This window comes from Sphingomonas liriopis, assembly GCF_024211255.1.
Lineage (GTDB): Bacteria > Pseudomonadota > Alphaproteobacteria > Sphingomonadales > Sphingomonadaceae > Sphingomonas > Sphingomonas liriopis.
The window spans coordinates 1-55058 of the sequence record NZ_JAMLDY010000022.1 but is presented as its reverse complement, the minus strand read 5'-3'; the positions used below and the strand labels follow the sequence as shown (position 1 = coordinate 55058).

Below are 55058 nucleotides of genomic sequence, written 5' to 3'. Positions count from 1 at the left end.
AGCGCGAGGCGTAGCGGCACGAGGGAAAGGCCGGGGGGCGTTTCGCAGTCGACCCACCAGGGCTGGCCGTCGGGGCGGAAGCCGCGGCCGACGAGTTCGCCGCCGATCTCGACGAGTGCGTGGACGATGCCGAGCGTGCCGAGCAGCTCGGCGATCGCATCGACGGCGAAGCCCTTGGCGATCCCCGACAGGTCGAGCGACAGGCCGCCGGGCTGGCGCAGGCGGCGGTCACCCGGCGTGTAGGCGAGGCGACGCCAGCCCGAGACGGCGCGTGCCGCGGCGATCGCCGTATCGTCCGGCGGGCCGGCGACCGGGACGGGGCCGAAGCCCCACAGGTCGACCAGCCGGCCGATCGCGGGATCGAAGGCGCCGTCGGTGATCGCCGCGATCCGCAGCCCCTCGGCGACGACGTGCGCGAAATCGGGGGGCAGGATGGTCCACCGGCCCGCGGGAGCGCGGTTGAACGCCGACAGCTGCGAGGTCGGCGACCAATGGCTCATCTGGGCGACGATGCCGTCGAGCCGGGCGACGATCGCGTGGCGCACCGCATCCGCAGGCACCCCGGCGGGCAGAATGGCGCGGACGCTCCAGCGCGTCCCCATCGTCTCGCCGCCGAGGTCGGTCACCCGCGCGGCGGGATCGCGCGCGGCGAACAGCCGCGCGTCGATCGCCGCGGGCAGCGCGATCCTCATGGCGTACGGATCACGGCGTCTGAACTTCCAGTGTCGTCGTGTAGCTGAGCCGGCGTTCGGTCGCACGCGGGGTGGTCGTCTTCGCGTCGGTCGTCGTGGCGTTGAGCCAGTACATGCCCGCGGTGGGCCAGGTGACGGTGAGCACGCCGTCGGCGCCGGTGGTCAGCTCGCGTGCGCCCTCGTCGTTGCGGTAGCGCTTGCCGCCGGGGATGACGGTGACCTTCAGGCCCGTGGCGGGCTTGCCGTCGATCAGGAAGCGGAATTTGGCCGCCTCGCCCGCGACGAGTTCGTCGGGGTGGGTGACGGGGGCGAATTCCAGGCCCTTGCCGGTCGGCTGGAACACGGTCGTGGTCGGCGCCCCGGCGGTCAGGAACACCTCGTTGCGCGACGAGACCTCGGTCAGCTTCACGTCGGTGGCGTTGGCGGGGATGTCGGCGACGGTCAGCGGCGCGGGCTGACCAGGCCGGGGCGGGCCGCCGCGGCCGCCGACGCGCTTTTCGACGCCATCGACCTTGAAGCTGCCCATGACGCCCGACATCTGCGTGCCGACCTTCCACGTTCCAGCCTTGTCGAGCTCGATATCGAAGACCGAGCGGTAGCGGCCGGTCGATCCGTTCTGCAGCTTGCCCTCGCTGCCGTCGGGCTGCCAGACCTTGACGCCGTCGAGGCGCAGCGGCTGGTGATCGGCGAAGAACAGATCGTTCGAGGCGGCGGCGTCGATCGTCACCCAGCTGTCGGTGCCCGAGACGATCGTGGTCGAGGGAAGCATCCACAGGCGGTGCGCGGAGACCGCGGCGGGGATCGAAAGCAAGGCGGCGGCGGCGAGCAGGCGGCGGGCAATACGCGTCATGGCGGCGGTCCTTCTAGCGGGCGGAGATGGTGACGGCGCCGAGCTCGGTCTTGCCCGAGGCGCGTGCGGCGGCGGTGGGGACGGTGAGCGGCAGCGTGACGAGCTCACGGCCGCCGGTCTCGCGCGCTGCCTCGACCGAAAGGACGTAGCGGCCGGGCCTGAGGTCGGCGGGCAGCGCGACGCTGTACTGGCCGGGCGCGCGGGTCGCGCCGGTGACGCCATCGACAGGGACGGTCATCGCCTTGCCGCCCTTGCGCCACCAGGCGCGCAGGTCGGCGAGATATTTGGTGCCCGCTTCCTTGCCGGTCTTCTTCGTCTCGTACCACAAAGCGACGGTGCGTGCCGCGCCGCCACCGGCGGGCTCGAGCCAGATCGCGACATAGGGGCGGTGGTATTCGGCGACGTTCTGGCGCGGGATCGTCACCGTGACGGTGGCGGCGGTCGCCGGTGCGGCGATGACGCCGCCGAGCAATGCAAAGGTCGATGGACGCATGGTTTCCCCCTTTAGTGGACGAAGAACAGGAGCAGCAGGAACGGAATGACGACGCCCGCCGCGACGATCGGCCAGGTGGTCGGGCGGTGGCGGGCGTGAAGCTGGAGCAGCAGCAGCCCGGTGAGCGTGAACAGGATGCAGGCGCCGGCGAAGATGTCGAGGAACCAGCTCCATGCCGTCCCGGTGTTGCGGCCCTTGTGCAGGTCGTTGAGCCAGGCGATCCAGCCGCGGCTGGTGACCTCCGACGTGATCGCGCCGCTGGTGCGGTCGATGCTGACCCAGGCGTCGCCGCCGGGGCGGGGCAATGCCACATAGACGTCGGCGTCGGACCATTCGCCGGGCTTTCCCGCGGGATCGAGGCCGACCGCGGCGGCGACCGCGGCCGCGACGCGGGGCGGCAGGGGGGCGTCGGTGGTGGCGGGCGTCTTGAGTTCGCGCAGCAACGGCGGGGGCAGCGTGCCGGCCCTGTCGGCGGTCACCGGCGTGCCGGGGATCGACGCGGCGTGGTTGAGCGTGATGCCGGTGATCGCGAACAGCAGCATGCCGACGAGCGCGATGGCGGCGCTCATCCAGTGCCAGGTGTGCAGCTGTTTCAGCCACCAGCCACGCCATTTGCGCTTTGGCGTGCGGGTGGCGGCCGGGACGGGATCGGTGCGAGTCACCCGATTCGCCTAGCGGCGAAACGGGCGGACTTCAATATTGCTGCGAATGATTATCATCAGCACGAGTCTGCCCGGCGAGATAGCGGGCGAGGGGGTCGATCATCGCTTCCGGGATGCGGCGGGCGATGACCGGCATCGTCGCGTGACTCTTGCGGGCGTCGACCACGGTTTCCTCGCCGCGCCAGTGGCGCAGGCGGCCGGCGATATAGGTGGGGCGCTGGCCGGCGAGGACGGGATAGGGCTTGCCGGCCGCGTGGCAGCTGGCGCAGGCGGGGATCTGGAGCCGGCGCAGGCCCTGCGTCACGATTCGCGCGGCGGCGGCGTCGCCGGCAGGGGCTGCGCCGAGGCCGGGCATCGCGGCGTAGCGGCGGGCGGCGCGCTCCATGTCGGCGGGGGCCATCCGTTGGGCGACCTGTTGCATCACCGCGCTCGAGCGGGTGCCGCTGGCATAACCCCGAAGCGCGGCGAGCAGATAGGCGGGGTCCTGCCCGCCGAGAATCGGGATATCGGGCGCGCCGCGGCCCCGGCCGTCGGCGCCGTGGCAGCCGGCGCAGGTGGCGAGGTTGGCGCCGGGATTGGCCTCGCCGACCAGCGTGCGGTATTGCGCGGGTGTCATGCCGGGCAGGCGGCGGACGAAGGCGACCATGCGGCGCACCTCGTCGGGGCGGTCCTGGACGGCCCAGGCGGGCATGCCGGTATATTTGACGCCGTGCTGGACGATCCAGAACAGCTGCTTGTCGCTCCACTCCTTGGCGTTGACGGCGAGGTCGGGGGCGGGCGGGGTGGCCGCCTGCATCACGGGCGCGGGCTTGACGCCGGGGGCGCCGTGGCAGACCGAACAGGCGTTGGCGAAATGGCCGGCGGCGCTGACGAGGCCGGTGGCGTCGGCGGGATCGTCGGGCGCGGTGAAGGCGGCGTGCGTGCGCACCGAATTGCGCATCGTCCAGTGCAGGAACCAGTCGGTGATCGGCCAATGCCCGCTCGACGCGGCGAGGTTGAACACCCCCGACCAGGCGAACAGCAGGCCGGCAAGCGCGAGGCCGACGAGCGTCGCGATGGCGCGAAACCAGGTGATGCGGATCGTCATGCCATGGCCTCGTCACGGGTCTGGAGCAGCCGGCCGAGCATCGCCAGCCCACCCGCGAGATAGGCGATGCCGCCGACGAGGAGCATGACGACGCCGGCGATTTGCTGGTCGGCGAGCGCATCCGCGCCGTGGTGCATGTAGAGCGGGCGGGGCGCGAGGCCGATCAGCGCGCCGAGCAAGGTCATGTGCATCGACGTGACGAGCAGCGCGCCGACGCCCGCGGCGCGGTGGCGGGGCGCGAGCACGGCGGACCAGAGCAGCAGCCCGGCGACGAGGAAGCTTGCCTGTTCGAGGATGAGCCAGCCGGGGTGATGATCGGCGAGGCGGCGGAGCGCGGGCAGGTGCCAGCCCCAGACGACCACCGCCTCGATCAGCGCGGCCGGGAGCGGCGCCGCGAGGCGCGGCCAGCGGGTGGCGGGGTCGAGGCGGGTGTGCTGGAGGCCGATCGCGACCAAAGGCGCGGCGATCGCGACCGCGATCATGTGCGCGGCCATGTGGCCGGTCATGCCCTGGCCGCTCATCGCCCAACCGAGCGGCAGGAGCGCGAGGCCGGCGATGAGATAGGCGCGCTTCACCGGCAGTCGCTCAGCACGATCACCGGCATTGCGGTGAAGACGACCGCGACGAAGCTCAGCGCCGACAGCAGCAGCGTCGCATAGGCAACGAAGCGCAGCCGGTCGATCTCGGTGCCCGAATCGTGCGGCGCGGGGGTGCCGGGGGTGCGTGCCTGCTGCCAGGCGATGACGCCGGCGGCGACGATCACCAGCAACGCGAGCACCGTGCCGATCACGAAGGCGGTCGGGAAGCGCGCCCACATCCCGAGCCTGGCGCAGGACACCGCCGCCCACAGATAGGAGAACAGGAAATGCGCCGCCCAGGTCGTCGGGGGCACGATCAGCGTCCACAGCGTGACGCGCAGCGACTGCGCGCGCTTGAGCCAGCGCCTCACAGCCCCGCCTCCGGGAACAGGCCGACGGTGAGGTAGGCGACGAGCGCGGTGAGCGCGAAGAAATGCTGGTAGACGGTGATGTTGCGCAGGTCGGCATCGTGGCTCGGCGTCATCCGGCGTGCGAGGCTGCGCGCGAGCGTGTAGAGCTGCATGATCGCCGCCACCGCGGCGTGGACGATCGTCCAGATCACCAGCACCCAGACGATCGCCGGATAGACGTTCGCCTTCGGATCGAGCCCGTCGAGGCAGCGCAGCCCGACGAACAGGCTGGCGATCGCCGCCGCCGCACCGGCGATGAGCAGCAGGCGGGCGGGCTGGACGCCGCCGCGGCTATGCCACTCGCGCGCGCCGACGGTGACCGCCCAGCTAATGAGCGACAGTGCGAGCGCGACCATCGGCCAGTATGTCCCCGGGCCGTCGAAGCCGGCACCGAAATCGGGGTGGATCGTCCAGTAGAAATAATAGCCGAAGACGAGGCCGGAAAAGGCGGTGGCGTCGGCCATCATCGTGATGAACATCGCCCACCAGCCCGGCGCGGCGGGGCCGGATAGATACAGCGGCAATTCGATGCCGTGGCCGATCGGCTTTTCCGGCTTTTCGGGGATTTCGGCGGTGTCCCACAGCCACCACAATACGCAGGCGAGCGTGACGACGCCGCTCGCCGCGGCGAGCAGATAGAGGTGGTAGGTGGTGAGGATGAACACCGCGCCCAATGCGACCGCGGTCATCATCGGCTTGACGCTGGGGGTGCCGAGGCGGATCACCGACACCGGCTTCGCGTCGAGGACGGAGGTGATGATCGTCTCGCGCCGGCCTTCCTCGGCGTCGGGTAGGAAGAAGCGGCCCTCGTCGACCTTGGCGACGAAACCGGGCTGGTCCCAGATCGGATAGCGGCTCTCGATCAGCGGGACCGAGCGGATGCCCCAATCCTCGTCGTCCGGGTGGGCCAGCCATTCGAGCGTGCCCGCGTTCCACGGGTTGCGGGCTGCCTTCTTGCGGGTGGGCGAGAGGGCGAGATCGACGACCAGCACCGCGACGCCGGTCGCGAACATGTACGAGCCCAGCGTCGAGGCGAGGTTGAACCAGCCGATGTTGAGATCGGCGGGATAGGTGAAGACGCGGCGCGGCATGCCTTCGAGGCCCGACAGATGCATCGGGAAGAAGGTGAGGTTGACGCCGACGAACATGATCCAGAAGGCGATGCGCCCCAGCCGGTCGGAGAGCTTCTTTCCCGTGATGAGCGGCCAATAATAATACAAGCCCCCGAACAGCGGCAGCAACGTCCCGCCGATCAGCACGTAATGCAGGTGCGCGACGATGAAATAGGTGTCGTGCGCCTGCCAGTCGAACGGCGCGATCGCGACCATCACGCCGGTCAGGCCGCCGATGACGAAGATCGCGAGGCTGCCGCTCGCGTAGAGCAGCGGCACCGACCATTTGACCTTGCCCGCCCACAGGGTCGCGATGAACGCGAAGATCTGCACGCCGGTGGGGATCGCGACAGCTTCGGACGCGGCGGAGAAGAAGGCGAGGCTGATCTTGGGCAGGCCGGTCGCGAACATGTGATGGACCCACAGGCCGAACGACAGGAAGGCGGTGCCGACCGCGGCGAGCACGATCCACGGATAGCCCAATAGGTGGCGCTGCGCGAAGGTGGGGATCAGCATCGCGAACAGCGCGATGCTGGGCAGGAAGACGATATAGACCTCCGGGTGGCCGAAGATCCAGAACAGGTGCTGCCACAGCAGCGGATCGCCGCCCTTGGCCGCGTCGAAGAACGGCCAGCCGAGCAGCCGCTCCATCTCGAACAGCAGGTCGCCGGCGATGAGCGGCGGGAAGGCGAACAGGATCATCACCGCGACGACGAGGATGTACCAGGCGTAGAGCGGCATCAGGTTGAGGCGCATGCCGGGCGGGCGGCATTTGAGCACGCCGACGATCAGCTCGACCGCGGCGGCGACCGACGACACCTCGATGAAGCTGAGGCCGAGCATCCAGATGTCGGCGCCGAGTCCCGACAGGTCGGTGCGCGTGGTCAGCGGCGGATACATGAACCACCCGCCATCGGGCGCGGCGTTGAAGAAGATCGAGCCCGACACGAAGACGCCGCCGATCAGGAAGCTCCAATAGCCGAACGCCGAAAGCCGCGGGAACGGCAGGTCGCGCGCGCCCAAGAGCTGCGGCAGCAGGATGATCGACACCGCCTCGAACATCGGCACCGCGAACAGGAACATCATCATCGAGCCGTGCAGCGTGAACAGCTGGTTGAAGGTGTTCGCCGAGACGAGGTCGTTGTCCGGCACCGCGAGCTGGGTGCGCATGATGAGCGCGAGGACGCCGGCGAACAGCATGAAGCCGAACGCGGTCAGCGTGTACCACACGCCGATGCGGTTGTTGTTGACGTCGGTCCAGCGGAAGAACCAGCCCGAGGGCGGCTTCCACACCGCGCGCAGCCGCTCTTCCTGTTCGAGGCGCAGCTGCGGGTCGTCCTGTGCGTGGAGGCTCATTGCAGGCCCTGGAGATAGCGGGCGATGGCGGTGGCCTCACCGTGCGTCAGTTGCGGGAAGGCGGGCATGCGCACGCCGGGCTTCGTCTTTTCCGGATGGCGGATGAAGCCCGCGACATTGGCGGTGGTCATCGGCAGGATACCCGCGGCGAGCGTCTGGCGGCTGCCGAAATGGGTGAGGTCGGGGCCGATCGCGCCCGCCTGACCTGCGCGGCGGATCGTGTGGCAGGCGTTGCAGCCGTTGGCGGCGAACAGCGCCGCACCTTGTCCGGTCGCCGTCGCCGGGCGCCGTTCGGCGGCGAGCCACGCGTCGAACGCGGCGGGTTCCATCGCGACGACGTCGAGCGCCATCAGCGCATGGCTGAGCCCGCAGAATTCGGCGCACTGGCCGCGGTAGCGGCCGGCCTTGTCGGCGCGGACCACCAACGTGTTGGTGCGGCCGGGGATCATGTCCATCTTGCCGGCGAGGCCGGGGATCCAGAAGCTGTGGACGACGTCGGCGGCGGTGAGGCGGAAGGCGACGGTGCGACCGACCGGGATGCGCACCTCGTTGGCGCTTTCCACCGCTGCGGCGCCGGGCGGGCGATAGGTGACGCGCCACCAGAATTGTTCGCCCTCGATCGCGATCTGCAGATCGGCGGGGCCGAGCGGGCGCGGCTTCATATAGGGGAGCGACCAGACGAGCAGGCCGAGCAGCACGACGGTGGGGATGACGCCGCCGAGCCACAGCACCAGCCGCATGCCCTGATGATGCGTCAGCCGGTCCTCGGGCGCGCGCACCGCGTGGCGCATCAGCAGCGCGACGCCGGCGGCGATCACCACCGCGCCGGCCAGCATGACGAGGAACAGATGACGGATGTCCGCCGCATCGGCGCCGAACGGCGCAAGCGTCGATTGATGCGCGTTGCAGGCGGACAGGGCGCCGGCCGCACCGGCGATGATCGTGACCCTGGTCCCCCGCATCATCGCCAAACGCTTCGGGTCCGAAACGGTTCGATCCCGATGCGCGCTTTTGTGTGAGGAAAGATTGCCGGGGCTTGACCCGATCGGCGTTCCTGCCGACTCGGTGCCGCCATGTCCCGCACCGCCTCCACGCTCGGCCTCGATTTCGGTACGACCAATTCGGTTGCGGCGGTGGGACGCGGCGAGGCCGCCGATCTGGTCCTGCTCGACGCGCCCGAGGGGCGCGACGCGGTGTTCCGCTCGGCGCTATGCTTCTGGGAGGACGACGGCGGTCGCGGCGCCATCGCGTCGGAGGCGGGCCCCTGGGCGATCCGCGAATATCTCGATTTTCCGCAGGGCAGCCGGTTCATCCAGTCGTTCAAGTCGGTCGCCGCGGCGGCCAGTTTCGATACCGCGACGGTGTTCGACCGGCGGATGCGGTTCGAGGATCTGGGTCGCCTGTTCCTGACCCGGATGGCGGCGCGTGCGGGCGGTGCGCTGGCGCCGGCGGAGCGCGTCGTCGTCGGGCGCCCGGTCACCTTCGCCGGCAGCCGCCCCGACGAGGCGCTGGCGCGGACGCGCTACGACGCGGTGTTCGGGGCGCTGGGGGCACAGGTCCATTACGTCTACGAACCAGTCGGCGCGGCGTTCAGCTATGCCGCGCGGCTGACCGATCCGGCGACGATCCTGGTTGCCGATTTCGGCGGCGGCACCAGCGACTTTTCGGTCGTCCGCGTCGCGGCGCCGGGCGCGGCGCGGCGGTGCGTGCCGCTGGGCCATGCCGGCGTCGGCATCGCCGGCGACCGGTTCGACCAGCGCATCGTCGACCGGCTGGTGATGCCGCTGCTGGGCAAGGGCGGATCGTACCGCTCGTTCGACAAGGTGCTGGAGATACCCGGCGGCTATTTCGCCGATTTTTCCGACTGGTCGCGCCTCGCGCTGATGCGCAACCGGCGGACGCTTGCCGAGCTCGAGAAACTGCGCCGGTCGGCACTCGACCCGGAGGCGATCGCGCGGATGATCGCGGTGATCGAGGAGGAGCTGGGCTATCGGCTGTACGATGCGGTCGGGCAGCTCAAGCGGACGCTGTCGCGCGACGAGGTGGCCGAGTTCCGGTTCGAAGGCGCGGGCCTCGCCATCGCGGCGGCGGTGACGCGCGCCGAGTTCGAGGCGTGGATCGCGCCCGATATCGCGCGGATCGATGCGGCGGTGGACCGGGCGCTCGCGGTGGCGGGGGTCGCGGCGGGAGACATCGACCGCGTGTTCCTGACCGGCGGCACGTCGCTGATCCCGCGCATCCGGCGGCTGTTCGACGACCGCTTCGGCGCGGAGCGGATCGCGACGGGCGGCGAGCTGACCTCGATCGCGCATGGGCTGGCGTTGATCGGACTGGAGGAGGACGTGGCGTCCTGGGCCGCCTGAATCCTCCCCGTACCGGCAAGGGCTATTGCATATGGCGGCGTGACCAACCGGCAGCCTGGAGTACTGCGTCACCCCGGACTTGTTCCGGGGTCCACCGTGCCGAAAGCGTCGTAGAAAGAGCCTCGAAACGACAAGTTCACCGAACCGTGGACCCCGGAACAAGTCCGGGGTGACGAAGGAGTTGGTGGTCCGCCGAGCAATCACTCATATGCAATAGCCCTCCCGTGTCGGGGAGGATCGACACTGCTTGCCGCCGGCGGCATCCCGGTCCTAGCATAGGTCATCCTCTCTGCCGGAGATCACCGATGCGCCGTTCCGTCCTGCTGCTCTCGTCTCTCGCCCTGCTGTCGGTGGGGGTGCAGGCGCAGCAACAGCAGCCGGCCCCGGGCGGCGATATCCCCGCGAAGTTCAAGCTGGTCGACACCGCCAACGACTATATCAAGCGCGAAGTGATGATCCCGATGCGCGACGGGACCAAGCTGTACACCGTCATCGTCATCCCCAAGACCGCGACCAACGCGCCGATCGTGCTGACCCGGACGCCCTACAACGCCAAGGGGCGGGCGAACCGCAGCGACAGCAGCTCGATGCTGAACACGCTGCCGCTCGCCGACGAGATGTTCGTGCGTGGCGGCTATATCCGCGTCTATCAGGACGTGCGCGGCAAATACGGGTCGGAGGGGGAGTATGTCGTGACGCGCCCCGTCATCGGCCCGCTGAACCCCAGCAAGGTCGATCACGTCACTGATGCGTACGACACGATCGACTGGCTGGTGAACAAGGCGAACCTGCCGCAGTCGAACGGGCGGGTCGGCATGATCGGGTCGAGCTACGAAGGATTCACCGTCGTCATGGCGCTGCTCGCGCCGCATCCGGCGCTGAAGGTCGCCGCGCCCGAAAGCCCGATGATCGACGGCTGGATGGGCGACGACTGGTTCCATTACGGCGCGTTCCGCCTCGCCAACATCGCCTGGCTGGGCGGGCAGACGGGCTACAAGGGCGGCGGCACGGTCCCGCCGACCGGCGGCTGGGACGATTACGACAATTTCCGTAACGTGGGGTCCGCCGGCGACTGGGCGAAGAAGTCGGGCTACGATCAATTGCCCTATTGGACGCGGATGTCGCAGCATCCTGCCTATGACGGCTTCTGGTCGGGGCAGGCGCTCGACAAGTTGCTCGCCGCCAATCCGTCGAACGTGCCGACGATCTGGGAACAGGGCCTGTGGGACCAGGAGGACATGTACGGCGCGATCACCGCTTGGGAGGCGCTGAAGGCGAAGGGCAAGACGGGCAACAACTTCCTCGTCATGGGGCCGTGGCGGCATAGCCAGATCAATCGCGAGGGGCGCAGCCTCGGCCCGTTCCAGTGGAACGGCGACACCGCCGCGCAATTCCGCGAACAGATGGTGCTGCCGCTGTTCGACCAGTATCTGAAGGACGGGCCGGCGGCGAATTTGCCGCAGGCGGCGATCTACAACACCGGCGAGAATCATTGGGACCGGCTGGCGAACTGGCCGCTCGCCTGCGAGAGCGGCTGCGCGGCGCCGTTGAAGCCGATCTATCTGCAGGCGGACGGGGGCCTCGGCTTCGACAAGGGCGCGCCCGGGGGTGACGCCTATGTCTCCGATCCCGCCAAGCCGGTGCCGCATTTGCCGCGGCCGGTGAACTTCAACGACGGGCGCTGGGGCGACTGGCTGGTCAGCGACCAGCGGCATGCCGACGGCCGGCCCGACGTGATGACCTATACGACGCCGGTGCTGACCGCACCGATGCGCGTGTCGGGAGCGCCGATCGCGGACCTGTATGCGGCGACGACCGGCACCGACGGCGATTTCGTGGTGAAAGTGATCGACGTCTTTCCGGCGGAGAATGCGACCGATCCCAAGATGGGCGGATACCAGCTGCCGATCAGCCTCGACATTTTCCGTGGGCGGTATCGCGACAGTTTCGAGAAGCCGAGCGCCATCCCGGCGGGCAAGGTGCAGCATTACAGATTCCGGCTGCCGACGGTGAACCACGTCTTCCAGCCGGGCCATCGTGTGATGGTGCAGGTGCAGTCGAGCCTGTTCCCGCTCTACGACCGTAATCCGCAGACGTACGTGCCCAACATCTTCTTCGCCAAGCCCGGGGACTACCGGAAGGCGACGGTGACGCTGCGCCGCGGGGGCGACAGCCCAAGCGCGGTGCTGCTGCCGGTGGTGCCGGTCGAGCAGGCGCAGGCGAAGTAGGGGCGGACGCTCGACCCACCACCTTCGTCACCCCGGACTCGTTCCGGGGGCCACTGGTCCGCACGTCCTCAGACCGTTGGTGGCGCGGCACGGTGGATGCCGGAACAAGTCCGGCATGACGGGGGGATAGAGCTGAGCGTATCAGCCCGTCGCGAGGGGCAGGGTGACGACGAAGGTGGTGGGTGGTCCTTCCACCCACTCGATCGTCCCGCCGCCGGCCTCCACCAGCGACCGCGCGATGGCGAGGCCCAGGCCGGTGCCGCCCTCGGCGCGGCGGGTGGTGAAGAAGGGTTCGAACAGGCGCGCGGCGTCGGCGGGGGCGATGCCGGGGCCGTCGTCGGTGATGTGGAGCGTGACGGTGTCCGCGGTGGTCGTGCCGGCGACGCTTACGCGGGTCGCGCCGGCCTGGCGCGCATTCTCGAACAGCGTCGCCAGTGCGTTCTCGATCGTGCCTTCGGGCAGCGAGACCGGCGGGGGCGGGGCGGTCCATGTCACATCGATTCCGAAGCCGTCGCCGCGATAGGCATCCGCCGTGCGCGCGATCACCGGCGCGGGATCGGTCGCGGCTATGGCAGGCGCGGCCATGTCGGCGCGGGCGAGTTCGAGCAGGCGCGTCACCAGCAGCGCCAGCCTCCCGGCATCGGCATCGGCGTTGGCGAGGAAGCGGCGGCGATCCTCGGGCGCCATGTCGGGATGGTCGTTGAGCAGTTCGAGCGCGCCGCGGATGCCGGCGAGCGGCGTCTTGAATTCGTGGCTGACCGCATAGGCGAAGTCGCGCAGGTAACGCGAGCGGCGCTCGATCGCGGCGGTCATCACCGCGAAATCGGCGTAGAGACCCTGGATCTCGATCGCGGCGGTCGGCGGCACCTCGGGCACGCTGCCATGACCGCTGGCGACCGCGCGCGTCGCCTGACCCAATCGCTCGATCGGGCGGGTGACGCCGCGCGAGATGATGCCCGACAGCAGCACCAGCATCGCGAAGATCGCCGCGATGCCGATCGCGATCTTGCCGCGATCCTCGTACAGGCCGCGGAACAGCGCGCGCGCCGAGCGCGACAGCAGGAGGACGCCGACGACCTTGCCGTTCACCACGATCGGCCGGGCGTGGTGAACGCGGATCGCGGCGGCGCGCGACAGCCATTCGAAGCGATAGACCGCGCGATAGGCGCCGTTGCGGCGGAGCACGGTGGTGGGGTGGCCGCGCAGCGCGGCGGCGACCTCTGGCAGCGCGGCGTAGCTGCCGGAGACGGGCGATCCGGCGACGATCCGCCCCGCGTCGTCGAGCAGCATGATGCCGGCGAGCGTCGTCATCTGCGTGGCGCGCAGGATCGGGATGAGGCGTGCCGCGGCGCCTCGCGCAGACGGATTGTGCGCGCAGAAATGCAGAGAGCTTTGGTGCCGATCCCTCTCGAACACGCCCGCCCCCGGCGAAGGCCGGGGTCCAGTCGCGACGATGCTTGTGAGCGCGCGCGACGATCGATCATCGCCGGCTTGCAACTGGACCCCGGCCTTCGCCGGTGAGGTTGCCCGAGCTGCGTCGTCGATCTCCGCGCGAACCTGCTCGCGCGCATCGCACCGACCCGGTGCGGGGCGTTCCGGCAGGATCGGCGTCTGGCTGAGGTCGACGCCATCGCCCGGCGGCACGATCCGTTGCGGGTAGAGCGCGCCGCCCTTTGCCCCCGGCCAGTCCGCCGCCGCCGTCGCGGCGAGCGCGGCGCCCTGCGCGACCAGCTCCGCCTCGGTCTGGCGGACGAGCGTGTTCTCGTAGACGCGCAGGAACACCGCGCCGAAGCCGGGCAGCGCCGCGACGACGAACAGCGTCGCGAACAGGATCGTGCGCAGCCGCAGCCGGGGCCAGTGGCGTTTCGCCCACGCCTTCGCCCCGCCGATCACGCGCCCGTACACGCCCCCAGCCGATAGCCGACACCGGCGCGCGTCTCGATCAGGTCGGCGGCGCCCACGCCTGCAAATTTGTGACGCAGGTTGCGGATATGGCTGTCGATCGTGCGGTCGGTGATCGCGAAGCCGGGGCCGTGCAGCCGGTCGATGATCGCGTCGCGGCTGAACACCTTTGCGGGCATCGAGGCGAGCAGGCGCAGCATCGAAAATTCGGTGACGGTCAGCGTCACCTCCCGCCCGTCCCACAGCGCCCGCCAGCCGTCGAGGTCGAGCCGCAGCCGGCCGTGTTCGAGCCCCCGCCCGTCCTCCACCGCCGGCGGCCGCGCGGTGGTGCGGCGCAGGATCGCCATCACCCGCGCGACGACCTCACGCGGGGAGAAGGGTTTGACGACGTAATCGTCGGCGCCGAGCTCGATGCCGAGCACGCGGTCGATCTCGTCGTCGCGGCTCGACAGGAACAGGATCGGCGTGTCGCCGCCGCCCGATCCCTTGGCGCCGCGCAGGCGGCGGCACACCTCCAGCCCATCCATCCGCGGCATGTTGATGTCGAGCACCACCAGACTGGGACCGTGCGCCTCCGCCATCGCCAGCCCCGCCTCGCCATCGGCGGCCTCGAGCGTGGCGAGCCCCGCCTTGTCGAGCGCGAAGACGAGCAGCTGGCGGATATGGGGATCGTCGTCGACGATCAAAACGGTGCGGGGCATCGGGCACAGGATCATCGTTGCGGCCCTCCCGTCAACCGGCCATTGCAGTCGCGCCGCTGACCGGGGCCGCGTAAGCGCGGGGCGCGCGGGCCGACCATCGCCTCGACCGTGGCGAGGCGGCGGGCGTTGCGGAAGGTCCAGCCGGTCCAGCTCGCCTGATCGGCGGCGACGCGCGATTGCGCCTGCCAGCGCAGATAGCCCAGCCGGTCGCGCAGCCCGGCACCGTGCGCGTGCCGCTCCAGCGTGGCGAGCGGAACGAGCGCCGACGATCCCATCCGTTCGAGATAGCAGAGATCGAGCGGTGGCCCCGCGCGGCCGCGCGCGAGGGCGACCCGGACGTTCCACGCGGCCGCGGTCGCGCCGAGATCGACGATCGCGCAGGCGGTGAGCACCACCGCGGCAGCGAACGCATTGGCGTTGATGAGCCACGCCGCCGACCGGCCGCGCAGCAGTCGCCACAGGATCAGCGCCAGCCCGGTCGCGACCAGCGCCATCCAGACGAGTGCGGCGAGGCGCAGCACGGTCATCCCATAGGCATCGACGTAATCGAGCGTGCGCAGGCCGCTCGACGCGACGAGCAGCAGGTTCTGGACGATCCACGCCGTCACCAGCCGGCGCACGACCGGGCTGGCCGCGCCCGCGCTTCCCGGCCGCAGCGTGGCGAGCACGAACACGCCGGCGAGCAGCGCGGTGACGATCAGCGCATAGGCGCCGCGATGCGCGTATTCCGCCATCGTCACGCCATCGGGCAGCGCCGCGCCGCTCCATAGGAAGGCGATGTCGAGCGCGTTCTGGCCAGCGAAGATCACGTTGAACGTGGCGAGCGAGAGGATCAGCGTGCCGACGCCGGTCTGCGGCAGCGCGACGCCGGCGATCCGGCCGTCCCAGGCGGTGACGCGCGGGTTGGGCCGCAGCGTCGCCCACACCGGCAGCAGCACCGCCACCGCGAGCACCACGCGCCATACGACGGTGGTCGCATCGGGCAGGGCGATGCCGGCGAACGCGCGTTCGATCAGCGGATTGGCGCTCGCGAACAGCGCGAGGAACAGCGCGGCGCCGGCGACCGGCATGACGAGCGCCGCGACGACCGCGGCGACCCGCACGCCCGGCACGTTCCGCCGCAGTCGCGCCTGTCCCACCCGGGTGAGGTCGCGCAGTGGCAGGATCGGTGCGGTCGCACCCAGCCACGCCAGCCGCAGGCCCCAGGCGACGGCATCGTCGAACCGCCGCCGCGGCAACAGGGCGGCGAGCGTGATCGCGATCAGGAACAGCAGCGCGGCGAGCGGGCTGGGATCGTCGACCAGCGTCGCGACGTACAGTGTCGCCATCGCCAGCGCGATGGCCCCGCCGCGGCTGCGCCGTACCGCGGGGCGGGTCAGCGCCAGCGCCACGATCCAGCCGAGCGCGGCGAGCGACAACAGGATCGAGGCCTGTTCGATCACCGCCTCGGCCGGACGATCAGCGCGGCGGTCGCGACGATCTTGGCGGCGAGGGGAATGGGCCTTGGCGTCATCGCATGTCCTTCCTGCGTCGGTCGCCGGATGAGATGGCGTGGGGCGGTGGAGCGGCGATGGCGGCGGGGATGCGCAGGCGGTGCGCCTTGCGTGCAGATCCGGTGCAGACACCTTTCCATCACGACGCGGGTGACGACGTCGGGACGAAGAAGAAGGATGTTCGCGCGGACGCGCGGAGGACGCAGAGGTGTCGCGCTCGCCGCGCCTCCGCGCGAAAATCTCTTCTTTCCTTTACGATCCGAGCCGTTCGAACGGCTCGACCACGGGGGTCAGCTTTGGTCGGTCGCGCGCTTCGCCGAGCCATCGCGCAGCGCCCAGCGCAGCACGGTGCCGACGCCCGCCATGCCGGCGCGCACCGCGGCGCCGTGGCCCGGCGGCCGGTCGAGGCCGTGCATCCGCGCCGCCCAGCGCGGCAACAGGTCGATGCCGCCCTCCATCAACAGCTTCTGTGCCGGCGCCATCGCCGCGTTCGCGGGCCGCTGGTGGAGCAGCGCGCGCGCGACCTCGCGGGTGCGGTGGTCGGCGCGCAGCCGGGGGCGGACCCGCGCGAAATAGGCCTCGACCCCGGCGACCGTCCTCGGCACGCCGCGCGCGCCCAGCCGTTCGGCGACGGTCGCATATTCGCCGAGGTAGCGGTCCTGTTCGGCGAGCGGATAGCCGGGATCGCGATAGCGGCGATAGGCGGCAAGGAAACTCGCGACCTCGGCGACATGGACCCAGGTCAGCAGGTCGGGGTCGTTGGCGCTGTACGGCGTGCCGTCGGGCAGCGTGCCGGCGACACGGTCGTGGATGCGGTGCACGCGGTCGATCAGCGCTTCGGCCGTGGCGGTCGCGCCATAGGTGGTACCGGAGATGAACTGCGCCGTCCGCCGCAGCCGGCCGAGCATGTCGTCGCGGAAGTTGGAATGGTCCCACACGCCGGCGAGCGCGCCGGGATGCAGCATCTGGAGCAGCAGCGCGGCGACGCCGCCCGCCATCATCGCGGTAAAATCGCCATGCACCTTCCACGCCGCGGAGGCGGGGCCGAACAGGCCGTCGTCGCCGGGCGGGCGGGCGAGGTCGACCTCGCCGTCGCCAAATCCGACCAGCCGATGCACCTGTGTCTGGATCGTGTCACGAAGATCGGTCATGCTGGGTCCATCTGATGCGGCATGTCTGCCAAACCAGCGACGGGAGATGAAGGATGCGCCTGGCACTATCGATGATGGCGGCTGCCGCGATGACGACCGGGGTGGTGGCGCAGGACAAGATCGCCCCCGCCGGCGCGGCGATCACCCGCGCGCTCGCCGATCCCGCGCGCGCCGACCAGGCCGGGGACGATGCACGGCGTCAGGCGGCGGCGGTGCTCGCCTTTTCGGGCGTGAAGCCGGGCGATACGGTCATCGATTTTCTGCCCGGCGCCGGCTATTGGACGCGGATCTTCACCGGCGTCGTCGGGCCGAAGGGCAAGGTCTACGCGGTCTGGCCCGCGGCGGGCGCCAAATATGCCGAAAAGACGTTGCCCGCCTTGCAGGCGCGCGGCCTCGCCAACGTGACCGCCGCGGTGCAGGCGACCAACCTGCCCACCGCATCGCAGCCGGTCGACCTGTTCTGGACGGTGCAGAACTATCACGACATCGCCAACAAGGGCGCGGGCGAACCGGCGTTGCGCGCGTTCGACGCGGCGGTGTTCAAGCTGCTGAAGAAGGGCGGCACCTATGTCGTCATCGACCATGCCGATGCGCCCGGCACCGAACTGACCGGCACCGAGACCAAGCATCGCATCGACCCCGCCGCCGTTCGCCGCCAGATCGAATCGACCGGCTTCCGCTACGTCGGCACGAGCAAGGCCCTCGCCAATCCGGCGGACGACCACGGCAAGAACGTCTTCGATCCCGCGATCCGCGGCAAGACCGACCAGTTCGTGCTCAAGTTCCGCAAGCCGTAAGCGGCGAACCCTTGTGGGGGCACGGGCGTTACCTTCGCCGATCCCGACGGAGAATGCCTGTGCCCTCGCTTGCCAAGACCCTTGTCGCCGGCCTTGCCGGCGGGCTCGTCGCCAGCCTGGCGATGGACCTGTTCCAGCGCGCCGCCGCGTCCGCCTTTGCGCAGGACGGTGGCGACGACGATCCCGCGACGGTGAAGGCCGCCGACAGCGCCAAGGAGTTGGTCACCGGCGAACCGGTCACCCAGAAGCATCGCGAGAGCGCGGGTACGCTGGTCCATTACGCGACCGGCGCGGCGCTGGGCGTCGGCTACGCGCTGGCGGCGCGGGCGTGGCCGGAGACGACCGCCGGATTCGGCACCGCCTTCGGGATCGGCGTATCGACCGTGCTCGACGATGTTGCGGTGCCGGCGTTCGGCTGGGGCGCGGCGCCGACCGATACGCCGCCGTCGACGCATGCCTATGGGCTGGCGAGCCATGCGGTGTTCGGCGCGGCGCTGGAGGGTACGCGGCGGGTCGTGGTTGAGGCATTGGGGTGAGCCGGGGTTGCGCCGAAGGGTGGGAGTCTCACCTGTGCTTCGACAGGCTCAGCACGAACGGGTGGGGGTGGTGTGGGGCGCTCAGGATGCCGGAGTAGGCCGACGCGAGCCTTCGCCCTAATCCGCAATGCCAATCCGTCACCCCAGCGAACGCTGGGGTCTTTCCGTTGGGGAGGGCGGCGGGAACTCCACCACGAGACCCCACCCAACGCTGGGGTGACGGTGAATATGCTGGGTTCCAGTTCGTGTACGCCGGGGATCGGGTGGGCGCCTACACCACCCCCGCGCGCAACGTCGCGCGGACGCCGTGCACGCAAGGCTCGTACGCCACGCTCGTCTGCAGGCTGTGCGCCATCGCGCGGATCAGTTTGGTGCCGAGGCCGGTGCCGCGGGGGGCGGGGTCGGCGGGCATGCCGCAGCCGTCGTCCTCGACCGCGAGCAGGAAGCGGCCGGTACCGTCCGCCGCCAGCAATACCCGAATCTCGCCGCCGGTGCCGGCGGGATAGGCGTATTTGCACGCATTGGTGACCAGTTCGGTGACGATCACGCCGAGCGACACCGCCTTGTCGGTGGCGAGGCGGATCGGGTCGGCGACGACGCGCAGGACGTGCGGCGCGGCGTCGTTCGACAGCGTCTCGGCCAGTTCGGCGACGAGCGAGCCCAGATAATCGCGCATGTCGACGCTCTCGACGTCGTTCGCCGAATAGAGCCGGCGATGGACCTGCGCGATCGCGCCGATCCGCCGCTGGGTGTCGTCGAGCGCGGCGCGCGCGACTGGGTCGGCGAGCGCGCTTGCCTGCAGCCGGACCATCGCCGACACCAGCTGCAGCGAATTGGCGACGCGGTGGTTGACCTCGCCGAGCAATGCCTCCAGCCGCGCGTTGCTCGCGCGCAGGTCCGCCTCCGCCGCGACCTTGTCGCGCGCCAGCCGGCTGCGGCCCAGCACCTGTTCGAAACTGGCGGCGAGCAGGTCGAAGAAATCCTCGCCCACCGTCTTCACGACGTAATCCGCTGCGCCCGCCTTCAGCGCCGCGACCGCGATCCGGCCCTCGTCCGATCCGGTGACGTAGACCACCGGCGGCGGTGAGGGGAGCGCGGCGAGCCGCTCGAGCGTCTCGAGGCCGTCCATCCCCGGCATGTAATGATCGACCGCGACGAGGTCGAACCGCTCCGCCGCGGCGAGCGCGATGCCCTCCGCCCCGCCCTCGGCCGGGGTCACGCGATAGCCGCGCCGCGCCAGCCCGCGCGCCGCCAGCCGCCGGATGCCGTCGTCGTCGTCGATGTACAGGACGCTGGGGGTGGAATCGGGCAGGATCAGTGTTCCTCGACCTCGGGGACCTGGATCACCGACAGGAACAGGCCCAGCTGGCGGATCGCCTGCGCGAAGCTTTCGTAATTGACCGGCTTGGTGATGTAGACGTTGCAGCCGAGGTCGTAGCAGCGCTCGATCTCGACCTTGTCGTCGGTGGTGGTCAGCACGACGACGGGGGTGCGCTTCAGCGGGCTGTCCTCCGCCTTGATCTGCGCGAGGATGTCGGTGCCGCTCATGTCGGGCAGGTTGAGGTCGAGCAGCACCAGCGCCGGGCCGCCCTTGGCGGGGCCGTCCTCCGCCTCGAACAGATGGTGCAGCGCCTGGCCGCCGTCGGTGAAGTGGCGGATTTCGTTCATGATGCCGGCGCGGCGGATGTTCTTTTCGATCAGTCGGGCGTGGCCCTCGTCATCCTCGATCATGACGATGCCGACGGAGCGATGCGCGTTCATGGCTGGCTGTCCTGCTGTGCGTAGGTCTTGGGAAGGTTGAGGCGGAAGGTCGATCCGCGCCCCAGTTCGCTGTCGACGTCGATCGTGCCGCCGAGACGATAGGCGAGCGCCCGGACGTGTGCCAGCCCGATGCCTTCGCCCGGCTGGTCCTGCGTCCCCGATCGGCGGAACAGGTCGAAGATGCGCTGGTGATCCGCCGCCGCGATGCCGCGGCCGTTGTCGGCGACCGCGACGATCACGCGGTCGCGGCGTTCCTCACCCGATACGGTGATCTCGCCGGGGCGGCCGGGCTGGAGGTATTTGGTCGCATTCTCGATCAGGTTCGACAGGATCTGTTCGATCGCCACCCGGTCGGTGACGAGGCCGGGGACGGGCCGCGCGACGTCCAGCGCCACGCCGCGCTCGTCGAGCAGGTGGCGCATCGACCCCGCGATCGTATCGACCACCGCGGCGACGTCGATCGGTTCGGGGGTGATGACGCGCCGCCCCTCGCGCGACAGTTTGAGGATGGCGTTGATGAGCCGGTCCATCTTCTGCGTCGAGGTGCGGATGAAGCCGATCGCCTCAGGCAGATCCTCGCGCACCGCGAGCCGCGCCTCCTCGCCGACGATCTGCGGGCATTGCGCCTCCGCCCGGTCGAGCAGTTCGCCGAGCGGCGCCGTCGCGGCGGCGAGTTCGGCGGTGAAGCCCATCACGTTGACCAACGGCGAGCGCAGATCGTGGCTGACGATATAGGCGAAGCGCTGGATCTCCTCGTTGGCGCGGCTGAGGTCGGCGGTACGCTCGTGCACCGTTTCCTCGAGCCGGTCGTTGAAGTCGCGCAGGTCGTCGCGCGAGGCGGCGAGGTCGCGGGTGTAGCGCATGACGGTCAACAGCGAGGCGATCGCGACGAGGATCAGCAGCACCGCGGCGAGCGCGAGGATCGCGTAGAAGGCGCGGACGCTCGCGCGTTGCGCCTCGTCACGCCGGGCGAGCAGGCGACGTTCCTCCGTCGCCATCCGGTCGAATGCGCTGCGAATGCCCATCATGCGCCGGACGCTGGTTTCGCCGCGGAAGGACGCGACGGCGGCATCGTCCTGCCCGGCATCGACCATGGCGATCGTCCGCGTCCGCTGCGCGAGCAAGGCGGCGATGTCGCGGTGAAGCTGGATCAGCGTATCGACCTGCCGCGGATTGTCGCGGGTCAGCAGTTGCATCCTGTGCAGCGCATCGGGCAGCGCCACCGTCCAGCGGTCATAGGCATCGCGATATTCGCGGTTGCCGGTCAGCAGATAGCCGCGCCGCGACGCCTCGCCCTGTTCGATCAGCCGGCGTGCGGTGCCGATCGCCAGCTCGACCTCGTAGGTGTGGTTGACCGAGCGGGTATGCGCCTCGTTGCGCCCCGTCGCCCAGCCCGCGGCGATCCCGGCGGCGACGAGCGCGAGGAAGCCCAGCGCCATGAACGACACCAGCACCCGGCCGAAGCGGCCTTCGGAAACGACGAAATGGTTGCGGATGGTCGCGATCACGACGTCCGCCTTACGGCAGCGCGGATCGTTACGCCAGCGACGCCGATATGCTGTCTACAGCAGCAGATCCTGCGCGCTGGCGCGGCCGACCGCGCCGCCGCCGCTGCGCCGATCCGCCTCGGCATTGGCGGTGAAGCGGATGTCGGGATCGCGATCGGTCAGGAACGCCATCAGGCTGTCGTGGTCGAGCTCGCTCCACGCCTTGCCGCGGTGCGGGCCATAGCGGACGCGCGGGATGAGGCCCGGCGTGCGCGACCAGTCGAGCAATTGCGCCGCCCCCGCTTCGTTGAGCTGGTCGCGCAGATGGTGCGCGGTGACATAGGCGTCGGGAAAGGCGCGGTGGACGGGCAGGCCGCGGCTCTGATCGAGGCCTTCGGGCTTGCGCCAGTAGCGCAGTACCTGATTGGAAAAGCTGGGCGAATCGGGCCACAGCCGCAGCGCGCACTTCCACGTGCAGATCCATTCCTGTCCGTGGGTCAGGTTGGGCGTGCAGAATTGCTGTTCGAAATCGGCGCGGTGCGCGGCGAGCGCGATGCGGCGCGGATAGGGATCGAGCACGCGGCGCGCGACGTCGTGCCACCACGGCGCGTCGGCGACGTCCTCGTCGAGGATATGGTGGATCGCCTGCGTGATCGGCGGGATCGCGCGGCCGGGGTTGACGAGGATCGATCCGCCCTCGCCCTCCAGTTCCCAGCGGCCGTCCTTCTGCAGCGCGACGTCCTGCCAGCCGATCTCGCACACGCCGTGCGCGGGCGGCGCGCTGCCGGTGGTTTCGAGGTCGATGACGCGGACGATCTGGGGGGCGGGGCGCATTGACGGTCAGATGGGGCTTTTCGGGGGATTATGCCAGTGTTTCGGGCCCGCAACCCCGCCCCGAGCCAGTCGTCACCCCGGACTCGTTCCGGGGTCCACCGGGCCGCGGGCGCACGGCAATAGGCTCTAGCCTTCGGCCTCGCCGCAGAGTGGACCCCGGAACAAGTCCGGGGTGACGAAGGATATGAGGCCCACGTCGGAAGCCTCAGCGGAAATCGTCGTCGGCATCGACGTCCAGCTCGCGCACGCCGCGTAGCCGGCGGGCGCGGTCGACGAGCTTGCGGATGCCTTCGCGGCGTTCGCGCGCGGCGGGGACGTCGCGCAGGACGAATTGCGTATGGCCGGTGGTGCGGTCGGTAGAAGTGATGGTGATCGTGCCGATATCGGCGATCTGGTTGACCAGCGAGAAATCGACGCGGACGTCCTTGATCCGGTACAGTTCGATCTCGTCGATCGATTTCATGACGAGGCCGCGCTTCACGATCAGCCGCTGGTCGGTGATCTCGTACGCCGAGGCCATGTTCTGCAGCCAGCGCACCGCGATGATGACCAGCCCGACGCCGATCACGCACGACAGCAAGGTCAGCCATCCGGTGAAGCTGCCGAGCAGCCAGCGGTTGGTACTCGAGCGGAAGCTGTCGACCGCCCGTTCGGCGCTATAGGTCCCCACCATGGCGCCGACCCTATCCGGCGCGGGGCGGCTGTCAATCACGCGCGATGCCGCTCGCCACAAGTTCGGCGTCGATCTGCGCGAGCAGCACGTCGAGATCGGCCTGATTGCCCGCTTCCGCGCGCGCGGTCAGCACGTCCTGCGTGTTCGAGGCGCGCAGCAACCACCAGCCGGTGAGCGTCGTCACGCGGACGCCGTCGATCGCGACGACCGGCGTACCGGCGGCCTCCAGCCGCGCGCGCACCTCGTCGATCACCGCGAACTTGCGTGCCGGATCGACCGGGAAGCGCAGGTCGGGGGTGTTGACCAGCGCCGGCATCGCCGAGCGCAGCGCGGTGAGCGACCGGCCCGACAGATGCACCGCACCGATCAGCCGCACCGCCGCGTACAGCGCGTCGTCGAAGCCGTACCAGCCGCCATTGGCCCCGGCGCCGAAGAAGATATGGCCGCTGAGCTCCCCCGCGATCGGTGCGTCGTGCGCCAGCATCGCTTCCTTCATCAGGCTGTGCCCGGTCGCGCCCATCACCGCCTTGCCGCCGAGTTCGGCGATGCGGTCGAAGACGAATTGCGAGGATTTGACGTCGGCGACGACGGTTGCGCCGCGCAACTCGGCGAGCACCGGCGGCAACAGCAGGCAGAGCAACTGGTCGCCCCACAGCACGCGCCCCTCGCCATCGACCGCGCCGATCCGGTCGCCGTCACCATCGAAGGCGATGCCGAAATCGAGGCGCTTCTCACGGACCAGCGCCTGGAGGTCGGCAAGGTTCGCCTCCTCGGTCGGATCGGGATGGTGGTTGGGGAAGCGGCCGTCGACCGTGGTGTGGAGCAGATGGTGCTCGCCGGGCAGCTGCGCGACCAGCCGCTCGACCGCCGGTCCGGCGGCGCCGTTGCCGCAGTCCCAGCCGATCCGGTAGGCGCCGCCGGCATAGCCCGCCAGCAGTCGGCCGACATAGGTGTCGAGCACGTCCGCCTGGCTGACCGTGCCAGCACCCTCGCTCCAGTCGCCCGCCGCGGCGATGCGCGCCAGATCCAGCACGTCGGCGCCGTAGAAGGAGCGGTGGCCGAGCACCATCTTGAAGCCATTGTCGTCGCGCGGATTGTGGCTGCCGGTGACGTGGACGCCGGCGTCGACGTCCAGCGTCGCCTCGGCATAATAGAGCATCGGGGTCGGGCCGATGCCGATCCGCACCACGTCGACGCTGCTTGCGATGAGCCCCTCGACGAGCGCCGCCTCCAGCTCCGGCGAGGACAGGCGTCCGTCGCGCCCGACCGCGACGCGGGTGCCGCCTGCGGCGCGCACGCGGGTGGCGAAGCTGCGCCCGATCGCCACCGCATCGGCAACCCCCAGGTTGCGACCGACGGTGCCGCGGATGTCGTATTCGCGCAAGATCGCCGGCGACAGGACGTGCGCCATCAGCTGCGGCGTACCGCCCCGAGCAGCAGGTCGCGCGCCGCGTTGATCTCGGTCGTCGCCGCGGCCGAACCGCCGCGATCGGGATGGACGTCGGCGAGCAGGCGGCGATGCGCGGCGCGGATCTCGGCCTCGTCGGCGCCGTGGCGCAGCCCGAGCACCTGCCGCGCGCGCTGTTCCTCGCTGAGCACGACGCGCTTCGGCTTGCGCCCCAGATAATGCCACGCGAACCAGATCAGCGCGATGACCAGCAGCCACTTCATGCGGCGATTTCGGGCGTCGCGGGTTCGGGCAGCTGCAACGCGCTCATCATCTCGCGCAATTCCTGGCGCGAGGCGACGTGGCCGAGGCCCATCGCGCCGAATTCCTTCGAATCGATCATGGTGAGGCCCGCCGGGAACAGCTCGCGATAGATGACGCGCTCGCCGAGCCCCGGGATGATGCGGAAGCCGACGCGCTTGGCGAGCTGGACGAGCGCATCCGACACGCGGCGCATGTTGCGCGCCTCGATATGCTGCAGGCGGTTGCGCAGCACGACCCAGTCGATCTGCGTCCCGTCGGCGCGAGCGCGCTGTTTGCGTGCGTCCCAGATCAGCTCCGAATAGAAACTGGGGCGGGTGACGTTGAAGGTCTCGGGATCGACCTGTCCGATCAGGTCGAAATCGACGAAGCTGTCGTTCATCGGCGTGACCAAGGTGTTGGACAGCGCCGCGGCGGTGCGCGCGAAATAATCGTCGCGGCCGGGCGTATCGACGATCAGGAAGTCGGCGCCGTCGGACAGCCGCTGCCACTTTTCCTCGAACACGCTTTCGGTCGTGCCGTCGTGCGTGTCGTGGACCGGCATCGGCAGCGCGCTGCCGGTGCGTTTGATGGTCGCGGCGCGGTTGTCGAGATAGCGGCCGACGGTACGCTGGCGGTGATCGAGGTCGAAACAGGCGACCCTGTGGCCCTTGGCGGCGAGCGCGATCGCGACGTGCACCGCGGTCGTCGACTTGCCGGTGCCGCCCTTTTCGTTGGCGAAGACGATAACGTGTGGGGAGGCGACGTGTGGCCCTGTGGGCACGGTTCGTTCCTTATCGGTTGGTCTTGGATTGCTCCGGTACGACCTTCTCCATAGAAGCCGCGCGCTCAATGTTCGAGGGGGTATCGGTGCAGACAGTTCGGGACTTGCAGGGGTTGCGCGACGCCGTGGCCGCGTTCCGGGCGGAGGGCGCAGCCATCGCGCTGGTGCCGACGATGGGCGCGCTGCACGCCGGTCACATGGCGCTGGTCGAGGCGGCGCGGCGGCCGGGAACGAAGGTCATCGCCTCGATCTTCGTCAACCCGAAGCAGTTCGGGCCGAACGAGGACCTCGCCCGCTATCCGCGGCGCGAGGCGGCCGATGCGCGATTGCTGGCCGAGGGGGGCTGCGACCTCCTCTGGCTGCCGTCGGTCGAGGTGATGTACCCCGATGGCTTCGCCACCAACATCAGCGTGTCGGGAGTCAGCGACGGCCTCGACGGCGCGGCACGGCCGGGGCATTTCGACGGCGTCGCCACCGTCGTCACCAAATTGTTCAACCAGACCGGCGCCGACGTCGCCTATTTCGGCGAGAAGGATTTCCAGCAATTGGCGGTGATCCGCCGCTTCGTCGCCGACCTCGACATGGCGATCGAGATCGTCGGCGTGCCGACGCAGCGCGACGACGACGGCCTCGCGCTGTCGTCGCGCAACATCTACCTCGACGAGGAACAGCGGGCGAAGGCGGTGGCGTTGCCGCGCGCGCTGGGGGTGGCGGCGCGGGCCATTGCGCGCGGCGACGATCCGGAGGCGGCGTTGGCGGAGGCGCGGGGGGCGCTGGTCGCGGCGGGGTTCGTGGTCGATTACGTCGCGCTGGTCGATGCCGAGACGCTGTCCGAATCGCCCGCGGCGGATCGCCCGCGGCGGCTGCTCGCGGCGGCGCGGATGGGCGCTACGCGGCTGATCGACAACGTTCCCGTCGAGCCAAATCCCTGACGGTCATGGTTTTTTCGGTGTTAACCATTTCTTGACGCGAATCGCCGCAAGGTGGCCCAATGATAAATGGGGGCTTCCGATGGGCAACAGTATCAAGAGCGCACAATTCCTCCTAGAAAGCCGGATCGCCGACGCGATGCGCGGCCGGCCAGAGGCGTTGTTCGACCTCGGCGTCTGCTACCAGACCGGGACCGCGGGGGCGGGGATCGATCTGATCGAAGCGCACAAATGGTTCAACCTCGCCGCCGTGGCGGGCTTCAGCGATGCCGTCGATGCGCGTGCCGAGGTCGCCGAAGACATGACCGCGCGCGAGATCGCCGAAGCGCAGCGCGCCGCGCGCGCCTGGCTCGGCATGACGCAGCGTCGCGCGGCGTAATAGCCCGATCCGGCCAATGCCTCTTCCGTCATCCCGGCGAACGCCGGGACCCATGGAAGCACGGCCGCTGCCGATGTGACCCGAACGGGCGTACCGTATCGATGGGTCCCGGCGTTCGCCGGGATGACGATGGGTCAGGCGGGCGCTATTCCGCCACCTTCTTCTTCGCCGGTGCCTTTTTCGCCGCCGGCTTGGCCGCGGCCTTCGTCGCCGGCTTCTTCGCCGCAGCCTTCCTGGCCGGCGCCTTCTTCTTGCCCTTCGCCGGTGCCGCCGCAGCGCGATCGTCGATCAGCTGTGCCGCCTCTTCCAGCGTCAGCGCGTCGGGTTGAATCGACTTGGGCAGCGTCGCATTCGTCTCGCCATCGGTGACGTAGGCGCCATAGCGCCCCTCCATCAGCCTGATCTCGAGCTCGGTGCGCGGATGCTTGCCCAGTTCCTTGAGCGGCGCTCGCGCCGCGCCGCGTGCCGGACGACCGCCGCCAGCTGCCGCCTCGGCGAGCTTGACCACCGCGGCGTTCATCCCCGTCTCGAACACGTCGGCGGTCGATTGCAGCCGCGCATACTTGCCGCTGTGCGCCAGGTACGGCCCGTAGCGGCCGATCGACGCGGTGATCGGTTCGCCCGTCTCCGGGTGATTGCCGATCGTGCGCGGCAGGCTCAAGAGCTTCAACGCCCATTCGAGGTCGAGCTCGCCGGGCAGGTCCTTGGGGATCGAGGCGCGCCTGGCCTCCTTGCCCTCGCCGAGCTGGATATAGGGGCCGAACCGCCCCGATTTGCGCTCGACCTCGAGCCCCGTCGCCGGGTCCTTGCCGAGTCCCTCGGGACCGCTGTCGCCCTCCTCGCCGCCGGGCTGCGCGAAGCGGCGGGTATATTTGCATTCCGGGTAATTGGAGCAGGCGATGAACGCGCCGAACTTGCCGCCGCGCAGCGCCAGCTTGCCCTGTTCGCACTTGGGGCAGAGCCGCGGGTCGGAGCCGTCCGCCTTGTCGGGGAAGAGATAGGGCGCGAGGAACTGGTCGAGTTCGGCGGTGATGGCGCTAGGCTGCTGCTCCATCACCTCGCTGGTGCGCGGCTTGAAGTCGCGCCAGAAGGCTTCGAGCACCGCCTGCCATTGCGCGCGGCCGCCCGAGACGTCGTCGAGCTCCTCCTCCAGCTCGGCGGTATAGTCGAAACCGACGTACTTTTCGAAGAAGCGTTCGAGGAAGGCGGTGACGAGACGGCCCGATTCCTCGGCGAAGAAGCGGTTCTTCTCGACGCGCACGTAGGCGCGGTCCTTCAGCGTCTTGATGATCGAGGCATAGGTCGACGGGCGGCCGATGCCGAGTTCTTCCATCCGCTTGACGAGGCTGGCTTCGGAAAAGCGCGGCGGCGGCTGGGTGAAATGCTGCTCGGCGTCGACGCTCTTCTTGGCCGGCGCGTCGCCCTCGCGCAGGCGGGGCAGGCGGCGCGCTTCCTCGTCCTGCGTGTCGTCCGATCCCTCTTCGTAGAGCGCGAGGAAGCCGGGGAAGAGCACGACCTGCCCCGTCGCACGCAGCACGTGGCGCCCGGTGCCGTCCGCCATCTCGACGGTGGTGCGCTCCATGCGGGCAGATGCCATCTGGCTGGCGAGCGCGCGCTTCCAGATCAGCTCGTACAGGCGGCCGTGGTCGCCCGACCCGGCGCGATCCTTTGTGAAGTCGGTCGGGCGGATCGCCTCGTGCGCTTCCTGTGCGTTCTTCGCCTTGGTCTGATACTGGCGCGGCGAATCGGGGACGTAGCTCGCGTCATAGCGGTTGGCGATGGCGAGGCGCGCGGCGGAGATCGCGCTGCCGTCCATCTGCACGCCGTCGGTACGCATATAGGTGATCGCGCCGTCCTCGTAGAGCCCCTGCGCGATCCGCATCGTATGGTCGGCGGAGAAACCGAGCTTGCGCGCCGCCTCCTGCTGCAGCGTCGAGGTGGTGAAGGGGGGCGGCGGGTTGCGCGTCGCCGGCTTGGTTTCGACGGTCTGGACGGAGAAGCGGCCTTCCTCGACCGCGGCCTTGGCCTTGAGCGCGTCGCCCTCATTGCCGATCGACAGACGGTCGAGCTTCCTGCCGTCCCACTGGACGAGGCGCGCGACGAAGGGCGTGCCGTCCTGCTCCATCTGCGCGGTGACCGACCAATACTCCTGGGCCTTGAAGGCTTCGATCTCGCGCTCGCGGCCGACGATCAGCCGCAGCGCGACCGACTGGACGCGGCCCGCCGACTTGGCGCCGGGCAGCTTGCGCCACAGCACCGGCGACAGTGTGAAGCCGACGAGATAGTCGAGCGCGCGGCGGGCGCGATAGGCGTCGATCAGGTCGGTATCGAGCTCGCGCGGCGCCTTCATCGCGGCGAGGATCGCGGGCTTGGTGATCGCGTTGAAGGTGACGCGCTGGACGTCCTTGGGCAGCGCCTTGCGATTGCGCAGCACCTCCTGCACGTGCCAACTGATCGCCTCGCCCTCGCGATCGGGATCGGTGGCGAGAATCAGGCGGTCGGCGGTCTTCGACAAATCGGCGATCGCCTTCAGTTGCTTCGACTTGTCCGCGTAATTCTCCCACTCCATCGCGAACCCCTCGTCGGGATTCACCGATCCGTCGCGCGCCGGCAGATCGCGGACGTGACCGTAGGAGGCGAGGACGCGGAAGTCCGATCCCAGATACTTTTCGATGGTTTTCGCCTTGGCGGGCGATTCGACGATGACGAGCTGCATGATGGTGGAATAGCGTCCTTACGTGTACGCGCGAGGGTGGAAAGCCGATGGGGCGGCTGTCAACGGGGGCTGATACGGATGTGGGGATCGACGAAGGCCATGCGCAAGTCATGATCGACGCCGGACATCGGGCGCGGCACGAGCGCGCGCAGCTGGAACGGCTGACCTTCTTTTCCGACGCGGTGTTCGCGATCGCGATGACGCTGCTGGTGGTCGAGGTGAAGCTGCCGCCGATGCATCACGTCACCGGGCCGGAGCTGGGGCAGGCGCTGGCGAACCTGATTCCCAATTATATCGGGTTCCTCGTCAGCTTCCTCGTCCTGGGGCGCTTCTGGCTGGTTCACCACGAGGTGATGGGGCTGCTACGGGCGAGCAACAAGCGGCTGACGAGCGTCAACCTGCTGTTGTTGCTGGCGGTCGCGTTCATGCCGTTCCCGACCGCGGTCATCAGCGAATATGTCCAGCTGCGCGTCGGCATCGGCTTCTACACCGGATGGCTGATCGTGCTGGGGCTGCTCAACCGGCAGCTGATCCGCAGCATCGTCGTCGCGCCCGAGCTGCTCGATGCGGGACTGACGGCGGCGGACATGCGCCCGTTCCTGCAGCGCAGCTGGATCTCGATCGCGATCGGTGTATGCGCATTCGCCGGCGGGATGGTGACATGGGTCGCGGCGCTGGCGGTGCTGACGGTGGGCAGCCCGATCATCACGGTGCTGATCGGACGTTATGCGGCGAAGCCGCGGATCACAGCGACAGACTGACCCGTCCGCCGGCGTGTCGTTCGAGCCGGCCGGCGAGTTCCAGCTCGAGCAGCACGGTCTGGAGGATCGCGGGCACGATGCCGCTCTGGCGGATCAGTTCGTCGACCGATACCGGCACCGGGCCGAGCAGGCCGGTGATGCGGCTGCGTTCGCGCTCGCTCGCATCGGCCGGCGGTGGCGCGCCGTAGGACGAGGCGGGCGCGCGGACGCTGCGCGGGTCGATCGGGCGGAGTTGCTCCAGCACGTCGGCGGCGGTCTGGATCAGCGTCGCGCCGTCGCGGATCAGCAGATTGCAGCCTTGCGCGCGTGGGTCGAGCGGGCTGCCGGGCACCGCCATCACCTCGCGCCCCGCCTCGTTCGCCAGCCGCGCGGTGATGAGCGAGCCCGAGCGCGGCGCCGCCTCGACCACCACCGTGCCGAGCGCGAGGCCGGCGATGATCCGGTTGCGCGAAGGGAAATGGCGCGCGAGCGGCTGCGTGCCGGGCGGCTGTTCGGCGACGAGCAGGCCGTCGCACGCCACCTGTTCCTGCAGGCCGGCGTTTTCGGGCGGGAAGACGACGTCGATGCCGCTGGCGATCACGCCGATCGTCCGCGGCAGCGCGCCGACATGCGCCGCGGTGTCGATGCCACGGGCGAGGCCGGAGACGACCGTCGCGCCCTCTGCGGCCAGCTCATGCGCCAGCGTCCGCGCGAAGCGGCACGCCGCCGCCGAGGCGTTGCGCGCGCCGACGATGGCGACGCACATCGCCCCCGCCAGCCGCAGGTCGCCGCGGACGATCAGTGCCGGTGGCGCGGTGTCGATCTCGGCCAGCAGCGGCGGATAATCGGCATCGTCGAGGAACAGATAGCGCGCGCCGAGCCGCGCGGTCGCCGCCATCTCACGCTCGACCATCGCCGCGTCCGCCACCCGCGGTGGCGCGCCGCCGCCGCGCCGCGCCAGCGTCGGCAGCATCGCGAGCGCGTCCGCCGCGGTGCCGAAGCGCGCGATCAACTGGCGATAGGTGACCGGGCCGATGCCGGCGGTGCGGATGAGGCGGAGGCGCGCGACGTCGCGCTCAGCCATCCGTCGGCGCGTCCGCCGCGTCCTTCTTGCGCCCGACGCGCGGTTCGGTGCCGCTGGCGAGCCGCTCGATATTCTCGGCATGTTTCCACAGCACGATTCCGGCGAGCGCGAGCAGCAGCATGACGAGGTCGAACCGGCCGAACAGCGCGCCGCTGACCGGCGCGCTCACCGCTGCCGCCATGCCGGCGACCGACGAGATGCGCACGCTCGCCAGCAATCCCAGCCACACCGCCGCATAGACCAATCCCATCGGCCAGTGCAGCGCGAGCACGATGCCCATCAGCGTCGCGACGCCCTTGCCGCCGCGAAAGCGCAGCCAGACGGGGTAGCAATGGCCGACGAACGCCGCCGCCGCGGCGACCATCTCGTCGCCCGGGAACAGCCGGGCCGCCAGCCACACCGCGGCGGCGCCCTTGGCGAGGTCGAGCAGCAGCGTCGCCGCCGCCAGCCCCTTGCGCCCGGTGCGCAGCACGTTGGTCGCACCGATATTGCCCGACCCGATGCTGCGCAGGTCGCCCGCCCCGCCGAGCCGGGTCAGGATCACGCCGAACGGGATGGAGCCCAGCAGATAGCCGAGCACCAGCGCCGCCGTCGGTGCGATCCAGAGAATTTCGGTGTGCAAGACGTCCCCTTCTGCTGCGATCAGCATAGCGGGTTCGATGCGGCTTCGCCAATGCCTGGATCAAGATTGCCGACACCGTCGGTTTGCGCACGCGGTTGCGCCGTTTATGGACGGGCGCATGGACAGCGGCCCGATCCTCTTCTTCGATTCCGGCGTCGGCGGGCTGTCGGTGGTCGCGCCGACGCACGCGCTGCTGCCCCGCGCGGGAATCGTCTACGCCGCCGATTCGGCGGGCTTTCCCTATGGCACGAAGAGCGAAGGCGAGATCGCGGCGCGGGTGCCGGCGCTGCTCGGACGGCTGGTCGAACGCTATCGGCCGCGGCTGGTGGTGATCGCGTGCAACACCGCCTCGACGATCGCGCTGCCGGTGGTGCGCGCCGCGCTCGATGTGCCGGTGGTCGGCACCGTACCCGCGATTCGGCCCGCCGCGGCGATGAGCGTTACGCGGACGATCGGCGTGCTCGGTACCGATGCGACGGTGCGCCAGGCCTATGTCGACGATCTCGCCGCGCGATTCGCCAGCGACTGTACCGTGCTGCGCCACGGTTCGGCGGAACTGGTGCGGCTGGCGGAGGCAAAGCTGGCGGGCGGCGAAACCGACCCCTCGCGGTATCGCGCAGTGCTCGGCGGGTTGTTCGACCAGCCCGGCGGCGAGCGCATCGACGTGATCGTCAATGCCTGCACGCATTTCCCGCTGGTCGCGGCGGAGCTGGCGGCGGCGGCGCCGGCGGGGGTGCGCTTCGTCGACGGCGGCCCGGGGATCGCACGGCGGATCGCGTTCCTGACGCAGGGGCAGGGGTGGCCGGAGGCGCCCGAGCATGGGGCGGTGTTCACGCGGCTGGGCGACGCCGAGCGCGCGCTGGCGCCGGCTCTGGCGCGGTACGGGATTGCGAAGATCGAGGGCCTTTAGGGTCTCCGTCACCCCGGACTTGTTCCGGGGTCCACCGGGCGGCTGGGCGTGTCCCTCGAGCCTCCATCGATTCGCCTCGCCGCGGAGTGGACCCCGGAACAAGTCCGGGGTGACGGGGGCATGCGCCTGGGACAAAATGTCCACCCGTTCGATCGCGCTTCATCCTTTTATCCACTGGCAAGCGCGCGTCGGCGCGGTTACATGGCGTTTCCATGGACAGGGATGGCACGGCCGTGCGCGTGGATTATTCGCGCGTCTTCACACAGGCGATCGATCGCCTCCATGCCGAGGGCCGCTACCGGGTCTTCATCGACATCCTGCGCAACAAGGGCGCCTTTCCCAACGCGCGCTGCTTCGCCGGGCATAACGGGCCCAAGCCGATCACGGTGTGGTGTTCGAACGACTATCTCGCGATGGGCCAGCATCCCAAGGTGATCGCGGCGATGGAAGAGGCGCTGCACGACGTCGGCGCCGGATCGGGCGGCACGCGCAACATCGGCGGCAACACGCATTACCACGTCGATCTGGAGCATGAGCTCGCCGACCTGCACGGCAAGGAAGGCGCGCTGCTGTTCACCAGCGGCTATGTCTCGAACGAGGCGACGCTGTCGACGCTCGCCAAGATTCTGCCCGGCTGCGTGATCTTCTCGGACGAATTGAACCACGCGTCGATGATCGCAGGGATCCGCAACGCGGGCTGCGAAAAGCGCATCTTCCGGCACAACGACCTCGCGCATCTCGAGGAACTGCTCGCCGCCGAGGATCCGTCGGTCCCGAAGCTGATCGCGTTCGAGAGCGTCTATTCGATGGAGGCCGACGTCGCGCCGATCGCTGCGATCTGCGACCTTGCCGACAAATATAACGCGCTGACCTATCTCGACGAGGTGCATGCGGTCGGTATGTACGGCGCGCGCGGCGGCGGCATTTCGGAACAGGAAGGCGTCGCAGACCGGCTGACGATCATCGAAGGCACGCTCGGCAAGGCGTTCGGCGTGATGGGCGGCTATATCGCCGCCGACCAGACGATCATCGACGTCATCCGCAGCTACGCGCCGGGCTTCATCTTCACGACCAGCCTGTCGCCGGTGCTCGTCGCGGGCGTGCTGGCGAGCGTGCGTCACCTCAAGCAATCGAGCGCCGAGCGCGAGGGGCAGCAGGTCGCCGCGACGCTGCTCAAGACGATGTTCGACGAGGCCGGGCTACCGGTGATGCTGGGAAGCACGCATATCGTGCCGGTGCTGGTCGGCGATCCGGTGAAGGCGAAGCGGATCAGCGATATCCTGCTCGCCGAATACGGCGTCTACGTCCAGCCGATCAATTACCCCACCGTGCCGCGCGGCACCGAGCGGCTGCGCTTCACGCCCGGCCCGAGCCATACGCCGGCGATGATGCGGGAACTGACGGACGCGCTGATCGAGATCTGGGGCCGGCTGGAGCTGCGCAAGGCGGCCTGACGGTTCATTACCGATGCCGTTCGTGCCGAGCCTGTCGAAGCACATTGGTCTCATCTGCCCTTCGACAGGCTCGGGGCGAACGGGTGGTTGGTTGGCGATCAGCTCGTCGCGATGCCGGTGACGATCCCGCACCCGATCGTCAGCACGCCCAGCCCGATCGACAGCGGCGCGCGCAGCGACATCCAGCCGGCGGGCGCGATATGCTCCTCCACCAGCCGGCGGTCGATCAGCAGCGTCAGCATCACCGCCGACCCCATCAGCGCCAGCGCCCAGCCGAGCGGCAGCACGTGCGCGATCGACAGCAGGATCAGCCCGGCGCCGAACAGCGAGGGCAGCACCGCGATGCTCGCGATCTGGCCCTGGTTCGCGGTGCGCATCGCGAATCCCCACCAGATGCCGCCCAGGAAGCTCAGGATCAGCGTCGCATAGCCGAAGGCGAACATCGGCCCCATGTCGCTTTCTGGCGCGAAGACGCAGGTGGCGACCGCGGCGATCTGCGGGAACAGTCCGGCGTACCCCAGGATCAATGGCGATTCGCCGACGCTGCCGCGGGCGGAGTCAGGCACGTCGGTCGGCGTAGGGCAGGGCGGACTGCGGCATGATCGTATCCCGGATGGCGTAGTGGCCCAAGCGCGCGAACCCGTGCATGCGTTCCGCAACGGGTGTGGCAATCCGCCCGATCCCCGGCTAAGGCGCGCAGCGAACGGTACACTATCGCCACGGGACGCCACGCTTGCGCATCGCCTTCGCCTCCGATCACGCCGCCGTCACGCTGAAGGCCTCGCTGGTCGCGCACGCGGGCGATCTGGGTCACGAGGCGATTGATCTGGGGCCGGAGACCGACGCGCGGGTCGATTATCCTGATTACGGCTACAAGCTCGCGCGGGCGATCGCGGCGGGCGAGGCGGATGTCGGCGTCGCGCTGTGCGGGTCGGGGATCGGTATTTCGATCGCGGTCAACCGCAATCCCGCCTGCCGCTGCGCGCTGGTGTCCGAACCGCTGTCGGCGACGCTGGCGCGCAACCACAACGACGCCAACGTCGTCGCGATGGGCGCGCGGCTGATTGGCCCCGACCTCGCCAAGGCCTGCCTCGAAGCCTTCCTCGCCGCCCCGTTCGAGGGTGGCCGTCACCAGCAGCGCGTCGACAAACTGTCGGATAAGGACTGATCCCATGAGCACCCAGCCCAACGACTTCACCGATATCCGCCACACCGGCTTCTTTTCGCAGGACCTCGCCGACGCCGATCCCGCGGTGTTCGCCGGCATCGCCCACGAACTGGAGCGCGAGCAGACGCAGATCGAGCTGATCGCGAGCGAGAATATCGTGTCGAAGGCGGTGCTGGAGGCGCAGGGTTCGGTCTTCACCAACAAATATGCCGAAGGCTATCCGGGCAAGCGCTATTACCAGGGCTGCGCGCCGTCGGACGAGGTCGAGACCCTCGCGATCGAGCGCGCCAGGCAGATCTTCGGTTGCGGCTTCGTCAACGTCCAGCCGCATTCGGGCGCGCAGGCGAACGGCGCGGTGATGCTGGCACTGGTCAAGCCGGGTGAGACGATCCTCGGCATGAGCCTCGACGCCGGCGGCCACCTGACCCACGGCGCGCGCGCCGCCATGTCGGGCAAGTGGTTCAATGCGGTGCAGTACGGCGTCGATCCGGTCACGCATCTGATCGACTATGATCAGGTCGAACGCCTCGCGGTCGAGCACCAGCCGAAGCTCATCATCGCCGGCGGTTCGGCCTATCCGCGCGTCATCGACTTCGCGCGTTTCCGTGCGATCGCGGACAAGGTCGGCGCCTATTTCATGGTCGACATGGCGCATTTCGCCGGCATCGTCGCCGCCGGGCTGCACCCGACGCCGTTCGGCCATGCGCATGTCGTCACCACGACGACGCACAAGACGCTGCGCGGGCCCCGCGGCGGCATGATTATGACGAACGACGAGGCGCTGGCGAAGAAGATCAACTCGGCGGTGTTCCCGGGGCTGCAGGGCGGGCCGCTGATGCACGTCATCGCCGCCAAGGCGGTCGCGTTCGGCGAGGCGCTGCAGCCGGGCTACAAGAGCTATATCGCCGCGGTGGTCGAGAACGCCAAGGTGCTCGCCGCGACGCTGAAGGAGCGTGGGAGCGACGTCGTCTCGGGTGGCACCGACACGCATCTCGCGCTGATCGACCTCACCCCGCTGGGCATCACCGGCAAGGACGCCGACGAGGCGCTGGAGCGCGCGGCCATCACCTGCAACAAGAACGGCATCCCCAACGATCCGCTGCCGCCGGTCAAGACCAGCGGCATTCGCGTCGGCTCGCCTGCCGGCACGACGCGCGGCTTCGGCCCCGCCGAGTTCCGCGAGATCGGCCATATGGTCGCCGATGTGCTCGACGGATTGGCGACAAAGGGCGAACACGGGGACCCGGAGGTCGAGGCGAACGTTCGGCAGCGCGTACGCACGCTGTGCGCACGCTTCCCCATCTACGAAGGATAAATGCATGTCGAAGATCGATGAGGTTCAGAACGAGATCAAGGCGACGCCCGGTCTCGGCCGCAAGATGGCGAAATACAGCGCGATCGGCGCGGTGATCGCCATTCCCCTGCCCGTCGTCGGCCCGGTCCTGGGTGCGATCGCCGGTGCCGCGCTCGCCTATTCGAAGCGCAAGGGCTGATCGCCTGAATGCGCTGCCCGTTCTGCGGCCATGAAGACAGCCAGGTGAAGGATAGCCGCCCCACGGAAGATGGGGCGGCGATCCGGCGCCGGCGCCAGTGCGAAGGCTGCGCGGCGCGTTTCACCACGTTCGAGCGCATCCAGCTGCGCGACCTGTGGGTGCTGAAGAGCGCCGGCCCCGACTCGGTTCGGCGCGAACCGTTCGACCGCGAGAAGCTGCTCCGCTCGGTATCGATCGCGACGCGCAAGCGGCCGATCGAACCGGTACGGATCGAGAAACTGGTCAGCGGCATCCAGCGCCAGCTCGAGACGCAGGGCGAGAGCGAAGTGTCGTCGAAGCGGATCGGCGAGATGGTGATGGATGGCCTCAAGGGCCTCGATTCGGTTGCCTATATCCGCTTCGCCAGCGTCTATCGCGATTTCAGCGAGGCGCGCGATTTCGAGGAATTCGCCGGCACGGTCGAACAGGCGGGGCGTGTCGAATGAAGCCCGTCATCGTCCTCGTGCGCCCGCAACTGGGCGAGAATATCGGCAAGGCGGCGCGCGCCATGCTCAATTTCGGGCTGACCGACATGCGGCTGGTCGCGCCGCGCGACGGCTGGCCCAATCCGCAGGCGGGGCCGGCGGCGAGCGGTGCGGATGTGGTGCTGGCCAAGGCGCAGGTCTTCGACAGCGTCGCCGAGGCGGTGGCGGATTGCGCGCATGTCTATGCGACGACGGTGCGCAAGCGCGGCGTCACCAAGCCGGTGGTCACCCCCGAGGTCGCGGCGCGCGACATTCACGCCGCGGGCGAGCGATCGGCAATCCTGTTCGGGCCGGAAAGGTCGGGGCTGGAAACCGACGACGTCGCGCTGGCGCGGACGATCATCACCGTGCCGATCAACCCGGAATTCGGCAGCCTCAACCTCGCGCAGGCGGTGATCCTGGTCGCCTACGAATGGTCGAAGGGCGAGGCGCTGGCGCAGCCGTCGATCAACCCGATCGAACCGCCCGCGCCGCACGAGGAGCTGGAAGGGATGATCCTGCAACTCGACGCGATGCTCGAACGCGCCAATTTCTTCTTCCCCCCCGAACGCGTCGTCACGACGCGACGGACGCTGCGCACGCTGCTGACCAAGCCGGGCTGGTCGTCGCAGGAGGTGCGCACGGTGCGCGGCGTCCTATCGGCGCTGGACGGCGCCAAGGAGCGCCGCGTCGAGGCTCAGCGCCGGTCGAACGACGCCAGTTCGTAGGCGATCGACGCCTCGACGAGATGGTCCCACAGATCGGCGATGACCGCGCCGGGCAGGCCGAGCGCCTCGGCCTCGGCGCGCGCATTGGCGATGACCTGCGCCTTGCGCGCCTCGTCGCGGACGTGACCGCGTTCCGGCTTGATGCGCGCGGCCGCGTCCATATAGGCGAAGCGGCGCGCGAGCAGCGCGACCAGCTCGCGGTCGAGCGCGTCGACGCCGGCGCGGACCTCGGTCATGGTGGTGCAGTCGGGGCCGGAAAGGATCGTCATCGCGCCGTCTTAGCGGGGCGGCGGTCGATGTCGAGATTGTCCCCCTTTCCTTGTCGGCGAAAATCCGGCACCCATGCTGTCTCAATCAGGATGATGTGCCATGATCGCATTCGCTCTTGCCGTAATGATGCTTCCCGCCGCGCAGGCTACCGAGGCGCCGCCGCCGCCGCCGCCCGCCGACAAGCGGATCTGCCGGCGCGAGGTGCCGCTGGGATCGATCATGCCGACGCGGATATGCCATACGAAGGCGGAGTGGGCGGCGATCGACGCGGCGAACAGCGACGCGGCCGAAAATGCCCGGCGGGCGAACAGCGCGCGCAACGGCGCGATCCCCAACCGATGATTGACACGCCGGGCGCCGGCGGCTAGGCGCGCGCCTTCGCAACAGCCCCCGCACCCCGGTGAAGCGGACGGCCTGCCTCCTCGCAAGGGATCAGCAGAGCGATACCGGGATCAACCTCGCCCGAGCGGTCTACCGCGACGGCGGGATCACGTCGTTACAGTTGCCAAGGAAATATCATGTCGAAGCGCCATAGCGCCAAGCACAAGCTCGACCGTCGTCTCGGCGAGAACATCTGGGGCCGGCCCAAGTCGCCGGTCAACAAGCGCGAATATGGCCCCGGCCAGCACGGCCAGCGCCGCAAGGGCAAGGTGTCGGACTTCGGCATCCAGCTGCGCGCCAAGCAGAAGCTCAAGGGCTATTACGGCGACGTCACGGAAAAGCAGTTCAAGTCCTGCTACACCGAGGCCGCCCGTATGAAGGGCGATACCAGCCAGAATTTGATCGGCCTGCTCGAGCAGCGTCTCGACATGATCGTCTATCGCGCCAAGTTCGCGCCGACGATCTTCGCCGCGCGCCAGATCGTCAGCCACGGCCACATCCGCGTCAACGGCGTGAAGTGCAACATCGCGTCGCGCCGCTGCTTCGTCGGCGACGAGATCACGCTGGGCACCAAGGCCAAGGAAATGGCGCTGGTGCTCGAGGCGCAGAACCTCGCCGAGCGCGAGATCCCCGATTACGTCGCACCGGACGGCAACGCCAAGGTGACCTTCGTCCGCGTTCCGACGCTCGACGAAGTGCCCTATCCGGTGAAGATGGAACCGAACCTGGTCGTCGAGTTCTACTCGCGCTGATTTCGGCTTTTCCGGTTTCGGATTTGGAAGGGGCGGTCCTTGCGGGCCGCCCTTTTTGATTCGCGCGAAGACGCGAAGACGCAAAGGTGTCGCGCTTGCGGCGTGTGCATCGGTCCACCGCCGGCGAGGGCCCCTTCTTTTCTCTTCGCGTCTTCGCGTCTTCGCGTGATTCATTTTTGCGCGCAGAGGCGCCGAGAGCGCAGAGGATGATGCGCTCGGGTCAGGCCGGGCGGCGTCCAGCTCCATTGTAAAGGCGCCTCCGGCGCCAGAGGCGTGACCCCTCTGCGTCCTTTGCGCCTCTGCGTGCGCACCCCCTTGTTCGAACCGTGGACAACGGTGCGCGCCAGCGGCAAAAGGCCGGCCACGCTGCCATTTATGCGGAGTCACCGATGCGCCGTCTCGTTCTTGCCGCCCTGCTCGCCACGCCGGGCGTGGCGCTCGCGCAATCCGCGCCGCCGATTTCCGTCGACACGCTGAAGGCCGTCACCAAAACATTGTCCTCCGACGCGTTCGAGGGCCGCGCGCCGGGGAGTGCGGGCGAGGAGAAGACGCTCGCCTATCTGCAGGCGCAGTTCGCCAAGGCGGGGCTCAAGCCCGGCAACAAGGGCCAATGGCTGCAGGACGTGCCGCTGGTCGAGATCACCGCGCAGAACGTCACGCCGCTGACCATCACCGGCGGCAAGGCGCCGCTGTCCCTCGCCTACGGCAAGGACATGGTGATCGGGACGTATCGCGTCACGCCGCATATCGACGTGAAGGACAGCGAGGTCGTCTTCGCCGGTTACGGCATCGTCGCGCCCGAGAAGGGCTGGAACGATTATGCCGGGCTCGACGTCAAGGGCAAGACGGTCGTCGTCCTCATCAACGATCCCGACTGGCAGACGCCCGGGCTGACCGGGCCGTTCAACGGCCGCGCGATGACCTATTACGGCCGCTGGACGTACAAATACGAGGAAGCGGCGCGGCAGGGTGCGGCGGCGGTCCTGATCGTCCACCAGACCGAGCCTGCGGCCTATGGCTGGAATGTCGTCCAGTCGAGCAACACCGGCGCGGCGCATGTCGCCGATGCGGCGAACGGCCATATGGACGACACCGCCGCGCACGGCTGGATCCAGCTCGCGCACGCGCGCGCGCTGTTCGCCAGCGCGGGCAAGGACTTCGACGCCCTCGCCGCCGCCGCCAAGGTGAAGGGCTTCAAGGCCGTGCCGCTAGGCGTGAAGGCGTCGGTCAGCTTCGACAACGCGATCAAGAAGCAGATCTCGCACAACGTCGTCGGTATCCTGCCCGGACGCGAGGCGCCGGACGAATACGTGCTGCTGTCGGCGCATTGGGATCACCTCGGCCGCTGCACGCCGGTCAACGGCGACGATATCTGCAACGGCGCGGTCGACAATGCCGACGGCACCGCGGCGCTGGTCGCGCTCGCCGAGGCCAACGCCAAGGCGGGACGGCCACGCCGATCGATGGTGTTCGTCGCGCTGACCGCCGAGGAATCGGGGCTGCTCGGTTCGGCCTATTATGGCGAGAACCCGGTCTATCCGCTCAGCAAGACCGTCGGCGGCGCCAACATGGACGCGCTCGCCATGTACGGCCCGGCGAAGGACGTGATCGTGATCGGGCCGGGCAAGTCGCAGCTCGACGGCTATCTGAACGCCGCGCTCAAGCGGCAGGGCCGCACCGCGACCCCCGAGCCGACACCGGAAAAGGGCTTCTACTACCGCTCCGACCATTTCAGTCTCGCCAAGCATGGCGTGCCGATGGTCTATTTCGAGACGGGCCAGAACCTCGTGAAGGGCGGGCTCGCCGCGGGGCAGGCGGCGGCGAAGGATTACGAGGAAAACCGCTATCACGCGCCCTCCGACGAATATGATCCCAAGTGGGACTGGAGCGGCGTGCAGCAGGACGTCCAGCTCTATTACATGCTGAGCCGCGACCTCGCCGAAAGCCGCGACTGGCCGAACTGGATGCCCGGAGACGAATTCCGCGGCATCCGCGACAGGAGCCGCGCGAGCGTGGGGGCCGCCAAGTGACCGTACCGCCACCTGCCGAATGGGCGCCGCACAAGGCGGTGTGGATCGGTTTTCCGAGCCATGCCGAACTGTGGGAAGAGGACCTCGACCCGGCGCGCGACGAGGTCGTCGCCTTCGCCCGCGCGGTCCATGCCGACGGTCGCGGCGAGACGGTGATCCTGGTCGCCGCCGACGACGAGGCGGGCGCGGCGGCGCGAGACATGGCGCCGTTCGCCGAGGTGGTGGTCGAGCCGTTCGGCGACATCTGGCTGCGCGATACCGGGCCGATCGTGCTCGGTGACGGATCGGCGTGCGATTTCGAATTCAACGGCTGGGGCGGGAAGTACGACCTGCCGGGCGACGACACGATCGGGCTGCGGCTCGCCAAGCAGCGCGGCAAGCGCGTCGGCTATTGCAACTGGGTGCTCGAAGGCGGCGCGATCGACGGTGACGGCACCGGCGTGGTGGTGACGACCGAGCAATGCCTGCTCAACCCCAACCGAAACCCGGCGATGGACAAGGCGCGGATCGAGGCGCGGCTGCGCGAGGATCTGGGGCTGACCAAGGTGGTGTGGCTCGGCGACGGGCTGCTCAACGACCATACCGACGGCCATGTCGACAATCTCGCCCGTTTCGTCGGCGAGGGGAGGCTGGCGGTGCCGGAGGCGGCGGAGAACGACCCCAATTGGCAGGTCTATCAGCACGCGCTGCGCGACGCGCGTGCGGCGGGGCTGGAGGTGGTGACGATCCCCTCGCCCGGCCGCGTGCTGCGCGACGAGGAGGTCGTGCCGGCGAGCTACATGAACTTCTACATCGGCAATGCGGCGGTCGTCGTACCGCTGTACGGCGCGGAGAACGACGCCGCCGCCGTGCGCGCGGTGCAGGCGCTGTTCCCGGATCGTGACGTGGTTGGGTTGCGCGCGGATCATATCCTGACGGGGGGCGGCAGCTTCCACTGTATCAGCCAGCAGATTCCGGCGGGGGTGTGACGTTGATAATGGGATGACTACCGTCGCCCCATTTTCTTCGTCACCCCGGACTTGTTCCGGGGTGACGAGGGGGATACGCAAGGGGTGACGACTCACCCCCGCACCCCTATGTGGCGCGCATGACCCAGATCACCGTCGCCGCGCTGCAGCTCGCCTTCTCCGACGATATCGACGCAAACATCGGCAACGTCTCGCGCCTGGTGCGCGAGGCGGCGGGGCAGGGCGCGCAGGTGATCCTGCCGCCCGAACTGTTCGAGGGCGAATATTTCTGCCGCGTCGAGGACGAGGGGCTGTTCGCGAACGCCGCGCCGGTGCGCGAGCACAAGGCGGTGCTGGCGATGCAGGCGCTCGCCGAGGCGCTCAAGGTCACCATCCCGACCAGCTTCTTCGAGGTGGACGGGCCGCATTACTATAACAGCCTCGCGATGATCGGCCCCGACGGCGAGGTGCAGGGCGTCTACCGCAAGAGCCACATCCCCGACGGCCCGGGGTATGAAGAAAAGTTCTACTTCCGCCCCGGCAATACCGGTTTCAAGGTGTGGCCGGCGCCCCCCACCGCGCCCGGCTGGACGCTGGGTGTCGGCGTCTGCTGGGACCAATGGTATCCCGAGACCGCGCGCGCGCTGATGCTGATGGGCGCGGAAGTGCTGTTCTACCCGACCGCGATCGGCAGCGAGCCGCACGACACCAGCCTCGACACCGCGCGGCTGTGGCGGCGCGCGATGGTTGGCCATGCGGTGTCCAACGTCGTCCCCGTCGTCGCCGCCAACCGCATCGGCACCGAGCACGGCCAGCATTTCTACGGCACCAGCTTCATCGCCGACGAGCGTGGCGATATCCTCGCCGAACTCGGCCGCGACGAGGAGGGCGTGATCGTCGCCACGCTCGATCTCGACCGGATCAAGCGCCATCGCGCTGCCTTCGGCTTCTTCCGCGATCGCCGGCCCGAGCTGTACGGGCGCCTCGTTCAGGACGTCTGACGCAGCTCCAGCGCGCGGGCGAAGACGGCCTCGAACATCGCCTCGTCGATCCGGCCGGTATTCTGGTTGTAGCGCGACGGGTGGTAGCTATCGATGAGGATGCGGCCGTCGGGCATGCGATGTTCGGCGCCGTGCGCGAAATTCGCCTTGGGCAGGCGGCCGCCCATCACCTTGACCGCGGACTGGTGCGCGATCTGCCCCAGTGCGACGACGACGCGCAGGTTGGGCAGGGCGGCGATCTCGCTGTCGAGGAAAGGGCGACAGGTGCGGATTTCTTCCGGCGTCGGCTTGTTGGCGGGCGGCAGGCATTTGACCGCGTTGAGGATCATCGCGCCGGTCAGCATGACATCGTCGTTGGCGCGGTTGGCATAGGTGCCGGTGGCGAGGCCGAGCTTGCCGAGCGTCGCGAACAGCAAGGCGCCCGAATGGTCGCCGGTGAACGGCCGCCCCGTCCGATTCGCCCCGTGCAGCCCCGGCGCGAGCCCGACGATTCCCAGCCACGCCGCAGGATCGCCGAACGCAGGGACGGGCGCGTTCCACCAGGTCGGGTTCTGCTGGCGCAGTTCTTCGCGCGCGGCGACGAGGCGGGGGCAGCGCGGGCAGTCGCGTGGTGGCTCGATCGGGGCGAGCGGTTCGAGATCCGGCATATCGGGTGCGAAGGTCATCGGCTTCGCCTAAGCCGCGCGGATGGCGACGGCAATCTATGCGATCGGGATCGGCTCCAACCGGCGCGGCCGGCACGGCGGCCCGGCGGACGAGGTGCGCGCGGCGATGGCGGCACTGGGCGGCGTGGTGGCGACCTCGCCGGTGATGTCCTCGGCGCCGCTCGGGCCGTCGATCCGGCGCTTCGCCAATGCCGCGGTGCTGATCGCCAGCAACGAGGCGCCGCCGGTGCTGCTCGCGCGGCTGAAGCGGATCGAGGCGGCGTTCGGGCGGCGGCGCGGGCGGCGCTGGGGCGCGCGGGTGATCGACCTCGACATCCTGTTGTGGTCGGGCGGTGAGTGGCGCGCGCGCACGCTGCGCGTGCCGCACGTCGGCCTGCGCGAGCGCGGGTTCGTGCTGACCCCGCTCGCCGCCATCGCACCCGGATGGCGCGATCCGGTCGGCCGACGAACGATCCGTCAATTGGCACATGCGGTTGACCGGCCGCGCCCCCGCCCCTAGGTGCGCGGCATCGATGGCGGGGGTCCGTAGCTCAGTCGGTAGAGCAAGCGACTTTTAATCGAGAGGTCCCGGGTTCGAGCCCCGGCGGACCCACCATCGATATCCGGGCGCGACGCGCCCGGCCCGGGCGCCTGCGGGCACCCCCTGCGCACAAGCCCGATTTACGAAGTCTTAGCGTTAAAGGTGTTCGCGTCGCTCGCAGTCGAGGCTCCGCGCCCGGCGACATCACGGAGCGAGCATGCCGCATGTCCTGATTATCGAAGACTCCTATCTGTTCGGCCAGTTCGTGTCCGATGCGGCGATCCTGGCCGGGGCGCGGACGGTCGAGGTCGTCGAGACGCAGGCCGCCGCCGAGACCGCCGCGCGGCGCAAGGCACCGGCGGTGGTCGTCGCGGACGTGCGGTTGCGGTCCGGATCGGGGCTGAGGGCGGTCGAGCGGATCGTGGCGGATCACGATGCGATCCCGATCGTGTATGTGACCGGCTATCCCGCCGATTGCGACGGACGCCTGGTCGCGGGCGGGATGGTCATCGCAAAGCCGGTCTCTCACGACACGCTGCGCACGTCGCTGAGCCAGGTGATCGCGCAATGGCGGCGATCCATGGCGCATTGAGTGCGCTCGCGCTTGCAGGTCAGCGCGCCGTCAGTTCGGTCGGTCGGCGGTGCTGGATGTAGACGCGGTGCTGGGCCCAGCGGGCACGGGTCTGGCAGGTGATGCCGGGATTGCCGGGACGCGGATCGGCCGCGAGCGAGCCCGAGAAGAAGCGGATGCAATATGCGTCGCGGGTGCTGTCGTAGCTGGCCGTATACGGGCGGTCGGTGGCGGCGTGACGGGCGAGTGCCGGGGTGGCCGTCGTCAGTATGGCGGCTGCAGCGGCGGCGAGGTGGATGGTCCTGGACATGATGCTTCTCCCTGTCGGCACCGGTATCGAGGGGCGGCGCCATGGCCGGGACCATGCGAGAAGTGTGCCATGTGAATAATACACCTGCGGCGGTGGCGCGTGCGGCGTGGCATGCCGGCAGGATCGGCGGAATCTGCGACAGATTGGCGAACGGCACCGGCTTCGGCGTGGCGCGTTGAGGGGATGATGGCGACGGAACGACCAATCCCTCATCGCGGCGTGCGGCGGCTGCCGCCGTTGCTCGCCGGTCTGGCGTCGATCGCGGCGGGGCTCGCGGTGCTGCTGGTCGGGGCGTTCGCGACGAGCCATTATCCGTTCGCATTCGATCGCGCGATCATCCTCGGCCTGCGGCAATGGAGCGGGCCGGCGTGGCTGCCCAAGGTGGCGGCGGACGTCACCGCGCTGGGCGGCGGGGTGGTGCTGACCATCGTCGTGGTCGCGGTGGCCGGATTCCTGATCGTGCAGCGGCTGTGGCTGACCGCGGCGGCGGTCGCGGCGGCGAGCCTGACCGGGGGCTGGGCAGTCGACCTCATCAAGGGGCAGGTGCTGCGCGCGCGGCCGGAGCTGGTGCCGCATCTGGTCGATGTCAGCGGCTACAGCTTCCCGAGCGGGCATGCGACGTCGAGCGCGGTGACCTATCTGACGCTCGCCGCGCTCGCCGGGCAGGTGACGCAGGATCGCGCGGCGCGGCGCTATCTGCTGGTGGTCGCGGTGCTGCTGGTCGGTGCGATCGGGTGCAGCCGGGTGTATCTGGGCGTCCACTGGCCGAGCGACGTGCTGGCGGGGTGGAGCTTCGGGACCTTGTGGGCGCTGGGCTGGTGGACCGCCACCGCGCAGGCGCGGGCGGCGATCGGGGGCGAGCGGTAGGGGCGTCCTCCCGTTCGCCCTGAGTTTGTCGAAAGGCCTTGAGACTCAATGTGCTTCGACAGGCTCAGCACGAACGGTGGGGGTGGTGGGAGGTTATCCCCGCTCGGCGAGCTTGCGTTCCCAGGCGAGCGCGTCCTTGACGATGCCGTCGAGGTCGTCGCGCTGCGGGCGCCACGGCAGCGCGGCGAGGATCGCGCTATTGTCCGCGACCAGGGCGGCGGGGTCGCCGGCGCGACGGCCTTCGTAGCGGCGCTGGATCGTCAAATTGGTGACGCGATCGACCGCGTCGAGCACCTCGTTGACCGAGAAGCCGCGGTTGTAGCCGGCGTTGAGCGTGTGGCTCTTCGCTGGCTCGGCGATCAGCAATTCGAGCGCCGAGACGTGCGCGGCGGCGAGGTCGCTGACGTGGATGTAATCGCGCACGCCGGTGCCGTCGGGCGTGTCGAAGTCGGTGCCGAACACCGAGACGGCGTCGCGTTTGCCGGTTGCGGCCTCGACCGCGATCTTGATGAGGTGCGTCGCGCCGATCGTCGACTGGCCGGATCGGCCCTGCGGATCGGCGCCGGCGACGTTGAAGTAACGCAGCGCGCAATAGTTGATCGGGTGGGCGGCGGCGACGTCGCGCAGCATCGCCTCGGTCATCAGCTTCGACATACCATAGGGGTTGATCGGCACGGTCGGGTCGGTTTCCACCACCGGCACCTTGACCGGCGTGCCATAGGTCGCCGCGGTCGAGGAGAAGATGAAGTGCGGCACGCCCTCCACCACCGCGCTTTCCAGCAAGGCGCGGGTCGCGGCGGTGTTGTTGCGGTAGTATTTGAGCGGGTCGCTGACCGATTCGGGCACCACGACCGATCCGGCGAAATGCATGATCGCAGCGACCCGATGGTCGCGGATCGTCGCGCGGACGGTGGCGTCGTCCTCGATATTCGCGCGCACCAGCGTCGCGCGGGGGTCGACCGCCCAGTCGAAGCCGGTGACGAGGTTGTCGATCACGACGACGTCATAGCCCGCATCGCACAGCGCGAGCACCGCGTGGCTGCCGATATAGCCCGCGCCGCCGGTCACCATCACCTTGCCGTTCAATGCCATGTGCGAACTCCCTCGTCTTTTGCGCGCCCTAGCGCGTTCCTACATGGGAGCAAAGGAGACTATCGATGACGGATTATGTGACGGTGGCCGGCGGCTGCTTCTGGTGCACCGAGGCGGTGTTCAAGGACGTGATCGGGGTGGAGAGCGTCGAGAGCGGCTATATCGGCGGATCGGTGCCGAACCCGACCTACAAGCAGGTGTGCGGCGGCGATACCGGGCATGCCGAGGCGATCCGCATCGGGTTCGATCCCGAACAGCTGGCATTGGGCGACCTGCTCGATATCTTCTTCGCGACGCACGATCCGACGCAGTTGAACCGGCAGGGCAACGACGTCGGCACGCAATATCGTTCGGCGGTGTTCCCGGCGGACGAGGCACAGGAGGCGGAGATGCGCGCCGCGATCGAGCGGGCGCAGGCGGATGCGGCGAAACCGATCGTCACGACGGTGGAGCCGATGAGCATCTGGTATCCGGCGGAGGGTTACCATCAGGACTATTGGGAGACGTCGGGGCGCTCGAACCCGTATTGCATGGCGGTGATCCCGCCGAAGCTGCAGAAGCTGCGCAAGAGCTTTGCGGCGCGGTCGCGGGCGGTGGCGGCGTAATCATTCCTCCCCGGCACGGGGAGGTGGCGCCGCGCAGCGGTGACGGAGGGGGGCTTCCGCAGGCGGTATCGCTTGTGGAAGCCCCCCTCCACCATTCGGCTGGCGCCGAACGGTCCCCCTCCCCGTGCCGGGGAGGATTTTAGACCTTCTTCGCCAGCGCCTTCTTCAGCTTGGCGTGCGCGGCGGATTTGATCTGGCAGACCCGCGCCGAACCGACGCCAAGGACCTGGCCGATCTCCTCGAGATTCAGTTCCTCGACATAGTATAGCTGGATCACCATCGCCTCGCGCTCCGGCAACGCGCCGATCGCGGCGATCAGCGTGTCGCGCAGGTCGCTTTCCGCCAGTTGTTCGAACGCGTCGGGGGTGTCGTCGGCGAACCAGGGGAGGTCGTCGGCATAGACCTCGTCCATCGATTCGAAGCGGACGGCGTCGGCGGTTTCATAGTCCGCGCGCAGTTTCTCCACCGTTACGCCGAGTTCGGTTGCGAGCGCGGCCTCGTCGGGCGCGCGGCCGGCGCTTGCCGTCAGCGTCTTGATCGCGGCATGATATTGCCGCCGGCGCCGCATCGCGCCGCGCGTGGTGGTCGCCTGCCGGCGCAGCTCGTCGATCATCGCGCCGCGCAGGCGGGTCTTGAGATAGGCCTTGAACTGCCCACCTTGCTCGGCGGCCTGACCCACCGCCTCGACCAGCGCGACGAGGCCGATCTGGACGAGGTCCTCGACATCGACGATCGTGCTCATCGAGCCGTGGACGTGCCAGGCGATGCGGCGGACGAGCGGCAGATATTGCCGGATCAGCGCCTCGCTGTCGCCGCCGGGGCGCGTGGCCCGCGAATAGGTGAGGGGGCCCTGGACCGGGATGATCGGGACCATCGCCGCCGGCGCCGGCTGGGCGTCGGTGAACACCAGCTTCATCGGTTCGGCGCTCATGCTGCCAGCGCCTGTTGCTGGCCGCCGCCGATGACCGCGACGACTTCGACCGCCTTTTCTTCCGGCACTTCGAAGAAGGAGAGGACGGGCGTGTCGGGCAGTACGGTCTTGACCAGCTTGCGGATCGCGAGCCGAATCGCGGGCTGGACGACGAGCGCGAAGGGCTTGGCCTCGGCGATCAGCGGCTGCGCCGCCTGTTGCAGCGCGTCGACGATGCGGCGGCCGAGGTCGGGCTCGATGACGTGACGGCGCGAGCTGTCGGCGCGCGCGGCCTGGCCGAGCAAGCCTTCGAGCTGGCCCTCCAGCGTCATGACGCGCAGCGGTTCGCGCACGCCGCACAGTTTCTGGATGATGAGGGGCCCAAGCTCGGGGCGGATCAGTTCGATGATCTCCTCGGCATCGGCGCTGCGCGTGGCGGCGACCGAGATCGCCTGCGCGATACGACGGAATTCCTTCAACGGAATGTTCTCCGCGAGCAGGCCCTTCAGGACCTGGGTGAGGGTGGTGAGCGGCAGCGGGTTGGGCGTCAGGCTGGCGACGAGCTGCGCGGCGCGTTCCTTGAGGCCGTCGAGCAGCGACTGGACCTCGTCGGGGCCGAGCAGTTCGGTCGCGTTGGCGCCGAGCAGGTGGTTGAGGTGCGTCGCCATGACGGTGCCGGCATCGACGACGAGGAAGCCAGCGCCGGTCGCCGCATCGGCATCGCCCGCCGCGATCCAGGTCGCGTCGAGGCCGAAGGTCGGGTCCTTGGCCTTCTTGCCGTGGAGATCGCCATAGGCCTGGCCGGTGTCGAGCGCGAGCATCTCGTCCGGCGACACCTGATCCTCGCCCAGCACGACGCCGTTGATGAGGATGCGGTAGGTATAGGGGGCGAGGTTGATGTCGTCGCGCACGCGGCATTGCGGCACGACGAAACCGAGGTCGCGGGAGAGCTGGCGGCGGACGCCGGTGATGCGGCCCATCAGCGGCGCGCCGCGGCGCGGGTCGACCAGCGGCACCAGGCCGTAGCCGATGTCGAAATTGACCTGCATGCCGTCCGACACCTCGTCCCAGCCGATCTTGGACGGGTCGGCGACCTCTTCGACCGGCTTGGGCGCCTCGACGACCGGGCGGCGCTCGATCTGGCGCAGCTTCCAGGCGGTGAAGCCGGCGATGGCGGCGGCGATCAGGATGACGACATGCGGCATGCCCGGCAGCAGGCCGAGCAGGCCGAGAATCACCGCGACCGGCGTCCACGTCCGGGGGCTACCGAACTGACCGCCGATCTGGCCGGCGAGATCCTTGTCGGAACTGACGCGGGTGACGATGGCGGCGGCGGCGATCGATAGCATCAGGCTCGGCAGCTGCGCGACCAGTGCGTCGCCGATCGCGAGCAGGATGTAGCTCTTCGCCGCGGCGGCGATCGTCATGCCGTGACTGACCGGGCCGAGGATCAGGCCGCCGATGACGTTGGCGGCGAGGATCAGCATCGCGGCGACCGCATCGCCCTTCACGAACTTCGACGAACCGTCCATCGAGCCGTAGAAATCGGCTTCGGTGGCGACTTCGACGCGGCGCTTCTTGGCGTCCTCCGGCGTGATGAGACCGGCGTTGAGATCGGCATCGATCGCCATCTGCTTGCCGGGCAAGGCGTCGAGGGTGAAGCGCGCCGAGACTTCCGACACGCGGCCCGCGCCCTTGGTGACGACGATCAGGTTGATGATCATCAGGATCGCGAAGACGAAGATGCCGACGACATAGTCGCCGCCGATCAGGAAGGTGCCGAACGCCTCGATGACGTGGCCAGCGGCGCTTTCGCCCTCATGGCCATGGACCAGCACGATGCGGGTCGAGGCGACGTTGAGGCCGAGGCGGAACAGCGTCGCGAACAGGAGGACGGTCGGGAAGGACGAGAAATCGAGCGGCTTCTGCGCGTTGAGCGACACCATCAGCACTGCGAGGCTGATCGCGATGTTGGCGACGAAGAAGATGTCGAGCAGGAACGCCGGGATCGGCACGACCATGACGATGACGAGCAGCAGGATGGCGAGCGGCAGCGCCGCGCCGCGGCCGTGGCTGAGCAGCTTGTTCACGTCAGCGGCCCCCCATCTGTGCGAGCATCATGTAGGCGAGCCTTGCGTTGTTGGGCGACGGGCGCAGCAGGCTGTTCGCCGACGTCGCATTGGCGTTGAGGCTGCCCCCCATCCCGGCCATCGCGCGGGTCGCCCAGGCGAGCGCGTCGTCGGCGCTTTCGTTGTTGCCGGTGACGACGGTCGAATCGCCCATCGTCAGCGATTGCGCGGCGAAGGCGAGGTTGGCGTTGCGCGTCTCCGTCGCGCTGTCCGACGCGGCGCCGAGCTTGTCGGCGAAGCGGTTGTAGATCGCCGACAGCGAGCGCGGCTGGCCGTTGGAGGCGTAGAAGATCGAACGGTTGGCACCGGCGGCCTGTGGGAACAGCGAGGCGGCGGTCGCCTGCGGGTTCGCCTGCATCGCCGACAGGAATTTCTTGGCGCCACCGAGCCCCAGGAAATGCGCCATGTACAGGTCGGTGCCGTTGGCGGTGCGGCCGAGCGTCCCCTCCAGCACGTCCTTGTTGTCGGACGCGTGTTCGGCCGCCATCAGCGAGGCGGCGGTGGGATCGTTGCGCAGCGCGAGGATCGCGGAACGGGTGGCGCCGTCGCCGACGGTGTAGCGACCGCCCGCCGTCTGGCCGATGCTGTCGGCGGCCCAGGCCATGCCGTGCTCGGCGCCGTGCTTCTTGACCACCGCCAGCCAGCTCTGCTCGACGAACTGGTACAGGCCCGACGCCGACGAGGTGCCGGCGCGCGCATTGGCGTTGAGACCGCTTTCGATCTTGGCCTGGCCGAGCAGATAGTCGAAATCCACGCCCGTCTTGCTGCTCGCAAGCGCAATCGCGGATTGGACGCGTCCGGCAGAAATCGGGTTGACGGTCATCGCGGAAGAAACACACCCCTGTTGTCGGGATGCTGTTCAGCAAGAGCCGTGCCAGTTTGGGGTGCCCCCGTTCCCTCCGTCACCCCGGACTTGTTCCGGGGTCCACCGGGCCGCAAGCGCAGGGCAAGTGGCGCAAGTCCTGCCCCTCGCCGCAGAGTGGACCCCGGAACAGGTCCGGGGTGACGGGTGGGGTGGGGCTGAGGGTTTGGATCGACCTGAGAAAGGCCGGACCCGGCCTTACGCGTAGGCCTGTACCAGCGTCGGGCGGAAGCCGTGGCCGGCATCGCCGGTCAGGATTTGCAGGCGGCGGCGGACATTTGCCGCCATCAGGTTGACGTAGATGCGGCAGGTTTCGTTCAGCCGGTTGGCTTCGTCGGCCAGCTCGCGGATCTCGTCGCCGGCGGGGCCGGTGCCGAGCGCGGCGATCTGTTCGATGCCGGCCAGCTTTTCCTGCGTCGCGGTCTCGAGGCCGACGACGTCGTTGGCCTTCAGCGCCGCGATCTCGGCATGGAGCGCGTCGATGACGCGGATCAGAGCATCACGCCGCGTCATGGCCATCCCAGTTCAGCCGGAGTGCGAGGAGCCGGTCGGCGATCGTCGCCGGCAGGATCGGGAAGGTGCCGGTCGCGATCGCCTTCTTGATCTCGCCGACGCGGTCGCTGTCGACGGGGGGAGAGGCGGCGAGCGACTTGGCGAGGCCGCTCAGCTGCGTCGTCGCCGCGGCCGCGGGGGCCTGTTGAGACGCCTGCTGCAGCGCGGGCTGCACCGTCGGCGCAGCCGCGGGTGCGGCGACGCGGGAAACGCTTCCACTTGCCTGCAGCGGCGTTGAGCCGATCGAGTCCACCATGTCCGCACCTTTTCGCGTTGCCTGACATGCGACTAAACGGCCGCTTGCGCCGCGGCTTTAGCAAAAAAATTTATCGCGTGCGGACATCGGGTGCGGACAGGGGGTTCATTCGGTCCAGCCGGGCAGGGTCGCACGACCCGCCTCGACCGCGATCGCCTGCACCGGCGCCTTGGTGTTGTCGACCTTGACCATGAAGCGGCCGCCGGGCGGGGCATCGCCGATCGCGACGCCTTCGCGGCTGATCGAGAAGCCGGGCGAGCCCGCCTCGATCACCACCGGATCGCCGCGGCGGATGACGGGTTCGGCCTTCGCCGGCGCGATGACCGTCGGCCGCACCGCAGCGGCGGTCGGCGGCGCGGCGGCGGGGCGGATCACCGGCACGAAGATGCGCCAGTCGGGCCCCGAACAGGAGACGACGACCGCATCATGCGCCTCGGTACGCCACGCGAGCGCCACCGTCGGGCATTGCGCGAGGCGCAGCCGGGCGTCGATCGCGGTGCGCGCGCCGCCCTCCGCGCCGATCGGACGGCTAGTGAAGGCGGCGACCGCGCGATCGAGGCCGCCGGTATCCTGGAACGCGATCACGCCACCCATCGGGGCGGCGGCGAGCAGCAGGGGAAGGATCATGGCTGGTGTCCGTTGGGATGTTCGCCGACGAAGGCGAGGGAGACGATGGCGGCGCGACGCCCGGGGCGGGCGGCGCTGGTGACGGTGACGCGGCGAGTGACCGGCGCGAGGACTAGCGCGAGCGCGCGGGCGCGGTCGGCGGCGAGGATCGCGGCGCTGCCGCTGGCGGTATCGACGTCGTTGGCGCTGCCGTCGGTCGATCCGGTGACGGTCAGCGCGACGCGCGGATCGCGGGCGGCTTCGCGCGCCCAGGCGATCACCGCGGCGGGGCTGTCGGGTAGCGCCGCCGAACCGGGGGCGAAATCGAACAGGCCGGCGGCCATCACGGGGATCGCCGGTGGCGCCGATGCCGGCGCCGCGCTTCCGCCGAAGCTGTGGCGCAGCGCATCGGTGACCGCACGCGGCTTCTCGCTGGCCTGCAGCAGCACGAAGAAGCCGACGAGCAGCAGCGCGAGATCGGCGAGCGTCATCAGCCACAGCGGCTTGGCGGGCGCAGGCTCGGGATAGGCGATGGTCGCCATCACGCGACGCTCTGCAACTGGTGACGCGGTGTCTCGCGCAGCGCGAGCGCGACCAGCGGTGCCTCGACCCGTACGCGTTCGAATGCCTCGATCCGGCCGGCGGCGCGCAGGCGGTGGCAGATCGGCATGAGGACGAGGTTGGCGAGCAGCGCGCCGTAGAGCGTCGCGAGCAAGGCGATCGCCATCGCGCTGCCGATCGCCTTGGGATCGGTCATGTTGGCGAACATGCCGGCGAGGCCGATCAGCGTGCCGACCATACCCATCGCTGGCGCGGCCTCGGCGGCCGCGGACCAGACGTCGGCGGCGGCGACGTGGCGTTCGATCCGTGCCTGGCGGTGGTAGCGCAGCACGCCCTCGACCTCGCGCGGGATCGCGCCGTCGACGATTGCGGCGATCGCGGCGGCGACGTCGGGGTCGGCGATCACCGAACGGTCGAGCGCGATGACGCCGTGGCGTTTGGCGATGCGCGATTGCGCGGCGATCTGTTCGAGCAATATGTCGGCGGCGAAGCGGCGGCGGACGAGGACGCGTAGCGCCGATACCGCGCGGGCGACGTCGCGTAGCGGCGAGCGCAGGATTGTCGCGGCGGCAGTGCCACCGACGACGATGGCGAACGCGGCCGGGTCGAAGAGCTGGGCGATCATCATGTGCGGGTACTGTGCAAGGAGCGGGCCAATCGGGAAGGGCTGGTTTCCCAAGCGTTTCGTCACCCCGGACGTGTTCCGGGTGTGGATTCACAATCGAAGTGCAACGGGAAGAAAACTTCGGCGGGGTTTCGGAAGCCGAGGCATTTCCTGGGTGTGTGGTTGTGTCTGGCGAGGATGGCG

60 protein-coding genes, 1 tRNA gene and 1 pseudogene (1 of these 62 running past the window's edge) are annotated in these 55058 nt (G+C 69.2%); 24 read left to right on the top strand and 38 right to left on the bottom strand.

Going from position 1 to position 55058, the window contains the following annotated elements; genetic code table 11:
• The 9 genes in view from M9979_RS15385 to coxB are tightly spaced (at most 31 nt apart) and all read right to left on the bottom strand, a layout consistent with a single transcriptional unit that may run on beyond the window.
• Positions 1 to 692, bottom strand: the 5' portion of a protein-coding gene (locus tag M9979_RS15385) for an FAD:protein FMN transferase (RefSeq protein WP_254290241.1). Its footprint begins 283 nt before the window's first position; 692 of the gene's 975 nt are visible here — the first part of the coding sequence; its start codon is at positions 690 to 692; its stop codon lies beyond the left edge, outside the window.
• 10 nt (positions 693 to 702) lie between these two features.
• Positions 703 to 1542, bottom strand: a complete 840-nt coding sequence (locus M9979_RS15380; RefSeq protein ID WP_254290240.1) for a DUF4198 domain-containing protein — start codon at positions 1540 to 1542, stop codon at positions 703 to 705.
• Between the two features lie 13 nt (positions 1543 to 1555).
• Positions 1556 to 2035, bottom strand: coding sequence for a DUF2271 domain-containing protein (locus M9979_RS15375; protein WP_254290239.1), 480 nt, complete (start codon positions 2033 to 2035; stop codon positions 1556 to 1558).
• An 11-nt stretch (positions 2036 to 2046) separates the two neighbouring features.
• On the bottom strand, positions 2047 to 2697 hold the full coding sequence (locus M9979_RS15370) for a PepSY-associated TM helix domain-containing protein (protein ID WP_254290238.1): 651 nt from the start codon (positions 2695 to 2697) through the stop codon (positions 2047 to 2049).
• Between the two features lie 31 nt (positions 2698 to 2728).
• The gene (locus M9979_RS15365; protein ID WP_254290237.1) at positions 2729 to 3784 is read right to left on the bottom strand and encodes a c-type cytochrome; all 1056 of its coding nucleotides are present in this window, start codon (positions 3782 to 3784) and stop codon (positions 2729 to 2731) included.
• The gene (locus M9979_RS15360) at positions 3781 to 4359 is read right to left on the bottom strand and encodes a cytochrome c oxidase assembly protein (protein WP_254290236.1); all 579 of its coding nucleotides are present in this window, start codon (positions 4357 to 4359) and stop codon (positions 3781 to 3783) included. Before M9979_RS15360 ends, M9979_RS15365 begins: the two co-directional genes overlap by 4 nt.
• Positions 4356 to 4733 carry a hypothetical protein gene (locus M9979_RS15355; RefSeq protein WP_254290235.1) on the bottom strand — a complete coding sequence of 126 codons (378 nt, stop codon included), beginning with the start codon at positions 4731 to 4733 and terminating at the stop codon, positions 4356 to 4358. The genes M9979_RS15360 and M9979_RS15355 overlap by 4 nt, the downstream gene beginning before the upstream one ends.
• Positions 4730 to 7240, bottom strand: a complete 2511-nt coding sequence (gene ctaD, locus M9979_RS15350) for a cytochrome c oxidase subunit I (RefSeq protein WP_254290234.1) — start codon at positions 7238 to 7240, stop codon at positions 4730 to 4732. Before ctaD ends, M9979_RS15355 begins: the two co-directional genes overlap by 4 nt.
• On the bottom strand, positions 7237 to 8202 hold the full coding sequence (gene coxB / locus M9979_RS15345; protein WP_254290246.1) for a cytochrome c oxidase subunit II: 966 nt from the start codon (positions 8200 to 8202) through the stop codon (positions 7237 to 7239). Before coxB ends, ctaD begins: the two co-directional genes overlap by 4 nt.
• A 111-nt stretch (positions 8203 to 8313) precedes the next feature.
• On the opposite strand from coxB, the gene M9979_RS15340 reads away from it, so the two are divergent.
• On the top strand, positions 8314 to 9603 hold the full coding sequence (locus M9979_RS15340; RefSeq protein ID WP_254290233.1) for an Hsp70 family protein: 1290 nt from the start codon (positions 8314 to 8316) through the stop codon (positions 9601 to 9603).
• A 305-nt stretch (positions 9604 to 9908) separates the two neighbouring features.
• Positions 9909 to 11831 carry a CocE/NonD family hydrolase gene (locus tag M9979_RS15335; protein WP_254290232.1) on the top strand — a complete coding sequence of 641 codons (1923 nt, stop codon included), beginning with the start codon at positions 9909 to 9911 and terminating at the stop codon, positions 11829 to 11831.
• Between the two features lie 141 nt (positions 11832 to 11972).
• Here M9979_RS15335 and M9979_RS15330 read toward each other — a convergent pair whose 3' ends face one another.
• The 4 genes from M9979_RS15330 to M9979_RS15315 all read right to left on the bottom strand — a co-directional run bounded on the left by M9979_RS15330 (position 11973) and on the right by M9979_RS15315 (position 17078).
• Positions 11973 to 13736, bottom strand: coding sequence for a sensor histidine kinase (locus M9979_RS15330; protein WP_254290231.1), 1764 nt, complete (start codon positions 13734 to 13736; stop codon positions 11973 to 11975).
• Positions 13721 to 14434, bottom strand: a complete 714-nt coding sequence (locus M9979_RS15325) for a response regulator transcription factor (protein WP_254290230.1) — start codon at positions 14432 to 14434, stop codon at positions 13721 to 13723. Before M9979_RS15325 ends, M9979_RS15330 begins: the two co-directional genes overlap by 16 nt.
• 11 nt (positions 14435 to 14445) lie before the next feature.
• Complete coding sequence (locus M9979_RS15320; RefSeq protein WP_254290229.1) at positions 14446 to 15876, bottom strand: DUF4153 domain-containing protein; 1431 nt, start codon at positions 15874 to 15876, stop codon at positions 14446 to 14448.
• Positions 15877 to 16217: 341 nt separating this feature from the next.
• Positions 16218 to 17078, bottom strand: a complete 861-nt coding sequence (locus M9979_RS15315; protein WP_254290228.1) for an oxygenase MpaB family protein — start codon at positions 17076 to 17078, stop codon at positions 16218 to 16220.
• A gap of 53 nt (positions 17079 to 17131) precedes the next feature.
• On the opposite strand from M9979_RS15315, the gene M9979_RS15310 reads away from it, so the two are divergent.
• A complete protein-coding gene (locus tag M9979_RS15310) occupies positions 17132 to 17875 on the top strand; it encodes a class I SAM-dependent methyltransferase (RefSeq protein ID WP_254290227.1) in 744 nt (247 codons plus the stop codon).
• Positions 17876 to 17928: 53 nt separating this feature from the next.
• Positions 17929 to 18411, top strand: a complete 483-nt coding sequence (locus tag M9979_RS15305; protein WP_254290226.1) for a DUF1440 domain-containing protein — start codon at positions 17929 to 17931, stop codon at positions 18409 to 18411.
• A 271-nt stretch (positions 18412 to 18682) separates the two neighbouring features.
• Here the strand turns inward: M9979_RS15305 and M9979_RS15300 are convergent, their stop codons facing one another.
• The 8 genes from M9979_RS15300 to M9979_RS15265 all read right to left on the bottom strand — a co-directional run bounded on the left by M9979_RS15300 (position 18683) and on the right by M9979_RS15265 (position 25637).
• Positions 18683 to 19726 carry a sensor histidine kinase gene (locus M9979_RS15300; RefSeq protein WP_340689075.1) on the bottom strand — a complete coding sequence of 348 codons (1044 nt, stop codon included), beginning with the start codon at positions 19724 to 19726 and terminating at the stop codon, positions 18683 to 18685.
• A complete protein-coding gene (locus M9979_RS15295) occupies positions 19726 to 20172 on the bottom strand; it encodes a response regulator (protein ID WP_254290225.1) in 447 nt (148 codons plus the stop codon). The genes M9979_RS15300 and M9979_RS15295 overlap by 1 nt, the downstream gene beginning before the upstream one ends.
• Positions 20169 to 21680, bottom strand: a complete 1512-nt coding sequence (locus M9979_RS15290) for a sensor histidine kinase (protein ID WP_254290224.1) — start codon at positions 21678 to 21680, stop codon at positions 20169 to 20171. The genes M9979_RS15295 and M9979_RS15290 overlap by 4 nt, the downstream gene beginning before the upstream one ends.
• A gap of 54 nt (positions 21681 to 21734) precedes the next feature.
• A complete protein-coding gene (locus tag M9979_RS15285) occupies positions 21735 to 22493 on the bottom strand; it encodes an exonuclease domain-containing protein (RefSeq protein WP_254290223.1) in 759 nt (252 codons plus the stop codon).
• 205 nt (positions 22494 to 22698) lie between these two features.
• A complete protein-coding gene (locus tag M9979_RS15280; RefSeq protein ID WP_254290222.1) occupies positions 22699 to 23166 on the bottom strand; it encodes a PH domain-containing protein in 468 nt (155 codons plus the stop codon).
• 31 nt (positions 23167 to 23197) lie between these two features.
• Positions 23198 to 24577, bottom strand: coding sequence for a phosphoglucomutase/phosphomannomutase PgmG (gene pgmG, locus M9979_RS15275; protein WP_254290221.1), 1380 nt, complete (start codon positions 24575 to 24577; stop codon positions 23198 to 23200).
• Complete coding sequence (locus M9979_RS15270; RefSeq protein ID WP_254290220.1) at positions 24577 to 24837, bottom strand: J domain-containing protein; 261 nt, start codon at positions 24835 to 24837, stop codon at positions 24577 to 24579. The genes pgmG and M9979_RS15270 overlap by 1 nt, the downstream gene beginning before the upstream one ends.
• Complete coding sequence (locus M9979_RS15265) at positions 24834 to 25637, bottom strand: division plane positioning ATPase MipZ (RefSeq protein WP_254290219.1); 804 nt, start codon at positions 25635 to 25637, stop codon at positions 24834 to 24836. Before M9979_RS15265 ends, M9979_RS15270 begins: the two co-directional genes overlap by 4 nt.
• Positions 25638 to 25723: 86 nt before the next feature.
• Between M9979_RS15265 and panC the strand changes: the two genes are divergently transcribed.
• Together panC and M9979_RS15255 are read left to right on the top strand one after the other, a co-directional pair.
• The gene (gene panC / locus M9979_RS15260) at positions 25724 to 26569 is read left to right on the top strand and encodes a pantoate--beta-alanine ligase (protein ID WP_254290218.1); all 846 of its coding nucleotides are present in this window, start codon (positions 25724 to 25726) and stop codon (positions 26567 to 26569) included.
• Positions 26570 to 26648: 79 nt separating this feature from the next.
• The gene (locus M9979_RS15255; RefSeq protein WP_254290217.1) at positions 26649 to 26945 is read left to right on the top strand and encodes an SEL1-like repeat protein; all 297 of its coding nucleotides are present in this window, start codon (positions 26649 to 26651) and stop codon (positions 26943 to 26945) included.
• Between the two features lie 145 nt (positions 26946 to 27090).
• On the opposite strand, the gene topA is transcribed toward M9979_RS15255, so the two are convergent.
• Positions 27091 to 29661, bottom strand: coding sequence for a type I DNA topoisomerase (gene topA / locus M9979_RS15250; protein ID WP_254290216.1), 2571 nt, complete (start codon positions 29659 to 29661; stop codon positions 27091 to 27093).
• 110 nt (positions 29662 to 29771) lie between these two features.
• Between topA and M9979_RS15245 the strand changes: the two genes are divergently transcribed.
• Positions 29772 to 30422 carry a TMEM175 family protein gene (locus tag M9979_RS15245; RefSeq protein WP_254290215.1) on the top strand — a complete coding sequence of 217 codons (651 nt, stop codon included), beginning with the start codon at positions 29772 to 29774 and terminating at the stop codon, positions 30420 to 30422.
• Here M9979_RS15245 and dprA read toward each other — a convergent pair.
• Both dprA and plsY read right to left on the bottom strand, forming a co-directional pair.
• Positions 30406 to 31485 (bottom strand): DNA-processing protein DprA, encoded by a 1080-nt coding sequence (gene dprA / locus M9979_RS15240; protein ID WP_254290214.1) that lies wholly within the window; start codon positions 31483 to 31485, stop codon positions 30406 to 30408. The genes M9979_RS15245 and dprA overlap by 17 nt on opposite strands.
• Entirely contained in the window at positions 31478 to 32107 is a 630-nt protein-coding gene (gene plsY / locus M9979_RS15235) for a glycerol-3-phosphate 1-O-acyltransferase PlsY (protein WP_254290213.1), read from the bottom strand. Before plsY ends, dprA begins: the two co-directional genes overlap by 8 nt.
• 118 nt (positions 32108 to 32225) lie before the next feature.
• Here plsY and murI point away from each other — a divergent pair, with 118 nt between their 5' ends.
• Both murI and hemA read left to right on the top strand, forming a co-directional pair.
• On the top strand, positions 32226 to 33017 hold the full coding sequence (murI, locus tag M9979_RS15230) for a glutamate racemase (protein ID WP_254290212.1): 792 nt from the start codon (positions 32226 to 32228) through the stop codon (positions 33015 to 33017).
• Between the two features lie 212 nt (positions 33018 to 33229).
• Entirely contained in the window at positions 33230 to 34471 is a 1242-nt protein-coding gene (gene hemA, locus M9979_RS15225) for a 5-aminolevulinate synthase (RefSeq protein ID WP_277998600.1), read from the top strand.
• A gap of 98 nt (positions 34472 to 34569) precedes the next feature.
• Here the strand turns inward: hemA and M9979_RS15220 are convergent, their stop codons facing one another.
• Positions 34570 to 35037: a DUF3429 domain-containing protein gene (locus M9979_RS15220; protein ID WP_254290210.1), complete on the bottom strand. Its 468-nt coding sequence runs from the start codon at positions 35035 to 35037 to the stop codon at positions 34570 to 34572.
• Positions 35038 to 35204: 167 nt separating this feature from the next.
• Here M9979_RS15220 and rpiB point away from each other — a divergent pair, with 167 nt between their 5' ends.
• From rpiB to M9979_RS15195, 5 genes are read left to right on the top strand one after another with little or no spacing between them, the layout of a single operon-like run.
• Complete coding sequence (gene rpiB / locus M9979_RS15215) at positions 35205 to 35639, top strand: ribose 5-phosphate isomerase B (protein WP_254290209.1); 435 nt, start codon at positions 35205 to 35207, stop codon at positions 35637 to 35639.
• Positions 35640 to 35643: 4 nt separating this feature from the next.
• Positions 35644 to 36954 (top strand): serine hydroxymethyltransferase, encoded by a 1311-nt coding sequence (glyA, locus tag M9979_RS15210; protein WP_254290208.1) that lies wholly within the window; start codon positions 35644 to 35646, stop codon positions 36952 to 36954.
• A gap of 4 nt (positions 36955 to 36958) precedes the next feature.
• Entirely contained in the window at positions 36959 to 37132 is a 174-nt protein-coding gene (locus tag M9979_RS15205; protein WP_254290207.1) for a hypothetical protein, read from the top strand.
• An 8-nt stretch (positions 37133 to 37140) separates the two neighbouring features.
• Entirely contained in the window at positions 37141 to 37617 is a 477-nt protein-coding gene (gene nrdR / locus M9979_RS15200; protein WP_254290206.1) for a transcriptional regulator NrdR, read from the top strand.
• A complete protein-coding gene (locus M9979_RS15195) occupies positions 37614 to 38363 on the top strand; it encodes an RNA methyltransferase (protein ID WP_254290205.1) in 750 nt (249 codons plus the stop codon). Before nrdR ends, M9979_RS15195 begins: the two co-directional genes overlap by 4 nt.
• On the opposite strand, the gene M9979_RS15190 is transcribed toward M9979_RS15195, so the two are convergent.
• Positions 38333 to 38632: a chorismate mutase gene (locus tag M9979_RS15190; RefSeq protein WP_254290204.1), complete on the bottom strand. Its 300-nt coding sequence runs from the start codon at positions 38630 to 38632 to the stop codon at positions 38333 to 38335. The genes M9979_RS15195 and M9979_RS15190 overlap by 31 nt on opposite strands.
• 100 nt (positions 38633 to 38732) lie before the next feature.
• Between M9979_RS15190 and M9979_RS15185 the strand changes: the two genes are divergently transcribed.
• The 5 genes from M9979_RS15185 to aguB all read left to right on the top strand — a co-directional run bounded on the left by M9979_RS15185 (position 38733) and on the right by aguB (position 43744).
• Positions 38733 to 38975, top strand: a complete 243-nt coding sequence (locus M9979_RS15185; RefSeq protein WP_254290203.1) for a hypothetical protein — start codon at positions 38733 to 38735, stop codon at positions 38973 to 38975.
• Between the two features lie 176 nt (positions 38976 to 39151).
• Positions 39152 to 39766 (top strand): 30S ribosomal protein S4, encoded by a 615-nt coding sequence (gene rpsD / locus M9979_RS15180; protein ID WP_254290202.1) that lies wholly within the window; start codon positions 39152 to 39154, stop codon positions 39764 to 39766.
• A 389-nt stretch (positions 39767 to 40155) separates the two neighbouring features.
• Positions 40156 to 41796, top strand: coding sequence for a M28 family metallopeptidase (locus tag M9979_RS15175; RefSeq protein WP_254290201.1), 1641 nt, complete (start codon positions 40156 to 40158; stop codon positions 41794 to 41796).
• Positions 41793 to 42764, top strand: a complete 972-nt coding sequence (locus M9979_RS15170) for an agmatine deiminase family protein (RefSeq protein WP_254290200.1) — start codon at positions 41793 to 41795, stop codon at positions 42762 to 42764. The genes M9979_RS15175 and M9979_RS15170 overlap by 4 nt, the downstream gene beginning before the upstream one ends.
• 119 nt (positions 42765 to 42883) lie before the next feature.
• Positions 42884 to 43744, top strand: coding sequence for an N-carbamoylputrescine amidase (gene aguB, locus M9979_RS15165; RefSeq protein WP_254290199.1), 861 nt, complete (start codon positions 42884 to 42886; stop codon positions 43742 to 43744).
• Here aguB and M9979_RS15160 read toward each other — a convergent pair.
• Positions 43732 to 44409 (bottom strand): uracil-DNA glycosylase, encoded by a 678-nt coding sequence (locus tag M9979_RS15160; RefSeq protein ID WP_254290198.1) that lies wholly within the window; start codon positions 44407 to 44409, stop codon positions 43732 to 43734. The two genes, aguB and M9979_RS15160, sit on opposite strands and share 13 nt — an antisense overlap.
• A 22-nt stretch (positions 44410 to 44431) precedes the next feature.
• On the opposite strand from M9979_RS15160, the gene folK reads away from it, so the two are divergent.
• From folK to M9979_RS15145, 3 genes are all read left to right on the top strand, one after another.
• The gene (gene folK, locus M9979_RS15155; protein ID WP_254290197.1) at positions 44432 to 44908 is read left to right on the top strand and encodes a 2-amino-4-hydroxy-6-hydroxymethyldihydropteridine diphosphokinase; all 477 of its coding nucleotides are present in this window, start codon (positions 44432 to 44434) and stop codon (positions 44906 to 44908) included.
• Between the two features lie 20 nt (positions 44909 to 44928).
• Positions 44929 to 45004 (top strand) — tRNA-Lys (locus M9979_RS15150).
• A 142-nt stretch (positions 45005 to 45146) separates the two neighbouring features.
• Positions 45147 to 45521 carry a response regulator gene (locus M9979_RS15145; RefSeq protein WP_254290196.1) on the top strand — a complete coding sequence of 125 codons (375 nt, stop codon included), beginning with the start codon at positions 45147 to 45149 and terminating at the stop codon, positions 45519 to 45521.
• A gap of 19 nt (positions 45522 to 45540) precedes the next feature.
• On the opposite strand, the gene M9979_RS15140 is transcribed toward M9979_RS15145, so the two are convergent.
• Positions 45541 to 45810 carry a hypothetical protein gene (locus M9979_RS15140; protein ID WP_254290195.1) on the bottom strand — a complete coding sequence of 90 codons (270 nt, stop codon included), beginning with the start codon at positions 45808 to 45810 and terminating at the stop codon, positions 45541 to 45543.
• Positions 45811 to 46029: 219 nt separating this feature from the next.
• Here M9979_RS15140 and M9979_RS15135 point away from each other — a divergent pair, with 219 nt between their 5' ends.
• Positions 46030 to 46677: a phosphatase PAP2 family protein gene (locus tag M9979_RS15135; RefSeq protein WP_254290194.1), complete on the top strand. Its 648-nt coding sequence runs from the start codon at positions 46030 to 46032 to the stop codon at positions 46675 to 46677.
• Positions 46678 to 46770: 93 nt separating this feature from the next.
• On the opposite strand, the gene galE is transcribed toward M9979_RS15135, so the two are convergent.
• Complete coding sequence (galE, locus tag M9979_RS15130) at positions 46771 to 47769, bottom strand: UDP-glucose 4-epimerase GalE (protein ID WP_254290193.1); 999 nt, start codon at positions 47767 to 47769, stop codon at positions 46771 to 46773.
• Between the two features lie 65 nt (positions 47770 to 47834).
• Here galE and msrA point away from each other — a divergent pair, with 65 nt between their 5' ends.
• A complete protein-coding gene (gene msrA, locus M9979_RS15125) occupies positions 47835 to 48374 on the top strand; it encodes a peptide-methionine (S)-S-oxide reductase MsrA (RefSeq protein WP_254290192.1) in 540 nt (179 codons plus the stop codon).
• A gap of 139 nt (positions 48375 to 48513) precedes the next feature.
• Here msrA and M9979_RS15120 read toward each other — a convergent pair whose 3' ends face one another.
• The 9 genes and pseudogenes from M9979_RS15120 to M9979_RS17455 all read right to left on the bottom strand — a co-directional run.
• Positions 48514 to 49305 (bottom strand): sigma-70 family RNA polymerase sigma factor, encoded by a 792-nt coding sequence (locus tag M9979_RS15120; RefSeq protein ID WP_254290191.1) that lies wholly within the window; start codon positions 49303 to 49305, stop codon positions 48514 to 48516.
• Positions 49302 to 51374: a flagellar biosynthesis protein FlhA gene (flhA, locus tag M9979_RS15115; protein WP_254290190.1), complete on the bottom strand. Its 2073-nt coding sequence runs from the start codon at positions 51372 to 51374 to the stop codon at positions 49302 to 49304. Before flhA ends, M9979_RS15120 begins: the two co-directional genes overlap by 4 nt.
• 1 nt (position 51375) lies before the next feature.
• Complete coding sequence (locus M9979_RS15110) at positions 51376 to 52236, bottom strand: lytic transglycosylase domain-containing protein (protein WP_254290189.1); 861 nt, start codon at positions 52234 to 52236, stop codon at positions 51376 to 51378.
• Positions 52237 to 52473: 237 nt separating this feature from the next.
• Positions 52474 to 52788 (bottom strand): flagellar protein FlgN, encoded by a 315-nt coding sequence (locus M9979_RS15105; RefSeq protein ID WP_254290188.1) that lies wholly within the window; start codon positions 52786 to 52788, stop codon positions 52474 to 52476.
• The gene (gene flgM, locus M9979_RS15100) at positions 52775 to 53083 is read right to left on the bottom strand and encodes a flagellar biosynthesis anti-sigma factor FlgM (protein ID WP_254290187.1); all 309 of its coding nucleotides are present in this window, start codon (positions 53081 to 53083) and stop codon (positions 52775 to 52777) included. Before flgM ends, M9979_RS15105 begins: the two co-directional genes overlap by 14 nt.
• Before the next feature lie 105 nt (positions 53084 to 53188).
• A complete protein-coding gene (locus M9979_RS15095; RefSeq protein WP_254290186.1) occupies positions 53189 to 53710 on the bottom strand; it encodes a flagella basal body P-ring formation protein FlgA in 522 nt (173 codons plus the stop codon).
• Entirely contained in the window at positions 53707 to 54231 is a 525-nt protein-coding gene (locus M9979_RS15090) for a hypothetical protein (protein WP_254290185.1), read from the bottom strand. Before M9979_RS15090 ends, M9979_RS15095 begins: the two co-directional genes overlap by 4 nt.
• Positions 54231 to 54875: a MotA/TolQ/ExbB proton channel family protein gene (locus M9979_RS15085; protein ID WP_254290244.1), complete on the bottom strand. Its 645-nt coding sequence runs from the start codon at positions 54873 to 54875 to the stop codon at positions 54231 to 54233. The genes M9979_RS15090 and M9979_RS15085 overlap by 1 nt, the downstream gene beginning before the upstream one ends.
• A 62-nt stretch (positions 54876 to 54937) precedes the next feature.
• Positions 54938 to 55058 (bottom strand): annotated as a pseudogene (locus M9979_RS17455) (IS30 family transposase); the annotation flags it as partial.

Bases quoted from the DNA above. Each gene is read 5' to 3' on its own strand.
- M9979_RS15380 (WP_254290240.1), bottom strand. From the start codon at position 1,542: ATGACGCGTATTGCCCGCCGCCTGCTCGCCGCCGCCGCCTTGCTTTCG.
- M9979_RS15375 (WP_254290239.1), bottom strand. From the start codon at position 2,035: ATGCGTCCATCGACCTTTGCATTGCTCGGCGGCGTCATCGCCGCACCG.
- M9979_RS15365 (WP_254290237.1), bottom strand. From the start codon at position 3,784: ATGACGATCCGCATCACCTGGTTTCGCGCCATCGCGACGCTCGTCGGC.
- ctaD (WP_254290234.1), bottom strand. From the start codon at position 7,240: ATGAGCCTCCACGCACAGGACGACCCGCAGCTGCGCCTCGAACAGGAA.
- coxB (WP_254290246.1), bottom strand. From the start codon at position 8,202: ATGCGGGGGACCAGGGTCACGATCATCGCCGGTGCGGCCGGCGCCCTG.
- M9979_RS15340 (WP_254290233.1), top strand. From the start codon at position 8,314: ATGTCCCGCACCGCCTCCACGCTCGGCCTCGATTTCGGTACGACCAAT.
- M9979_RS15335 (WP_254290232.1), top strand. From the start codon at position 9,909: ATGCGCCGTTCCGTCCTGCTGCTCTCGTCTCTCGCCCTGCTGTCGGTG.
- M9979_RS15325 (WP_254290230.1), bottom strand. From the start codon at position 14,434: ATGCCCCGCACCGTTTTGATCGTCGACGACGATCCCCATATCCGCCAG.
- M9979_RS15315 (WP_254290228.1), bottom strand. From the start codon at position 17,078: ATGACCGATCTTCGTGACACGATCCAGACACAGGTGCATCGGCTGGTC.
- M9979_RS15310 (WP_254290227.1), top strand. From the start codon at position 17,132: ATGCGCCTGGCACTATCGATGATGGCGGCTGCCGCGATGACGACCGGG.
- M9979_RS15305 (WP_254290226.1), top strand. From the start codon at position 17,929: ATGCCTGTGCCCTCGCTTGCCAAGACCCTTGTCGCCGGCCTTGCCGGC.
- M9979_RS15295 (WP_254290225.1), bottom strand. From the start codon at position 20,172: ATGAACGCGCATCGCTCCGTCGGCATCGTCATGATCGAGGATGACGAG.
- M9979_RS15285 (WP_254290223.1), bottom strand. From the start codon at position 22,493: ATGCGCCCCGCCCCCCAGATCGTCCGCGTCATCGACCTCGAAACCACC.
- M9979_RS15280 (WP_254290222.1), bottom strand. From the start codon at position 23,166: ATGGTGGGGACCTATAGCGCCGAACGGGCGGTCGACAGCTTCCGCTCG.
- pgmG (WP_254290221.1), bottom strand. From the start codon at position 24,577: ATGGCGCACGTCCTGTCGCCGGCGATCTTGCGCGAATACGACATCCGC.
- M9979_RS15270 (WP_254290220.1), bottom strand. From the start codon at position 24,837: ATGAAGTGGCTGCTGGTCATCGCGCTGATCTGGTTCGCGTGGCATTAT.
- M9979_RS15255 (WP_254290217.1), top strand. From the start codon at position 26,649: ATGGGCAACAGTATCAAGAGCGCACAATTCCTCCTAGAAAGCCGGATC.
- topA (WP_254290216.1), bottom strand. From the start codon at position 29,661: ATGCAGCTCGTCATCGTCGAATCGCCCGCCAAGGCGAAAACCATCGAA.
- M9979_RS15245 (WP_254290215.1), top strand. From the start codon at position 29,772: ATGATCGACGCCGGACATCGGGCGCGGCACGAGCGCGCGCAGCTGGAA.
- dprA (WP_254290214.1), bottom strand. From the start codon at position 31,485: ATGGCTGAGCGCGACGTCGCGCGCCTCCGCCTCATCCGCACCGCCGGC.
- murI (WP_254290212.1), top strand. From the start codon at position 32,226: ATGGACAGCGGCCCGATCCTCTTCTTCGATTCCGGCGTCGGCGGGCTG.
- hemA (WP_277998600.1), top strand. From the start codon at position 33,230: ATGGACAGGGATGGCACGGCCGTGCGCGTGGATTATTCGCGCGTCTTC.
- glyA (WP_254290208.1), top strand. From the start codon at position 35,644: ATGAGCACCCAGCCCAACGACTTCACCGATATCCGCCACACCGGCTTC.
- M9979_RS15205 (WP_254290207.1), top strand. From the start codon at position 36,959: ATGTCGAAGATCGATGAGGTTCAGAACGAGATCAAGGCGACGCCCGGT.
- nrdR (WP_254290206.1), top strand. From the start codon at position 37,141: ATGCGCTGCCCGTTCTGCGGCCATGAAGACAGCCAGGTGAAGGATAGC.
- M9979_RS15195 (WP_254290205.1), top strand. From the start codon at position 37,614: ATGAAGCCCGTCATCGTCCTCGTGCGCCCGCAACTGGGCGAGAATATC.
- M9979_RS15190 (WP_254290204.1), bottom strand. From the start codon at position 38,632: ATGACGATCCTTTCCGGCCCCGACTGCACCACCATGACCGAGGTCCGC.
- M9979_RS15185 (WP_254290203.1), top strand. From the start codon at position 38,733: ATGATCGCATTCGCTCTTGCCGTAATGATGCTTCCCGCCGCGCAGGCT.
- rpsD (WP_254290202.1), top strand. From the start codon at position 39,152: ATGTCGAAGCGCCATAGCGCCAAGCACAAGCTCGACCGTCGTCTCGGC.
- M9979_RS15175 (WP_254290201.1), top strand. From the start codon at position 40,156: ATGCGCCGTCTCGTTCTTGCCGCCCTGCTCGCCACGCCGGGCGTGGCG.
- aguB (WP_254290199.1), top strand. From the start codon at position 42,884: ATGACCCAGATCACCGTCGCCGCGCTGCAGCTCGCCTTCTCCGACGAT.
- M9979_RS15160 (WP_254290198.1), bottom strand. From the start codon at position 44,409: ATGACCTTCGCACCCGATATGCCGGATCTCGAACCGCTCGCCCCGATC.
- folK (WP_254290197.1), top strand. From the start codon at position 44,432: ATGGCGACGGCAATCTATGCGATCGGGATCGGCTCCAACCGGCGCGGC.
- M9979_RS15145 (WP_254290196.1), top strand. From the start codon at position 45,147: ATGCCGCATGTCCTGATTATCGAAGACTCCTATCTGTTCGGCCAGTTC.
- M9979_RS15140 (WP_254290195.1), bottom strand. From the start codon at position 45,810: ATGTCCAGGACCATCCACCTCGCCGCCGCTGCAGCCGCCATACTGACG.
- galE (WP_254290193.1), bottom strand. From the start codon at position 47,769: ATGGCATTGAACGGCAAGGTGATGGTGACCGGCGGCGCGGGCTATATC.
- msrA (WP_254290192.1), top strand. From the start codon at position 47,835: ATGACGGATTATGTGACGGTGGCCGGCGGCTGCTTCTGGTGCACCGAG.
- M9979_RS15120 (WP_254290191.1), bottom strand. From the start codon at position 49,305: ATGAGCGCCGAACCGATGAAGCTGGTGTTCACCGACGCCCAGCCGGCG.
- M9979_RS15110 (WP_254290189.1), bottom strand. From the start codon at position 52,236: ATGACCGTCAACCCGATTTCTGCCGGACGCGTCCAATCCGCGATTGCG.
- M9979_RS15105 (WP_254290188.1), bottom strand. From the start codon at position 52,788: ATGACGCGGCGTGATGCTCTGATCCGCGTCATCGACGCGCTCCATGCC.
- flgM (WP_254290187.1), bottom strand. From the start codon at position 53,083: ATGGTGGACTCGATCGGCTCAACGCCGCTGCAGGCAAGTGGAAGCGTT.
- M9979_RS15095 (WP_254290186.1), bottom strand. From the start codon at position 53,710: ATGATCCTTCCCCTGCTGCTCGCCGCCGCCCCGATGGGTGGCGTGATC.
- M9979_RS15090 (WP_254290185.1), bottom strand. From the start codon at position 54,231: ATGGCGACCATCGCCTATCCCGAGCCTGCGCCCGCCAAGCCGCTGTGG.
- M9979_RS15085 (WP_254290244.1), bottom strand. From the start codon at position 54,875: ATGATCGCCCAGCTCTTCGACCCGGCCGCGTTCGCCATCGTCGTCGGT.